Below are 55,199 nucleotides of genomic sequence, written 5' to 3' on the forward strand. Positions count from 1 at the left end.
GGCTCCGCTTCGCAGGCCATTGCTCAACCCGCGCTCATGCGCAACAAAGCTGCCGGACTCTAATCCGTGCTGGTGGAAACCAGGGGGTCACGTCAAGCCGAGTGAAGAATTTATGTCGGCATGATAATTCAGATACATGACGAAACCGGAGAGTACGAAAAACATATCCACGGCGAGATCGCCGTTCTTCAGGAAACCAAAGACTCCGCCGGATACATAAGGCTCGAGAACGGACCGGGTGTGATAAAGGACGACCCACCAGGCAGCGAGACCCCGCAAACTCGTCAGCGCGTCCAGTTGGAATCCGCGTTGCTCCGTCATCGCGCGCGCGCATCAGAAATTGTGGAGAAGTCTATAGCCGAATGCTTCCATGACAGTATGCCCACATAGCGCCAGACACGCGTGGCATCACGCGCACGCTCAGTGCGGGAAATGGCATCTTCGAGGCCGCCCACGCGTGCTATCCAACCCCGTGAAAGCGCATCACGTGCCAGCTTCATGGCCCAGTATCCGCGCAACACCGTGTGCGGGCTTGCGTCATTGAAATTTTCAACCGGATGGGCGCTGTTGCCGTTTACCCACGCAATGAAGGACGCCCTGTCACGATACGGCATGGCCCCTTTGACGAGGATGGGGAACCCGCTTCCCGAACCGGTGCCATAGACGCCCCGCGCGCCTCCGATCGCGCCGAACCGAAGCACGAAGTTTTCAGCAATCCGATGGAGAAGATCAGGGTATCCTGCGGACGCCCAGAGATAGGCCGCTTCCGGGCCGTATATCTGAATCATGAAATTGGAGTAGGCATTGTCATCATTGCTGTCGATGCCGCGGAAAATTGAGACAGAGCGGTTCTGAACAGAGCGAGACGCATCCATTCGAGCGAGTTGCGTTTTCCAGCCGGCCCACATGTCCGCATTCATTTTCTCGGCGCGCGCCTTCGGCCAGAACAGATTTCCTTTTTCGGTCGAGACATTCGCAGCGATATCGCGCAGCTTCCACATTGCCGAGAATTGATTGAGCGTCGTGCGCTGATAGCTGAAGCGCGGCAGATAGCGCCCTGCGCTGCGCTGGTAATTGCTGGCAAGCGCATAGGCCATGATGGCTTGCTGCAAGATCGCCGCGCGAGGATCCCCCGTCGCCAGCCAGTACGCGTATCCGTGATTGAAAAGATGCGCCTCGTCGCGGCGATGGCTGTAAACCTTGCCGGCCTCCGCTGTAATTTCGGCGAGATAGGGATAATCGGCCGGGGCCGTCCACTTGCCTTCGTCGCCGTAATCATCCCCGCCCTTCACGGTCCCCTCGTTGGCGTAAGGCGCATCGCCGGGCAGCGGGATCTGAGGATCCCGCATCTGATGATGCCGATCCGACCAGATCACCAGGTTGGGAAGACTCAATCCGTAAAGCACCTCGACGCGCGCGCGCGCTGCAGCCGAAGCGAACATCTTTCCGTCGCGTCGCAGCGCAGCCGCGATCATCCGCGCATCGGTTTCCGAGAGGAACCCGCGTGACGACCCCGCCTCGCCCGCCTGCCCCGACACGATTCCGATGGCGTTCTTCGATGCCGAGCGCCCGTAAATACGGTCAGGGCGATAGCGATCGACCGCAGGCTCCTTGCGGTTGCGCGGGGACGGAAATCCATCGAACGCGCGCGGTGCATACGGCAGCACGCGCATGGCCTTCACCGCATCGGCAAGACGCGCCATGCTCGGCGCAACGGGCTCGCCCGTATCGGCGCATTTCATGGAGCCGGGGAGCACCGAGATCGGCTGCACCGATCCGTCGACCACGACCGCATAGCGACGCTCCTCGATCGCACCGCCGCCATCGGGAGCACGAACGATGCACACCGAATACCATCCGGGTTTCGAACGGTACGTGAAGAGATAGGCGCGGCCTTCCGCCACGCGGCCAAGGTCGGCGACCGGCCATTCCCCACTCGGCGTGCGCAGCACATCCAGCGGAGCGGCCCGGGCGGCCTTGCCATCGATGGCAAACCGCGTCGCGGCATCAGCCGATGGTGTTTCCCAACCGATCATGGCTGCAAGACCAATCAGCGCATGGACGCAGCGTTGCCGGTAAAACGTCATGAAGAAGTTCTGGCACCTTGCCCCGGATGGAGCAAGGTACCGGAGAGCCCAAACCTAGAAGTTCACCGCCGCGTGCTTCCAGCCGACGACGCCCAGATCCTTGTTGGGAGCCGTCTTTGCCCGCGCGGTTTCGATTTTGGAGATGGCATCGTCGAGACCGGGGACCGCGGCCAGCCATCCACGCTTGACGGCATCCTGGGCGAGTTTCAGCGACCAATAAGCGCGCTGCACGGTGTGCTGGGCGGAACCATCGAAATTATCGGTCGGCAAGGTGTTGCCCGCGTTCGTCCACGTGATGAAGCTGTTCGTATCCGTATAGGGCAGCACGGCGCCTTCGAGGATCTGGAAACCCGATCCCGTACCCTTGCCGTAGACACCGCGCGTTCCGCCGATCTTGCCGAAACGCAGCACCATGTTTTCGGCAATGCGCTTCAGCATCGCCGGCTCGCCCTTGGACGCGAACAGATAGGCCGCTTCCGGGCCATAGGCCTGGATCATGAAGTTGGAGTACGCCGAATCCTGATTGAGATCGATACCGCGAAAGATCGAAGACGAACGCTGGTGGGCCGAAGTGCCCGCGTCCATCGACGCGAGCTGCGATTTCCAGTCGGCGAAGACATCATCGACCATCTTCTGCGCGCGCGCCTTGGGCCACAGGATGTTGCCATTCGAACTGCTCGCGTTCTCCGCAACGTCCTGAAGTTTCCACATCGCCGACCAGACGTTCATCGTCGTGCGCTGATAGCCGAACCGCGTGCGGTAGCTGCCATCGGCATAGGAACCCTGAAAGATGCTGGCGAGCGCGTAGGCGGCAATCGCCTGTTGCAGGATCGCCGCGCGCGGATCGCCCGTGGCCAGCCAGTAGGCATAGCCGTGGTTGAACAGGTGCGCCTCGTCGCGTCCGTGCGAATAGCAGGCGCCGCCGGTGGCGCCGATCTGGCTGAGCCAGGGATAATCCGTGGGGGCGCACCATTCGCCTTCGTCTCCGAGCTGGTCCGCTTTGCTGCTGGTGCCCTCGTTGACGTAGGGCTTGTCGCCGCTGAGCGGAATCTGCGGATCGCGCAGGAGATTGTGGTTTTCCGACCAGATCGCGAGGTTCGGCAGGCCGAGGCCGTAGAGCGTCTGGATGCGGTTTTGCTGGGCGGCATCGTTGAAGACCGCGCTGTTGCCCGCGATCGCCGCAGCGATCATCACGGCATCGTCGCCGGAAATGAACCCGCGTGACGATCCGTATTCGCCGCCCGCGCCCGTGACGGCATAGGCGATCGCATTGTTCATGCCCGAACGGCCGTAGATGCGCCCGGGGACGTAGCCGATCTTGTTCTCGGTCGTGCGCTCCGTCGCGAGAGTTGGCGATTTCGACCAGCCGTCGAAGGCTGCGCTCGAATAGGGAAGCACGCGCTTGGCGGTTACCGCGGCGCGGAGCCGCTCCATCGACGGCGCGACCGGCTCTCCGTTGTCGATGCACTTCATGCTGCCGTTCAGCACCGAGAGCCCGACCTCGACGCCGTTCACCGACAGCGCATAGTTGCGCTCGCCGACCGACGTGTCGCTCGGCACCGCATAGCGCACGATGCAGACGCTCCACCATGTCGGGCGGCTGGATAGGCCGAACTTGTAGGCGCGGCCGCCGCTGACCGGGCCGAGATCGCTGACCGGCCATGTGCCCGTGGGCGTGGTGATCGTATCCATCGCCTTCGCCACGAGGCTCTGGCCCGCGAGCGAAACCGTGACCGGGCCGGCAGGCATCGCCGGATCGGCCGGCGGCGGTGTGGGCGTTGGAGTCGGCGTTGGCGTTGGCGTTGGCGTGGGAGTCGGTGTCGGTGTCGGTGTCGGTGTGGGAGTAGGCGTCGGAGTGGGAGTGGGAGTCGGCGTTGGTGTGGGAGTCGGCGTCGGGGTTGGCGTCGGCGTGGGAGTCGGCGTTGGCGTCGGGGACGGATCCGACGGCGCGGGTGTCACCGAAGCGGGCGGCGTTACGGTGGCCCCCGCGTCGGTTTGCGTGCCGCTCGATCCGCCGCCGCCGCAAGCCGAGAGAAGAATGAAAGCCGATACGAAAGCGACAGAGTGACCCCGGCCGCGCAGATGCCCAGCAGAAAATGTGTTCATTGACCCCAACGACCCCTCGTTGTGACCGCAAAATTGCGGATTTGAGGGGATTCTTGGGTGCCAACTCTAAACAAATGCCTAATACATCAAGTGTCGTGCGGCACTTTGATGGTTAAGACAGCCGAAGTGATTGTAATTACGGCAACGAAATGTTGGTTAACACTTCATTAGGTTTTGGCTTCAACATTTCGTCAACGAAGATTGGTCGCAGCAAAAGCCCAATTGATCGTATTGGTTAAGAATATGTCTACAAAATCGGGCCGGGCGTTCTGGTAATCGAGATAATATGCGTGCTCCCACACGTCGAGCGTGAGCAGCGGATTCAGCCCTTCGTGAACCAGCGCCGAATCGGCGTCGTGCGTGGACATGATCTTCAGACCGTCGCCATCCTGGCACAGCCACGCCCAGCCGCTGCCGAAATGCCCGGTCGACTCGGCCTTGAAGGCGTCGTGAAACCCCTCGAGCCCGCCGAAGGCGGAATCGACCAGTGCCTTCATCCGGCCTTCCGGGCCTGTCTTCTCCGGGGAAAGCGAATTCCAGAAGAACGTGTGGTTCCACGCCTGGGCGGCGTTGTTGAACAGGCCCTGATCGCCCTTCGCCTTCGCGGCGCGGACGATCTCCTCCAGCGGCTTGCCGTCGAGCGGGGTTCCGGCGATCGCCGCATTCGTCTTGTCGACATAGGCCTTGTGGTGCTTGCCGTGATGATAATCGAGCGTCCGGGCGGACATGTGCGGCTCCAGCGCATCGCTGGCGAACGGCAGGGCGGGAAGTTCAATAGGCATCGATGATCCTCGTTATGAATGCGCGGGGGTTTGTGGACCAACGCAGAGCGCCGCGCGAGGTTGCGGGCGAACATGCGGGGTGTGTCAGGATGCCGCGCGGTTCAGAAGCCCGTGGCGGCGCATGCAGTGGCGCAATTGATCGTATGTCACCGAAAGCGCGACAGCCGCAGCACGCTGGTTGTAGCGGCAGGTTTCCAGCGTGCCGACCAGAATATCGCGTTCATATTCCGCGACCGCCGCGCGCAGGTCGCTCACCGCGGCGCGCCTTTCGGCAGCCGCCACCGCAACGGTCGCTGCCGCTTCCACCGCTTTGGGCGCCGCATCTGGGGCCACGATCGAACCGCGCGGCCGCCAGGGCGAATCGAACGGATCGAACTGCAACGCATCCACCGGCGTCGACGGGTCTCCCCAGCGGTACAGCGCGCGCTCCACGACGTTCTTGAGCTCGCGGACGTTGCCCGGCCAGTCGTGGGCGCGCAGATTCTGGCGCGCTTCGCGGCTGAAACCGGGAAAATCCGGCCATGACAGCTCCACGGACATGCGCCGCGCGAAATGGTTGGCAAGCTCCATGATGTCATCGGAACGCGCGCGCAGCGGCGGCAGCGTGATAACCTCGAACGAGAGCCGGTCGAGCAGATCGGCGCGGAAACGCCCCTTTTCCACAAGTCCCGGCAAATCCTCGTTGGTCGCGCCGACGATGCGCACATCGACGGAAAGCGGCCGGTTCGCGCCGAGCCGCGTCAGTTCGCCGTATTCGACGACGCGCAGCAGCCGCTCCTGCGCGGCGGAAGACAGCGTGCCCACCTCGTCGAGGAAAAGCGTGCCGCCGTCGGCTTCCTCGAACCGCCCGCGCCGGGTCGAAACCGCGCCGGTAAACGCGCCGGCCTCGTAACCGAAAAGCTCGGCATCGATCAGGGCCTCGGACATGGCCGCGCAGTTCATGGGAATGAACGGCTCCTCCCAGCGCGGGCTCAGCCGGTGCAGCCGCTCCGCGACCATCTCCTTGCCCGTTCCGCGCTCGCCGATGACGAGCACGGGCCGGTTGAGCGCCGCAGCCAGACTCGCCCGCTCGATCGCATCGAGCAGCTGGGTCGATTGGCCGACAAGAGTCGCTGAGTCTTTCATCGCCAACACTTAGCGAAAAATCCCATATTTTCGCAATATGCACTTGTGAGATTTTGCGAACTTTTGAAGCGAATTTCCTATAAATCACTGAAAATATGATATTTACTTTGCCGCAGAAAAATTGGCACGCCCCTTGCTGAACAGGAAGCAACAGATTTGAAAGCAACAGTTAAACACAGGAGGCATCAATGATCGCACAGGGCAACACCAACCTTTTCCGGACCTTCTTCTGCACCGTCGGTGCCGTTGCGGTCAGCTCGGTACTGCTTTTCGCCGCAGCGGGCCCCGCTCGCGCCGAAGCGCCGGCCAAGCTCGCCCAGGTTCAGATGAACACGGTTTCGACGAGCACCCCGATCATCTACTGATCGGTTCGTCGACCGTTGCGCTCCGGCCGCAACCTTCAATTTCAGGAGTTCTGACCCGATGGGCATTTTTTCGAGGACGCGCGACATCATCGCCGCAAACGTCACCGACCTTCTCGACCGCGCCGAAGATCCGGCGAAGATGATCCGCATGATCATCATGGAGATGGAAGAGACGCTCGTGGAAGTCCGCGCCTCCGCCGCCCGCACCATCGCGGACCAGAAGGAAATGCGCCGCACGATCATGAAGCTGGAGCAGGCGCGGTCGACATGGGCGGAGAAAGCCGAACTCGCGCTGTCGAAGAATCGCGAGGATCTTGCCAAGGCGGCGCTGCTCGAAAAGCAGAAGATGAGCGGCAATGCCGCGCAGCTGCAGGCCGAGGTTGATCTTCTCGACGAACAGCTTTCGCACTACGAAGGCGACATCCAGAAGCTGGAAAGCAAACTTCGCGAGGCCCGCACCCGCCAGTCGGGGCTGCTTTCGCGGCTCGAGACGGCGAACAACCGGGTTCGCATGCGCAGCCTGCTGCGCGGCCCCAAGGTCGATGAAGCCTTTTCGCGCTTCGATGTGCTGGAACGCCGCGTCGATTACGCCGAAGGCCAGGTGGATGCGTTCGGGCTCGGTGAAACGCGGACCCTGGAGATGCAGATCGCCGATCTGCGCACCGACGACGCCGTCGAGGCCGAACTCGCCGCGATGAAGAGCAAGATGGCTCACAAGCAGGAGGGTTGATCGATGGATGCCGCACTCGTTCCGCTCGTCGCGCTTATTGTCATCTTCATCGGGATGCCGTGGCTGTTCCTGCACTACCGGATGAAATCCAAGCAGAACCGCAGCCTTTCGATCGAGGATGAACGCATGCTCGACGATCTTCACCAGGCCGCCATGCGGCTTGAGGACCGCTTGCAGACCATCGAGCGCATCATGTCGGCCGACGACCCCAACTGGCGTCAGATCTCGGCGGGAAGCCCCGTCGGCGAACGCCCGGACGAAACGCGCACGGCAGAGATCAGGAGGATGAAATGAGTTTCGCGCTCGACAAGACCAACGCGATGTTTCTGGGCGTCTGCGCCGGCTTCGCCCGGATGACGAATACGGATGCGCTCTGGTGGCGGATCGGCGCGGTGATCGGCACCATCGCGGGCTTCGGCCTTCTGCCGATCGTCTACCTGCTGATCGCCTGGCTCGCCCAGCCGCGCACCCACGACGCCTGATACGACACGACGGGAGAGCCCCATGTCCAGCCGCACCAAATTCTATCTCAACAAGCGCGAGAAAAAGTGGATGGGCGTGTGCTCCGGCCTCGCGGACTTCACGGGGATCGATGTTCTCTGGTGGCGCGTCGGCGCCGTTCTGGGCACGATACTGGGCGCGGGCATCCTGCCGATCGCCTATCTGGTGATCGGCCTGATGGCTTCGGACAAGCCTTCGGAATTCTACAGCGAGAGCGTCGTGGACCAGAAGTTCTGGCAGAAGGTGCGCGTGGCGCCGAGCCGTTCGATCCGCGACGTCCACGCGAGCTTCCGCGATGTAGACCGCCGGCTCGCGCATATCGAGCGGCATTATACGTCGCAGAACACGCGGCTCGCGAACGAGATCGACAGTCTTCGCTAGCGCGGGGACGAGACTGGGGGACCGTGAACCATGCCTGCCGAAGTCGGATTTCTGATCGGTCTCCTTGCCGGAGCCGTGGGCATGTGGCTGCTGCATGTGTCCGCCCGCCGCGGCGCGGCAGGCGAACCTGCCGAAGCCCCCGCCGAGACGCCCGTGTTCAGCTTCGAACGTGAGCTGGAGACGCGCCGCCTCGCAGCGGAGAACGCCGCCCTGATGACCCAGATGGAAGACGTGCGCGAACGCCTGGCGACGCTCGAACGTCTGGCGATCGACCGCTCGTCACGGCTCGCCGACGAAATAGAGGCCCTGAGGGCCTAGCAGAACAAGGGACAGGATCATGGACATCTTCATCTACCCCTATCTTCCCTGGATCGTCGGCGGCGGCCTTGCGCTCGGCGCGCTCGCCATCGCGGGCTGGGTGTTCACGACGTGGATACGCATCAAGCACGGCTACCCGCTGGAAAACGCCTGGGGCATGGCCGTGCATCCGAAGGTTTCGACCGAGGCGCAGGAACGCATCACGCTGCTCACCAGCGAAAACGTCCAGCTCCGCGCCGAACTCGGCAGCGTCAAGGACCGGCTCGCCACGATCGAGCGCATCGTCACCGACGGATCCTTCAGGCTGGAAAACGAGATCGAACAGCTTCGCGGCCCGAAAAACTGAGCCTGCGGAGCAACAGGGAAAGAGCGACCGATGCACGTATTCGAAATGGTGGTTCTGATCGTCGCGATCGCGGTGTTCGGCAACATCGTGCTCCAGCACATGAAGCAGAAAGGCCGGGCGCGGCCCGATGCCGAGGTCGAAAACGACCGCCTGCGCGGCGAGATCGGCAACCTGAAGGATCGGATTGCGACGCTGGAACGCCTGGCGACCGACAAGAGCCGGCGCCTGGCCGACGAAATCGATGCGCTTGGGCGCGATCGGTAGAAAGGGAGTGACGGACATGCCCGGATTTGAAAGTCTGATCGTCATCACCGCCGGGGCGATGCTGAGCCTCGGCATGCTCGCCGGTATCGCCGCCTGGTGCTGGAAAGGCTGGCTCGAACTCAAGCGCGCGGAACTCGGGAACGGCAGACCGGCCGTAAACCCGGCCGTATCCGGCAGGATCGACGTCGCCGACCTGAAAGAGCGCGTGAAGAAGCTGGAAGCGATCGCCGCCGGCGTCGATTACTGAGCGTCAGCCCAGCACGTGCAGGCCCGATTCCGTTCGTTTCTCCCGACCATGGCGGCAAGACGTGTGATCGCGTTCATACCGCTCGGGGCCGGCCTCGCCCCGGCTTGACGCGGCGGCATCGCGCGCCCAAGTCTGCGGCCACGATGACGCTGCCAGACTTCAACACCCTTCGCGACGATTTCGAAATCCTCGACGAGCCCGACGACCGCTACCGGCTGCTCATCGATCTGGGCAAAGCGCTGGAGCCGATGCCCGACGCGCTGAAGACCGACGCCACCAAGGTGCGCGGCTGCTCGGCAAGCGTATGGGTGTATCCGACCGCAGCGGAAAAGGGCCGGCTGCACTTCCTCGCCGACAGCAACGCCGCAATCACCAAGGGCATCGTCGCGCTGATCCTGACGCTGGTGCAGGACCGCACGGCGGAGGAGGTGCTGGCGCTCGACATCGCCGAAGAACTCGCGCCGTTCGCGCTTGCCAAGCACCTGTCGTCGAACCGCACGCAGGGGATCCCGAACATGATCGCGCTCATCCGCGAAACCGCCGCCCGGCTTGCGGCATGAACCCCATCCTGAAGCCCATCATCGACGGCTTCCTGAACTTCGTTCCGCACGTGAAGGCGCTCGGCATGGGCTTCCGCGCCGTCGGCGACGACTGGGCGGAACTGACGCTGCCCTACGCCGAGCATCTGGTCGCCTATCCCGGCGACGACGGCGCGCCCGGCGTGATCGCCTCGGGCGCGATCTTCTCGCTGATGGATTCGGTGGGCGGCATGGCGGTGATCGCGAAATCGAAGCGCCTCATGCAGCAGGCGACGCTCGACCTCCGGATCGATTACCTGCGCCCCGCCAGGCCCGGCAACACCGTGATCGGCCGCGCCGAAGTCATCCGGCAGACGCGCGCCGTCGCGTTCGTGAAGGGGATCGCGCACGACGGCGACGCGGACGATCCCGTCGCGCTGATGACCGCGTGCTACATGTTCACGGCGGGCGCGAAATCATGAATTTCGACACGCTCGTCCGCGAATTGATGGGCGCGGCAGACGAAGGCCCGCTCTCGTCCCTGCCCTATGCGCGGACCCTGGGGCTGAGCTATCGCCGTGAAGCGGAGGGCATCATGATCATCATGCCCTTTGCAAAACAGTTGATCGGGTCGCCCCGCCGCCTCCACGGCGGCACGGTCGCGGGGCTGCTCGAGGTCGCCTCGATCGCGCAGCTCGTCCATGTGCTGGGCCACGAGGAAACCGCGCCGGGCGTGAAGCCGATCAATGTCACGGTCGATTATCTGCGCTCCGCCGCGTGCGAGACGACTTACGCAGCCGCCCTCGTCACCCGCATGGGGCGCCGGATCGCGAACGTGCGGGCGGAAGCCTGGCAGGGCGACCGCGACGCGCCGGTGGCCGCAGCGCACATGAACGTGCTGCTGGTTCGGGAGTAGCGCTCAGGCGCCGTTCCAGTTTTTCCCCTCTTCGCCCCTTCGCAGCACTTCATAGGCCGCCTGCACGGCGTGGAACTGCCGCGCGGCCTCCTTGTCGTCCTGGTTGTGGTCGGGGTGATACTGCTTGGCGAGCCTGCGGTAGGCGCGTTTGACCGCTTCGAAGTCGGCGTCGTCCTCCAGCTCGAGCGCGCGCAGGGCATCGAGTTCGCCGCGCGTGCGGCTGCCGTCGCCCGGGCCGGTCCACTGCCAGTGCCGGGCCTGTTCGAACGCGGTGTCGCCGCGCTCCGCGTGTTCGCGCGCCGCAGCTTCCTCCTTGGTCAGGCCCTCGAAGTAGTTCCAGCCCTTGTTGTATTCGGCGGCATGCGTCTCGCAGAAATACCAGCGTTCGGGGCTGTTGGGAGACTTGGGCGCGGGCCGGTCGCCGGCGGCCGTGCAACCGTGGCGGTCGCACAGGCGCACGTTCACCGCCTCGCGCCCGCCGCCGTAGCTGCGCCAGCGGGGAAAGCCCCAATCGTTGTTGCGAGTCTGACGTACCATGACGAGCAAGGTAGGCGAGCGTCTGCGGCAGCGCCAGACCCGGCGGCGCCGCGGACCTCAGGCTGCCTTCGGCGCCGCCTGACGCACGCCTTCATCGACGTGATCGGAGAATTGCGCGAAGTTGTCGATGAAAAGGCCGACGAGCTTTTGCGCCTGCGCGTCGTACGCCGCCTTGTCGGCCCAGGTTTCGCGCGGGTTCAGGATCGCGCTGTCGACGCCCGGCACTTCGGTGGGCACCTGGAAGCCGAAGAACGGATCGGTGCGGAAGTTCGCGCCTTTCAGGCTGCCGTCGAGCGCGGCGTTCAGCAGCGCGCGCGTCGCCTTGATCGGCATGCGGTGGCCGGTGCCGTAGGCGCCGCCCGTCCAGCCCGTGTTGACCAGCCAGCAATCGACGCCGCCCTTGGCGATGCGTTCCTTCAGCAGGTTGCCGTAAACGCTCGGGTGGCGCGGCATGAACGGCGCGCCGAAGCAGGTGGAGAAGGTCGCGCTCGGCTCGGTGACGCCGATCTCGGTGCCCGCGACGCGCGCCGTGTAGCCCGAAAGGAAATGGTACATCGCCTGCTCGGGCGTCAGCCGCGAAATCGGCGGCAGCACGCCGTAGGCGTCGGCGGTGAGGAAGATGATGTTCTTCGGCACCGGCCCGAGGTTCTTTTCCGAAGCGTTCGGGATGAAGTCGATCGGGTAGGAGCCGCGGCTGTTTTCGGCGAGGCTGTTGTCGTCGAGATCGATGACGCGGGTGACGGGATCGATGACGACGTTTTCCAGCACCGTGCCGAAACGGCGCGTCGTCGCGAAGATTTCAGGCTCGGCCTCGGCCGAAAGGTTGATGACCTTGGCGTAGCAGCCGCCTTCGAAATTGAAGACCGCCGTATCGGACCAGCCGTGCTCGTCGTCGCCGATCAGCGTGCGCGAGGCGTCGGCGGAAAGCGTCGTCTTGCCCGTGCCCGAAAGCCCGAAGAACACCGCGCTCGATCCGTCGCTGCCGATGTTGGCGCTGCAGTGCATGGGCATCACGCCCTGCTCGGGGAGCATGTAGTTGAGAAGGCCGAACACCGACTTCTTCATCTCGCCGGCATAAGCGGTGCCGCCGATCAGGATCAGCTTCTCGGTATAGTTGACCGCGATCACCGTCTCGGTGCGGCTGCCGTGGCGGGCGGGATCGGCGCGGAAGCTCGGCAGGTCGATGATCGTGAATTCGGGCGTGAAACCAGGAAGCTCCGCCGGATTCGGGCGCACGAGCAGCGTGCGGATGAACAGATTGTGCCACGCAAGCTCGTTGATGACGCGCACGCGCACGCGGTATTCGGGCTGCGACCCGCCGAACAGATCCTGCACGAACAGCGTTTTCTTCTCAGCCAGCGCGGCGAAGAAGTCGGCTTTCAGCGCCGCAAAATGTTCGGGGTTCATCTTCTGGTTGCCGCCGTTGAACCAGATCGTGTCCTGCGTCACGGCGTCTTCGACCGTGAACTTGTCCTTTGCCGAGCGCCCCGTGTGCTTGCCCGTCTTCACCACGAAGGCGCCGTGCTGCGACAGCAGGCCTTCCTCGCGCGCGACGGCCTTCTCGATCAGCGGGGCGGTGCCCAGATTCCAGTGCAGTTCCGCCCCGGTGGTAATGCCCTGTTTATCAAGGCCAAAGGCGGGAATCGGGGACGCGGTCATGTCAACTCCTCAAGGATTCGGGCGGGCGCTTTTGAGGGTGCCCCTACACGATTCCCGCGCGATACGTCAAAAAATGCAAAGTTGCCGTTAAACGCGATCCGGTTTGCGCCGCGATTCCGGTTGGTTTACTGGAGCAGTCCATGTCATCCGTGCCCGCAACGATCGCCCTTGTCGACGACGACCGCAACATCCTGACTTCGGTCTCGATCGCGCTTCAGGCCGAGGGGTACACCGTCCGCGTCTATTCCGACGGCGCGAGCGCGCTGAAGGCGCTGACCGACACCCCCCCCGACCTTGCCGTACTCGACATCAAGATGCCGCGCATGGACGGCATGGAGCTGCTGCTGAAGCTGCGCGAGAAGTCCAACCTGCCGGTGATCTTCCTGACATCCAAGGACACCGAGATCGACGAGGCGCTGGGCCTCGCCATGGGCGCCGACGACTATATCGGCAAGCCGTTCAGCCAGCGGCTCCTCATCGAGCGTATCCGCGCCGTGCTGCGGCGCGCGCAGAATCGCGCGCAGCCTGTCGGAGAAGCCGAGGAGGAAGAGGCGCGCACGCTGACGCGCGGGCGGCTTTCCATGGATACCGCCCGTCACCGCGTGACGTGGGACGGCAAGGAGGTGCAGCTTACCGTCACCGAATTTCTGATCCTGGAGACGCTCGCCATGCGCCCCGGCTTTGTCCGGTCGCGCGATCAGTTGATGGATGCGGCCTATCAGGACGACGTCTACGTCGATGACCGCACCATCGACAGCCATATCAAGCGGCTGCGCAAGAAATTCCGCGCCGTCGATTCGCAGTTCGAGGCGATCGAGACCCTGTATGGCGTCGGCTACCGCTTTGACGAGGAATAGCGAGGCCCGGAGCGGCGAAGGGGGACGCGACGACACGCAGCTCCGGTGGTCGCGCGGGTGGTCGCTGACGGCGCGCATCCTTGCCGTCAACATGTTCGCCGTGCTGATGCTTGCGGGCGGCATCGTCTATCTCGACAGCTTCCGCGAACGCATGCTCGAACGGCGCGCCGAGGAAACCGGCATCGCGGCGAACCTGATGGCCGCCGCAATCTCCGAACGGATGCCGCAGGCGCCGGGCCGGCTTGCGCCGATGATCGCGCATTTCGGCAAGATCACCGACGCGCGGCTTCGGATTTATGACGCCGACGGCAACCGCGCGATCGACAGCTGGACGCTTACCGGACCCACGTTCGTGCTTCGAGACCCCGAGGCCGAGCCCTTCCGCAAGGATATCGCGCGCTTTCTGGATCGCATGATCGAGGGCGCCGTCGGCGCGCGGCAGTTCGAAAGATTCGCCGAACCGGCGCCCGACACGCGCCGCGCCTGGCCGGAGGCGGAGGCCGCGCTTGCCGGGACCGGGGTTGCCACGACGATCCGCTTCGCCCCGGACCGCACGATCATCATCACCGCCGCCGCGCCGCTCGACGACGGCAGCGTGCTGCACATGACGACCGACGCCCGCGACGTGACGCGCGGGGTTCGCGGCGAACGCCTGACGCTGTTCGTGATCTTCCTGGGCGTGCTGCTGCTTTCGCTGCTGCTGTCGAGCTTTCTGGCGCGCACCATCGTGCGCCCGCTGCGCCGCCTCGCCATCGCCGCGCAGCGCGTGCGGCTGGGCCGTGCCCGCGAGGTGACGATCCCGCGCTTCCAGAAGCGCCGCGACGAGATCGGCGCGCTTTCCCGCACGCTGTCCGACATGACCGCCGCGTTGCGTGCCCGCATCGACGCGACCGAGGCCTTCGCGGCGGATGTCGCGCACGAAATCAAGAACCCGCTCGCCTCGCTGCGCTCCGCCGTGGATGCGATGGGCAGCGTGAAGGATCCCGAACTCAGCGCGCGCCTGCTGACCGTGGTGCGCGACGACGTGCAGCGCATCGACCGCCTGATCTCCGACATCTCCGACGCCTCCCGCCTCGATGCCGAGCTGAGCCGCGTGCGCTTCGAGCGCATCGACCTGGGCGTCATGCTCGCCACGCTGATGAGCATCTACGAGACCCAGCCCGCCACTGCGGGCGTGACGCTGGCGTTCGCGCGGCCGCAGTTCGGCTCCGCCGTGGTGAACGGCGACGGCAGCCGCCTCGCGCAGGTCGCCCGCAACCTTATCGACAACGCCATCAGCTTCTCGCCTTCGGGCGGCCTCGTGCAGGTGACGGTCGCGCGCGTCGGCGAGCGGGTGCTGATGCGCGTCGACGATGACGGCCCCGGCCTGCCGCTCGAGGGCATCGACCGCATTTTCGAGCGTTTCTATTCCGAACGCCCCGAAGGCGAGGCGTTCGGGAGGCATTCCGGGCTCGGCCTCGCCATCGCCAAGGCGATCGTCGAGGCGCACGACGGCACCATCGCTGCGGAGAACCGCATCGAGCACGACGCGGTGAAGGGCGCGCGCTTCACCGTCAGCCTGCCCGCCACGCAGTGATGCGCATCCACGCCACGGCCGTTTCCATCGGCGGCAGGGCCGTGCTGCTGACCGGCGCATCGGGCGCGGGGAAATCCGACCTCGCGCTGCGGCTGATCGATCGCGGCGCGGTGCTGATCGCCGACGATCAGGTGGAACTGCGCGCGCGCGAGGGGCGCCTGTTCGCCGCACCGCCCGAGGCGATCGCGGGCAAAATCGAGGTTCGCGGGGTCGGCATCGTGCCGATGGCGTTTGCAGAAGACGTGCCCGTCGCCTGCATCATCGACCTCGACACGCGCCCCGAGCGCCTGCCCGAGCCGCGCACGCAGACGCTGGGCGGCGTTGCGGTGCCCGTCGCCGCGGTCGATCCGCGCGAAATCAGCGCACCGTTAAAGGTCGAACTGCTCTTGAGCGGCGGCGCGATACCACTAGACTAGGAGATCAATGGCCAACGCCGATCCTCCCGTTCCCCGCACGCCGCTGCTGCTTGTCACCGGCATGTCCGGCGCTGGGCGTTCGACAGCACTCAAAGCGCTGGAGGACAACGGCTTCGAGGTCATCGACAATCTGCCGCTTTCGCTGCTGAAGCGTCTTCTGGCGGTTCACGACAAGGCCTTGGCGGGCAGCGATTCGGATCGGCCGCTTGCTGTGGGCATCGACGCGCGCACGCACGCATTCGATGCCGAATCGGTCGTTTCCCATATCAAATCGATGCGCGAGCACGGCATCGACGCGCGCGTGCTGTTCATCGACTGCGCGGGCGGCGAGCTTGTCCGCCGCTTTTCCGAAACGCGAAGGCGCCACCCGCTCGCGCTCGACCGACCGGCGGGCGACGGCATCGCCCGCGAGCGCGAGGTGATGGCGCCGCTTCGGCGCTGGGCCGACATCGTTATCGACACCACCGATTTCAGTGTCCACGACCTGAGACGCACGATCCGCGAGAAGTTCGCCCGCCACCTGCGCGGCGAACTGACGCTGACGGTGATGTCGTTCGGATTCGCGCGCGGACTTCCGCGCGACGCGGACATGGTGTTCGACGTGCGTTTCCTCGCCAATCCGCACTGGCAGCCCGAATTGCGCCCGCTGACCGGAAAGGACGCGGCGGTGGGTCGCCACGTCGCTGCCGATCCGGCCTACAGCGATGCTTTTGAACGGATTTCCAGCCTCGTCCTGTCGCTCGTTCCAAGCTACCGCCGCGAGGGCAAGGCCTATCTCACCATCGCGATCGGCTGCACCGGCGGCCGCCACCGATCGGTTTTTGTTGCCGAACGCCTTGCCGAAGCGATAAGGGCCGCCGGCTATACGTTGAACATTGTCCACCGCGACATGAGCGGACACAGTGAAGGTGTGGATGCCCAGGGCTTCGCGGCCCCGGACCAGGAAGAGAGACTGCCCGGATGATCGGTATTGTGCTGGTGACGCACGGGCGGCTTGCGGCTGAATTCGTCGCGGCCATGGAGCACGTCGTCGGCCCCCAGAAAGATGTCGCCGCAATCTGCATCGATGCCGACGACGACATGGAAGTGCGCCGCGCCGACATCGCAGCGGCGGTGAAGGCGGTGGATACGGGGCGCGGCGTCGTGATCCTGACCGACATGTTCGGGGGTACGCCGTCGAACCTGGCGATCTCGCTGCTTTCGGGCGGCCATGTGGAAGTGATCGCGGGCGTCAACCTGCCGATGCTGATCCGCCTTGCCAGCGTGCGCGGCGAAATGAAGCTCGAAGACGCCGTGCTCGCCGCTCAGGAAGCCGGCCGCAAATACATCTCCGTTGCATCGAAAATTCTGGGAGAGGTCGCCTGAGCGACGATCTGGACGGTGTGCCCGACGGCCACGACGGCGCCGTCCGGCAGCGCGTGCTCATCCGCAACAAACGCGGCCTCCATGCGCGCGCCAGCGCCAAGTTCGTGACGCTGACCTCTGAGTTTTCCGCCGCGGTCGCGGTGGAAAAGGACGGTTCGCGCGTGACGGGCACCTCGATCATGGGCCTGATGATGCTGGCCGCGAGCCCCGGCGACGAGATCGATATCATCGCGAGCGGACCCGACGCGGACGCCGCGCTCGCCGCTCTGGTGAAGCTCGTCGAGGACCGCTTCGGCGAGGAATAATGCCGCGCCGCATCACCAGCTTTTCCAACGAGACGATCAAACGCATCCGATCGCTCGAACAGAAGAAATTCCGCCGCATCGAGAACCGCTTCATGGCGGAAGGCATGCGGATCGTCGCGGAGGCGGCCGAAGCCGGGCATATCGCCGAAACGCTCGTTTTCGCTGAAGACCTGGCGGAGCACGCGCTGCTCCGGCGCCTCGTCGCGGCGTGCGAGGCGGCAGGCGGCGACGCCATCGAGGTGCCGCGCGAGATCCTTCACAAGATCACCGGCAAGGACAATCCGCAGGCGCTCGTCGGCGTGTACCCGATCCCCGAAACGCCGCTCGGCGCGCTCGACCGGAACGCATCGGGCGTCTGGACCGTGTGCCAGTCGCTGAAGGATCCCGGCAACCTCGGCACCATCCTGCGGACGAACGATGCCGTCGGCGCGGGCGGGCTGATCCTGCTCGACCAGAGCTGCGACCCCTGGTCGGTCGAGGCAGTGCGCGCCTCGATGGGGGCGCTCTTCACGCAGCCGATCGTGCAGACGACGGGCACGGACTTTTTCGAATGGCTGCGCGCCGGGCCGGGCATGCTCGTCGGCACCAGCCTGCGCACCGAACACGATTATCAAGACGTCCGCTACGAAGCGCCGACCTTCATCCTGATGGGCAACGAGCAGCACGGCCTGCCGGAAGACTACGAAGCCGCGTGCGATGTGCTGGTGAAGATCCCGATGCGCGGCAAGGCCGATTCGCTGAACGTGGCGGTGAGCTGCGCGGTGATGCTGTACGAAGTGCTGAACCAGCGGCGGCGGTAGCTATTCGGCGGCTTCGGCGGGCGGCATCAGCTTGGTGAGCGCACGCGGCGTGGTCTCGATGACGGGCAGGCGCTCGATCTCTTTCTTCGGCGGTTCGATCGACAGGTCGCGGAAGCGCTGCGCCGAGGTCAGCACCTGGCTTTCGAGGCTGCCGACGAAGGCGTTGTAGGCGCTCGTCGCGGTTTCGAGATTCTTGCCGAGCCGGCCGACATGGCCGCCCATCGTCGCGAGGCGCTCGTAAAGCTCCTTGCCGAGCGTCGCGATGTCGCGCGCCTGTTCCTCGATCTTCTCCTGCCGCCACACCATCGCCACGGTGCGCGCGATGGCGATGAGATTGGTGGGGGAGGCGAGCAGGATCTTCTGGGCGAACGCGGCCTCGAACAGGTCGTGGTCGGTCTCCAGCGCGGCGGCGAGGAAGTTCTCGCCGGGGATGAACATGATGACGAAGTCGGGCGTCGATTCGAACTGCTCCCAGTACGCCTTGCGCGACAGCGCGCCGACATGGCCGCGAATCGTCGCGGCATGAATCTTCAGATGTCGCGTCCGTTCGCCTTCATCGGCCGAATCGACCGCATCCTGATAGGCGACGAGCGAACATTTCGCATCGATGACCAGCGACTTGCCGCCCGGCAGCTTGATGACCGCGTCGGGCCGCAGGCGCCCGTCCCCGGTATCGACCGAAACCTCCTCGGCGAAATCGACCTGCGACGAGAGACCGGCCATTTCGAGCACGCGGCGGAGCTGGTGCTCGCCCCAGCGGCCGCGCGCCTTGGGCGCGTTGCGGAGCGCGTGGACAAGGCGGGCCGCCTCGCCGGACACCCTCTCCTGCCCCTCGCGCATCAGGCCGATCTGTTCCCGCAGCCCTTCATAGGCGCCGTGCCGCGCGGTTTCGATCTCCTTGAGGCTGGTTTCGTAGCGGCTGAGCGTTTCCTTCACCGGCTGCAGAAGCTCGGTGAGCGCCAGCTTGTTCTTTTCGAGCCCGTCGCTTGCCGCCTCGCGATGGCGCTTGAGCGTTTCCTCGGCGCGCTTGACGAAACTCTCCTGGCTCTTGTCGAGAACGTCCTGCGCCAGCGCGCCGAACTGCTTTTCGAGCCGGAGAAGATGGTCGGCGTGCTGCCGGTCGCGCTCGGCTGCGGCGGCGATGAACCCCGCATGCTCGATTTCAACATCGCGCAGACGCGCATTTTCCGCGCGCAGCGGCGCCAGCGCCTCGACCTCGCGCTTCGCGGCATCGAGATCGCGAATCGCCGCGAGAAACTTTTCCAGATGACGCGCCGCCGCGCGGCCCCACAGCCACCAGCCGGCGGCGATGCCGACGAGCAGCGCCAGGAGGCCGACAAGGAGATGGGCGGTCGTCATGGGTGCTCCAAACGTGAACAGATCGGGAACTGCATTGCTAGCGCAATTGGCCGCCCGACGCAAAGACCTTGCATCAAAACGACTTTGACGGACAGGATGCAGCGAGAGGGCGATCCGGTCATGAGCACAGTCGAAATTGTCGCCGAAGGCCTGGCGTTTCCCGAGGCCCCCGTGTGGATGCGCGACGGCAGCGTGATCGTCGTGGAGGTCGCGGCAGGCCGCATCACGCGCATCCTGCCGGACGGCCGCAAAACCACCGTCGCCACGCCCGGCGGCGGCCCCAACGGCCTGGCGATCGGGCCCGACGGCGCGCTCTATCTGTGCAACAACGGCGGCTTCGAATGGATCCGGCAGGACGGGCTGCTGATCCCCGGCCACCTCGCTGCCGACTACACGACAGGACGCATCGAGCGCATCGATCTTTCCACCGGCAAGGTCGAACGGCTCTATGCCGAATGCGACGGCCATGCCCTTTCCGGCCCCAACGACATCGTGTTCGACGCAAGCGGCGGCTTCTGGTTCACCGATCTGGGCAAGATTCGCGAAAACGCCACCGACCACGGCGGGCTCTATTACGCGAAGCCGGACGGTTCGGACATCCGCTGCGCCGTCTACGGCCCGGGCATGAACGGTATCGGGCTCTCGCCCGACGGCCGCACCGTGTATACCGCGCTCACCATGGAACGCACCGTCCTCGCCTTCGACATCACCGGCCCCGGAGAGGTCGCGCCCTCGATGTTCGCGGCGCTGCCCGGCCGCGTCGTCACCGCGTTCGCGGGACATACCCTGCTTGATTCGCTCGCGCTCGACGCTGACGGCAACGTGTGCGTGGCGACGCTGGTGGCGAGCCCCGGCATCACGTCGGTCGATCCGGCGACGGGCGCGCAATCCCTGCGCGCGTTTCCCGACCTGCTGACCACCAATATCTGCTTCGGCGGCGGGGACATGCAGGACGCCTGGGTGACGCTGTCTTCCACGGGCCGGCTGGCGAAAACGCGCTGGGACCGGCCCGGCCTGAAGCTCGCGCATTATGCCTGACGATCAGATCCCCACAGCGGGCCACATCAGCGAAAGCCAGACGAACGACGGCGGGCGCACCGTGCACCTTTCCGGCCGCATGACGATCCGCTTCATCGATCCGATTTCCCGGCGTCTGCGCGAACTCGAAACCGACCCCGCACCGCTCACCATCGACCTTGCCGACATCGAGCGCATCGATACCGCAGGCGCCTGGGTGCTCTACCGCACACGCGTGGCGCGCGAGAGCGCGGGGCTGCCCTTCGCGCTGACGGGGGCAAGCGGCAAGGCCGAAGAGCTGATCGACCAGATCTGCTCGCACACCAAACCCGTGAAGATCCGGCCCGACCTGACGCCGGGCTTCATCCGCACGCTGGAGAAGCTCGGCGGGTGGATCATCTTCTCGGCGACGACGTTCGGCGGTTTTCTGTCGTTCCTGGGCCTTACGCTCGTGTCGCTCGGCAAGGTGATCGCGGCGCGGCGCGCGTTCCGCTGGCGCGCCTTCGTCAATCAGTTCGAGGCTGTCGGCGTCTCCTCGCTCGGCATCATCGGGCTGATGAGCTTCCTTGTCGGCATCGTCGTCGCGCAGCAGGGCGCGGTGCAGCTGCGCCAGTTCGGCGCGGATGTGTTCGTGATCAATCTCGTCGGCCGGATCACGTTTCGCGAACTCGGCGTGCTGATGACGGCGATCATGGTCGCGGGCCGTTCGGGCAGCGCGTTTGCAGCGCAGATCGGGTCGATGAAGCTCGCCGAAGAGGTGGACGCCATGCGCACCATCGGCATGCCGCCGATCGAGGTGCTGGTGATCCCGCGCCTGGTCGCGGCCGTGATCGCCATGCCGCTTCTTGCGTTCTACGGGTCGATGCTCGGCATCCTGGGCGGCATGATGCTGACGTGGGTTTCGCTCGGCATCCCGCCCGCGACGTTCATCCAGCGGCTGCAGGAGGTGGTGCCGCTCACCGACGTGTGGGTCGGGCTCATCAAGGCGCCCGTGTTCGGGCTCGTGATCGCCGTCACCGGCTGCTTCCAGGGCATGCAGGTGCGCGGCAACGCGGAGGATGTCGGCCTGCGCACGACCGCCGCCGTCGTGCAGGCGATTTTCCTCGTCATCGTGATCGACGCGTTCTTCGCGGTCTTCTTCTCGGCGATCGGATGGAACTGATGGCCGAGGCACCTGATCGCCGCGGCGCCGTGATCCGCGTGACCGGGCTGCGCAACAGCTTCGGCGAACAGGTGATCCACGACAATCTCGACCTCGAGGTCAGGCGCGGCGAGATCATCGGCGTCGTCGGCGGATCGGGTACGGGCAAGACCGTGCTCATGCGCGCGATCATCGGCCTGCAGCGCTACGATGCGGGCGAGGTGGAGATCTTCGGGCGGCGCGTCAGCGGCCTCGGCGAGCTTGAGGAACTGGAGCTTCGCCGCCAGTTCGGCGTTCTCTTCCAGAACGGCGCGCTCTTTTCCACGCTCACCGTCGCCGAGAACATCGAGGTGCCGATGCGCGAGTTCTACCGGATCGAAGACCGGCTGATGGACGAGATCGCCGCATACAAGATCGCGATGGTCGGCCTGCCGCCCGACGCGGGGCCCAAGCATCCGAGCGAGCTTTCGGGGGGCATGAAGAAACGCGCCGGCCTTGCCCGCGCGCTCTCGCTCGATCCGCGCCTGCTGTTCCTCGACGAGCCGACCGCGGGGCTCGACCCGATCGGAGCGGCCGCCTTCGACCAGCTGATCCTCCAGCTGCGCGACGCGCTCGACCTCACCGTTTTCCTCATCACGCACGATCTCGACACGCTGCACACGATTTGCGACCGTGTCGCCGTGCTGGCGGACAAGCGGGTGCTGACGGTGGGGACCATCGAAGAACTGCTGGCCTTCGACCATCCTTGGGTTCAGGAGTATTTCCACGGTCCGCGCGGCCGCGCCGCGCTCGCGGGCGCCGCAGCAGCAGGGGTTTGATTTTGGAAACGAGAAGCAACCACGTTCTCGTCGGCGCCGTCGCGATCGCGCTGTTCATCGCCGCGTTCCTCTTCATCCTGTGGATCGCGCGCGTCGATACGTCGGACCGGCAGAAATACGACATTTTCTTCCGCTCGGTTTCCGGGCTCGCGCGCGGCAGCGCCGTGAACTACTCGGGCGTTCCCGTCGGCACGGTTCAGCAGATCCGCCTGATGCCCGAAACGCCGAACTTCGTGCGCGTCCGCATCGAGATCGAGGAGGGCGTCCCGATCCTGCAGGGGACGGTCGCGACGATTTCCAGCGTCGGCTTCACCGGCGTTTCCATCATCGAGCTGGAGGGCGCCATCAAGGGCGCGCCGCCGATCGACGAGACCGGCCCTTACGGCGCGCCCGTGATCCCGACCAAGCCCGGCGCGCTCGGCCAGCTCCTCGATTCCGCCCCGCAGCTTCTCGAACGGATCAGCACGCTCACCGCGCGGCTGAACGAGGTGCTCAGCCCGCGGAACCAGGAATCGATCGCCGGGATCCTGAAAAGCACGAACACCATCACCGCAGCGGTCGCCAGCCGTGACGGCGACATCGCGGAGGCCGTGACGGAAATCCGCACCACGATCGCGGAAACCCGCAAGATGGCGGCATCGCTCGCCGTGCTTGCAGACAGCACCAGCAGGCTGGTCGATACCGAAGGCAAGCCGCTCGTCGCCGATCTTCGCAAGACGCTGCAGCGCGCAGACAGCGCGCTCGTGGAGCTGGAGGCGACCTCGCGCGCGGCCCGCTCCGGCGCCGAGGCGTTCAGCGGGCAGACGCTGCCCGAGGTCAATCTTCTCGTCGGCGACCTTCGCGAGATGTCGCGTTCGCTCGGCGCCATCGCCGCCAAGCTCGACGAGGATCCCGCAGGCGCCCTCGTCGGAGGCCGCACGCTGCCGGAATACAAGCCCGACGGAGACAAAGACCGATGAAACCGACCGCCAAGGCCACCATTATCGCGGTCCTGCTGCTCGCCGGCTGCGGGCCTCTGGTGCAGATCGGCGGCGCCGGAGATCCCCCGGAGTCGCTGCTCACGATCCGCGCCGAAACCGGCGAACGGGCGGCGCTCACCGGCAAGCCCCTGCTCGTGACGGTGCCGAGCGCGCCCGGCGCGCTGCGCACGCTGCGCATTCCCGTCTCCACGAACGCAACGGAAATCGCGTATCTTCCGCAGGCGAGCTGGGTCGAGCAGCCGGTGGTGCTGTTCCAGCGCCTGCTCGGCGAGGTCGTGCAGGCGCGGACGGGTCGCCCGGTCATCGACGAGCGCAATGTCGATATCGCGGGCGCGCACCGGCTTTCCGGGCGGCTGCTCGAATTCGGTCTGGATGTGCGCGGCGCGCCGCAGGTCCGCGTGCGCTACGACGCGATATTGTCGGCGACCGGGACCGGCTATGTCGCAAGCCGCAGTTTCGAAGCGACCCGGCCCGTTTCCGCCCAGACCGGCCCGTCCGTCGCCCGCGCGCTCGGCGAGGCGGCGAACGAGGTTGCCGCAAGTGTCGGCGACTGGGCGGCATCGCATCCGTAACGATCCCGGGAACCGAGGCGACACGTCGCCGGTTTAGACGCGCAGGCAGGCTATTTGAGGGACAGACGCATGAGAAAAGAAGCACGGCTGGCTTTGGGGATCACGGTAAGCACGATCGTGCTCGGCGCCTGTGTGGCAGGGCCGGGAACCAGCGCGAACGCGCAGAAACCGCGCCAGATCAGCGCCAGCGAACGCGCGCAGGCGGCGCAGGCGCATCCCGAGATCATGGCCGAGTTCGGCGGCGCCTATGAAGGCCCCGGCAGCGCGATGGTGAAGCGCATCGGCAAGGAGGTGGCGGTCCGTTCCAACATCGCGTCCGCCCAAAGCGAATGCACGGTGACGCTGCTCAACACCACGGTCGTCAACGCCTTCGCCATCCCCGGCTGCTACGTCTACATGACGCGCGGGCTGCTTTCGATCATGAACAGCGAGGCGGAACTCGCCTCGGTGCTCGGCCACGAAATCGGCCATGTCGATGCGCAGCATTCCAAGAAGCGCCAGAATGCCGCGCTCGGCAGCGGGCTCGTCTCGATCCTCGCGACCGTGCTCACCGGCAGCAGCCAGGTCGGGCAGCTTGCGGGGCAGCTCGGGCAGGCCTGGACGATGAAATATTCGCGCGATCAGGAGTATCAGTCCGACGATCTGGGCATCCGGTACATGACGGCGGCTGGCTACGATCCCTTTGCAGCCGCCGAGATACTCCAGTCGCTCGGCGATCAGGAAGCGCTGGAAACGAAAATCCGGGGCCAGACCGAAGCCGCGCAGGTGCCTTCGTGGGCACGCAGCCATCCGCTCACCACCGCCCGCGTCAAGCGCGCGTCGCAAAAGGCCGCGGCCACGGGCGTGAAGCCGGGCCAGTTGAAGCGCGATGCGCCCGATTATTACGCTGCGGTCGACGGCATGCTCTACGGCGACGATCCCGAGCAGGGCTTCGTCGAGGGCCACACGTTCGCGCACCCGGTTCTCAAGATCGCCTTCGAGGTGCCGCAGGGCTATTACCTGAACAACGGCGCGGCGGCCGTCACCGCGTCGGGCGCGCAGGCGCAGATCCAGTTCAGCGGCGGCAAGCTCGGCGACGGCGACAGCCTCGATTCCTACATTTCCACCGTGTTCCAAGGCGTGCTCGGCAACAGCAAGGCGCAGTACACGGGCGTGCAGCGCACGACGATCAACGGGCTCGATGCAGCGACCGCCACGGCGCGCGTCACAACGCAGAGCGGCAACCGCGACGTCACCGTCTACGCCTACCGCACCGGCGGCGGCAGCGGTTATCACTTCGTCTTCATCTCGCCTTCGAACGTGAATGCGTCCAGCGTGGTGAGCACCACCGCCCGTTCGTTCCGCAGGCTGACCGACGCGCAGGCCGCCGCGCTGCGCAAGCGCGTCGTTCAGGTCGTGACGGTAAGGGCGGGAGACACGGCGCAGTCGATTTCGCAGCGCATGGCGTTCAGCAACTACAGGCTCGAACGCTTTCTCGTGATGAACAACCGCGAAGAAAACCCGACTCTGCGCGCCGGCGAGAAGGTGAAGATCGTCGTTTACGGATGACGAATGAAAAGGGCGCCGGGTTTCCCCGACGCCCTGTTCGTTCGCTTGGCGAAGACTGACGCTTAGGCGTCGGTCATCGCGCCTGCGGCGTTGTTCATCGTGGCGCTGATGGCATTGCCCAGCGCGCCCATGGCGCCGATGGCAGCAACCGCGATGAGAGCAGCGATCAGACCGTATTCGATGGCCGTCGCGCCCTTCTCTTCTTTACGAAGCTTACGGAAAAACGACATTTCTAGTCTCCTATACCAGTTCCGTACGTACCCGGTGTTCCTCTGTCCCCGTCCAAGAGGTCAGCAATGCATCACTATCGCATTGCTCTTGCCAATTGCTTAAAGGCGCTGGTGAAAATGCGTTAACTTTCGAAGCGGTTGTGAAGGCAAAAAAACAGGCCCGCAGGCCTGTTCGTTTTGAAGCCGTTCGTCGCGTGAGCCTACGAACTCTCCTTCACATTGTTCTCGATCTTGCCCCACATGTTGGTGAGGCCATTGCCGAAAGAATTGAATCCCGAGATCGCGCCGACCGCGATCAGCGCCGCGATCAGACCATACTCGATCGCCGTCGCGCCTTCGCAGTCGCAAACCAGCTTGCGGATGAATTGGGGCATCGGCCGCTACCTTACAGTTCAAACACGGATCAAAGGGCTTGCAATGTCCCTTCTCCTCCGTTTTAGCCCTCAGGCGTTAACAAACTCACACAAGCCGGACTAAGCGCGGGGTTAACCAAATGAATCCATTGCCGGTCCGCATGGTGGTCGCCGCCGCGCTCATCGATCCCGACGGCCGCATATTGCTCGCGGAGCGCCCGGCGGGAAAGCATCTTGCGGGAACCTGGGAATTCCCCGGCGGCAAGGTGGAACCGGGCGAAACGCCCGAAGCCGCATTGATCCGGGAACTGCGCGAGGAACTCGGCATCGAGACGGAAGCATCGTGCCTGGCCCCGGCGACCTTCGCCAGCCACGGCTACGACCACTTCCACCTGGTGCTGATGCTCTATGTCTGCCGCAAGTGGCAGGGCACGCCGCACGGCCACGACGGCCAGCGCCTGCGCTGGGAGCGCGTGAACGACCTGTTCGCGATCGACATGCCGCCCGCCGACCGGCCGCTGATCGGCACGCTCGCCGCGCTTATTTAAGCGGCGGCGCGCGCCCCGTCATGGTGACGATTTCGAGCTGGACGGGATGCCTTCCGTCCGCCTCAGCAGCAGCTTCCGCCGCAGCATGAAACGCCGCAGCGTCGGCGCGCGAAAGCGGCGCGCGGCTGCGCGCGTGAAGCACGTTGCTCTCGCCCATGCCGCGAAGGTCCGCCAGCATCGCCGCCGCGCCCGGATAGCGCACGGTCCGCGCATGCACGTCGACCACGGGCTCGACGAAACCCGCGCGCTGCAACAGTCCCGGCGCCTCGCGCGGATCGACCATCGGCAGAAAACGGGGCGAAGCACCGTCGCGGCGCGCCGTTTCGGCCGCGAGCAGGCGCGCGCGCAGGTCCGCAAGCGATGCCCCGCCGACGAACGCGGCGAGGAACACGCCGCCCGGCTTCAGCACCTGCCGGATCTGCACGAGCGCGCCGGGCAGATCGTTGACGCTGTGCAGACTGGCCGCCGACAGCACGGCATCGAAGCAGCCGCGCCCGAACGGCAGGCGGTCCTCGTCGCACATCACCCCCGCCGCCGCCTTCGCGAATCGAAAGCCCGGATCGGTCGCGACCGTCTCGCTTTCGGGCAGCAGCGCGGCGAGGCGCCCGTCGTGGGCCCCGAGATCGAGAACGCGCGCGGGCGGCGGGCCGAGCCCCGCGAGCCGCTCAACGAGATCGGCCGTCAGCGCATCCTTCAGAAACGCATAGTGCCCGAAGTCGCCGGCGGCGCGGTCGCGGGCGCGGCGGCGGGCGGCGCGGTCGAACGGTTCGATCAGGTCTGACATGCGCGTCCTCTCTTGTCGGAGGGAGGCTGCAAGCGCAATGCTGGGGTGCTACGACACGCAAATGGAGATGCCGGTCTTCCAGCTTCTGAAACGCTCGGGCGCGGGGTTCCTCGACCTTCTGCTGCCGCCGCGCTGCCCGTCGTGCAAAGCGATCGTGGCGCGCGACGGCAGTTTCTGCGCGCCGTGCTGGTCGCGCCTTCACTTCGTCACGGCGCCGATGTGCGCCTGCTGCGGCCTGCCGTTTCCCTACAGCGCCGGGGATGGCGCGCTCTGCGGCGCATGCGCGCAGACGCCGCCGCCTTTCGACCGCGCCCGCGCGGCGCTCGTCTACAACGGCGCCAGCGCCGGGCTCGTTCTCGCGCTCAAGCACGGCGATCGTACGGGGCTTGCGCGTATTATGGCGGGCATGATGGCGCGCGCCGCCGCGCCGATGCTCGCCGAGCGGCCGCTTCTCGTTCCCGTGCCTCTGCACGCGGCCCGCCTGCGCACGCGGCGCTTCAATCAGGCGGCGCTTCTGGCGGCAAGGATCGCCCGGCGCGCGGACCTGCCCGTCCTCGCCGCCGCGCTCGCCCGCGTTCGCGATACGCCGATCAGCCGCAGCATGTCGCGGCGGCAGCGCGCGGAAAATGTGCGCGGCGCCATTCGCGTTCGGCCCGGCGCGGCCGCGCGCATCAGGGGCGCGCATGTCCTGCTGGTGGACGACGTGATGACGACGGGAGCGACCGCAGAGGCCTGTGCCCGCGCGCTTCGCCGCGCCGGAGCGAAACGCATAGATATTGTAACTTTCGCCCGCGTCACCCATGATACGGTCGAACAGGGCTGAAAAGAGCCAAAGGGACTGCTGTTGCCTAAGATTGAAATCTACACGAAATTCCTCTGCCCGTACTGCACGCGCGCGAAATCGCTGCTGAAATCGAAGGGCGCGAACTTCGAGGAGATCGACATCACCCTGTGCGGAAGCCGCCGTTCGGAAATGATCCAGCGCGCGCACGGCCGCACCACGGTGCCGCAGATCTTCATCGGCGGGCAGCACATCGGCGGTTCGGACGATCTCGTCTCGCTCGATATGGATGGCAAGCTCGATCCGCTACTGGCGCAATCTCTCTGAACGCCCCATATCCGGTGCCATGACAATACGCATCGCCATCGCCCAGATGACATCCGGCACGGCCCCGGCGGCCAATGCCGCCGTGCTCGCGGACCATGTCGCCGCCGCTGCGGCGGACGGCGCGGCCATGCTGTTCACGCCCGAGATGTCGGGGATGCTCGACCGCAACACCGCGCGCCTGTTCGCAAACGCCCGCAGCGAGGACGAGGATGTCGCGCTCGCCGCCGTGCGTAAAGCCGCACGGGAAGCGGGCATCTGGGTGGCGCTCGGGTCGCTCGCACTTCGCGACGCGCGCTATCCCGATCGCCTCGTCAACCGCAGCCTGGTGATCGACGACACGGGCGAAATCCGCGCGCGCTACGACAAGATGCACCTTTTCGACGTCGAGGCGGCGCCGGGCGAATATTACCGCGAATCCGCGAGCTTCGTTGCGGGCGTAGGCGTCTCGCTTGCCGAAACGCCCGTAGGCACGCTCGGCCTCGCGATCTGCTACGACGTGCGCTTCCCGCGCCTGTTCGATGCGCTGAGCGGCGCGGGCGCCGTGGTCATCGCCCTGCCCGCCGCGTTCACCCGTCCCACCGGCCGCGCGCACTGGCACACGCTGCTGCGCGCCCGCGCCATCGAAACGGCCTCCTTCGTGATCGCCGCCGCGCAGACCGGGGAGCACGAGGACGGCAGGTCTACTTACGGCCACTCGCTGGTGATCGATCCGTGGGGCGACATCCTGCTGGATGCGGACGAAGCCCCGGGGCTTCATTTCGCGGAGATCGACCTTTCGCGCGCCGAGGACGTGCGCAGGCGCATCCCCGTGCTTCAGCACCGCCGGGACATCGCCGCGCCGTGATCGTCTTCGACCTGAAATGCGCCAACGCCCACGTGTTCGAAACATGGTTCGGCTCTTCGAGCGACTATGAAACGCAGCGGGAGCGCGGCCTGCTTTCATGCCCGCTGTGCGGCAATGCCGAGATCGCCAAGGCAGTGATGGCGCCCGCCGTTCCCGCCAAGGGCAACACGCGCGCGGATACGCGCCCTGTCCCCGTGGCAGGCGGCGAGGACGCGCGGATCAAGCAGATGCTGGGCGCGCTCGCCGAGATGCAGAAGAGCATGATCGAAAGCAGCGAGTACGTCGGCACCCGCTTCGCCGAAGAGGCCCGCGCGATCCATTACGGCGAAACCGATGCCCGCGGCATTTACGGCGAGACCACCGCCGACGAGGCCGTGCAGCTCCGCGACGAGGGCATAGAAGCCATGCCGCTGCTGTTTCCGGTACGCACCGGCCGCACCGACGCTTGATATTTTCGCACGCTGCCGCCACTGATGCAGCCGCGTGCCCCCGTAGCTCAGCAGGATAGAGCGACGGTTTCCTAAACCGCAGGCCGGAGGTTCGAATCCTCTCGGGGGCACCATTTTTCTGCTTCCCTCGACATAAGCGGGCGTTGCGGATTCCGTCGATGGGGATTGACAATTTTCTGTTTGGGATGACTTTATCCCGATCAGGAGATCAATGTCGGATATCCATCGGGGGCTAAGCTATGGTTCGGAAATGTCTGAAACTCGTCATTGCCTTCATGGCAGTCGCAACGCATGCCGTTGCCGCCCCGCCTCCGGAAACGCGGCCTGCCGTCGCCGCGACAGCCGCACCCACGGCGCCGGAAAACAGCACCCTTACCAAAACCGACGTCGATGCCTGGCTCGACGGCCTCATGCCCTACGCGCTTTCGCGCGGCGCGATTGCGGGCGCGGTCGTTGTCGTCGTGAAGGACGGCGCGGTGCTGACGCAGCGCGGCTTCGGCTATTCGGATGTCGAGAAGCGCACGCCGGTCGATCCTGAAAAGACGCTGTTCCGCCCCGGTTCGGTGTCGAAGCTGTTCACATGGACGGCGGTGATGCAACTCGTGCAGGAGGGCAAGCTCGACCTCGATACGGACGTGAACACCTACCTCGATTTCAAGATCCCGCCGCGCGAGGGCAAGCCGATCACGCTGCGCAACATCATGACGCACACCACCGGCTTTGAGGAAGCCGTCCGCCGCCTGATTGCGGACGACGTGGAAAAACCCGAACCGCTCGGCACCGTGCTGAAGCGCTGGACGCCCGAGCGCATCTTCGCGCCGGGGACGACGCCGGCCTATTCGAACTATGCGACCGGGCTTGCCGGCTACATCGTCGAGCGCGTTTCCGGCGTGCCGTTCGACGACTATATCGAGCAGCGCATCTTCGCGCCGCTCGGCATGAAATATTCCACGTTCCGCCAGCCGCTTCCGGCCGAACTCAAGCCGCTGATGTCGCAAAGCTACCGGACGGCTTCGGGCGAAGCGATGCCCTTCGAGGTGGTGGACGCGCCGCCCGCAGGCAGCCTTTCGACAAGCGGTGCGGACATCGCGAAATTCATGACCGCGCACCTTGCAAACGGCGGGCCGCTGCTCTCGCCGGAAACCGCGAAGACGATGCACACCACGTTCCTCGACATGATCCCGCCGCTCAACCGCATGGCGCTCGGGTTCTACGAGCAGAACCAGAACGGCTATCGCATCATCGGCCATAGCGGCGGCACGCAGCGCTTCTTCACCTATCTCTGGCTGCTGATCGACGAAAACGTCGGCGTGTATATCTCGCTCAACAGCGTCGGGAAGGACGGCGCACCGAGCGCAATTCACAATGCGCTCATCACCGGCTTCATGGACCGCTATTTCCCCGGCACGCCGCAAGACGGAACGGTGGATGCGAAGACCGCCGCCGCCCATGCCCGCATGATGGCGGGGAACTATATCGCCAGCCGCCGCTCCGACTCCACCTTCCTGCGGACGGGCGCATTCGCCGGCCAGATGAAAGTGACGGTGGATGCGGACGGCGGAATGCTGGTCCCGAACCTCAGGACGCCGGGCGGCGAACCGCGCGCATGGAAGCAGATCGCGCCCTTCGTGTGGCGCGAGGTCGGCGGCAAGCAGCGGCTGGCGGCAAAGGTCGTGGACGGCAAGGTCCAGCGCTTCAGCATCGATGCCGGGTCGGCGGCGGTGGTCTTCGAGCCCGTCCCCTGGCACGCGAACACAGCCTGGCTCAACCCGGCCATGCTGCTTGCCGCGGTCGTGCTGCTGCTGACGGCGCTGTCATGGCCCGCCGGTGCCATCGCCCGGCGCGTTTACGGCGCTCCCCTTGCGCTCACCGGCCGGGCGCGGCTGCGCTACCACGTGGTGCGCGGCGCTGCGGCGCTCGCGCTCCTCGTCTGCGCCGGCTGGCTCTTCGTCTTCAGCGCAATGATGCAGCAGGGCTTGAGCGCAATAAACGGCAAATACGACGGACTGGTCGTGGCCCTGCAGACAGGGGCCATGATCGGCTTCTTCGGCCTGCTCGGCGTCGCGCTCTGGAACGCCTGGAGCGTCTGGACGGGCGGGCGTGGATGGGGTTCGCGGGTCTGGAGCGTGCTGCTCGTTCTGGCCGCCGTCATTGTGCTCTGGGCGGCCGCCACGTTCGGCATGCTCGGCTACGGCCTCAACTACTGACCGGCGGGCGAACGGGGCCGCTGCAAACAGCGGCCCCTTATGATCAGCGACCCTTTCCGGTGCCGAGGATCGCCTCTCCGGGGAAAAGCTTCGTCCCCAGCTTGCCGCCGTCGACGACCGGCTTGCCGTTCACCAGAACGTAGCGGATGCCCACCGAGGCCTGCATCGGCTTTTCGAACGTCGCGGCGTCGATGACGACGGCGGGATCGAACAGCGTCAGGTCCGCGTCGGCGCCCACGGACACGCGGCCTTTTTTCGCCATCTGCGGTGAAATGCCTTCCAGCCGCTGGGCAGGCATGATCGTCATCTTGCGCAGCGCGGTCATCAGATCGAGCGCGCCGCGCTCGCGGACATAACGGCCGAGCACGCGTGCGAACGCGCCCGCGCCGCGCGGATGCTCGCCCGACGTGCGCCACGGCATGCCGTCCGATGCGATCGAGATCGCCGGTTCGGCGATCACCTGATCGACAACGTCTTCGGGGATCATGTGGACGACGACCGCCGCGCCCGGCTGCTCGCGCCGGTAACGCTCGAACGTCTCCTGCGTCAGCCGCTCGCCCGTGGCGGGCCATTGCAGATCGCCGTAGCTGATGCCCGAGCGTTCCTGCCAGCCGTCGCGGAAGAATTCCGATCCGATCGCCGTGCTGCCCGCCGTGTAGGGATAGGCTTCCGAGGTGATGTCGAGGCCCCGCGCCTGCGCGCGCTTCACCATGTCGATGAGGACCGGCGTATCCTTGAGCCCGGTGGAATGGAGATGCACGAGCTGCAGCGGCGCGCCGGTGACGGCGGCGTTCGCGATCACCTCCTGCGCCACCGCGATCGGTACGCCGGGCGCAGGATCAAGTGGCCGGCTGCGGACGTGCACGAAAACCGGCGCGCGCGTCTCCGCCGCGGCCTTGAAGATGTCGTAGATTTCGCTGCGTCCCGCCCCCGGCGTGTATTCGATGCCGAGCCCGTAGCCGAGCGCGCCTGCCGCGACCTCTGATCGAGCGCGGCGACGATCGCCTTCTGCTGCTCGGGTGTCGCGGAGGCCGTGTAGGCCTTGCGGTCCGCCACGGTCTCGCCGTTCGCGGCGCCGTGGCCCTTGCACGGCGCGCCGGCGATCACTTCCATGCGCGCGCACTGGTGCGAGGCGGTCGCACCGAAATTGATGAGCGCGCGGCCCTTCAGCGCGCCGACGAACGCCTGCACCGGCATTGCGCCGCCTTCCGCGTCGATCGCGGTCGTGACGCCGTCGAGCACCTGGAACTGCTGGCCCTTGTCGTGCTGTCCGTGCGCATGGAGATCGACGAAGCCCGGCGCCACGACGAGACCCCGCGCATCGATGTTGCGCTTGCCTTTCAGCGCTGCGGTGGAGATTTCGGCAATGCGGTTGCCGCTGATCCCGACGTTCGCGACCTCGTCGCGCCCGCTTGCCGGGTCCATCACGCGCCCGCCGGAAATCACGATATCATAGGTTTGCGCGAGCGTCGGCGATGCCAGCGCGGCAAGCGCGGTCGCCAGATAAAGCACGGTTTTCATTTATACCCTCCTCAGTTCGCGAACAGGAAATAGTCGCGCACGGTCCGCGCGATTTCGGCGATGGCGCGTTCGCGGTCCGCAGTCGGCGCGGCGCTCTCTTTCACATAGGCGGCGATCACGACACCCGTGCCGTCGGGCAGACTGACCATGCCCACGTCGTTCACCGTGCCGCCGATCGTGCCTGTCTTGCGCGCGATGGTCGTACCCGGCGGCATCCGGCCCGGCAGACGCGCCATGCCCGTGCGGCAGCGCTCCATGATCGCGGTGAACGCCTTGGTGCTTTCGGCCGAGAGCGCCTTGCCGGCGAACATGCGCGTGAGCAGCGCCGCCATCGCCGCCGGACTGGACGTATCCCTGGGGTCTGCGTCGAACGCCGCGTCGGGCCGGCTTCCCTTCGTGAGGAGCGCCGGATCCGCCTTCGCCGCCGTTTCGAACGCTTCGGTCAGCGGGCCTTCGCCGAGACGGTAGAAATCCCGCAGCAGCCGGTTCGTATCCCGGTCCAGCCGCATGGCGCTGACGCCCTGCGCGCGCACCCAGGCGGTCACCGCTGCCGGTCCACCCGCCGCTTTCATCAGCACGTCGGTCGCCGTGTTGTCGCTTTGCGTGAGCATCACCTCGAGCAGATTATGGACGGAAAGGCTGACGCCGGGGTGGATGAAACGGTCGGCGATCACTTCGGAAGGCGACATCATGTCCTGCGGCACGTCGAGCATCTGGTCGAGGCGGAGCTGCCCCTTGTCGACCATGTCGAAGATCTTGCCCGCGAGCGGCACCTTGAAGGTGCTTGCCATCGGAAACGCCGCGTCCGCGTTCAGAAGGATGCGGGGGCCCTTGCCGTCCAGCCGCCAGGCCGCGATGCCGACAACGCCGCCCGCACCGGCCGCGAGCCGCGCCACTTCCGTGTCCACAACCTTCGTCGCCGCAGGGACGGCGGCGGCGGCAGCGACGGCGGGCTGCCCTGCCAGAGCCGCAATAGCCAATGGCAAACAGAGCCAGCGCATGGCGTTCCGTTTCATGATCTCTCTCCCGTTTTTGAAATCCCGACGCCGGGCGTGTCGCGCGGCGAATTTCCATATGGGACAATGCTGGTAAATTTCATCAAAAGCAATATCGGATATGGAGCAACACAACATATTGAAATAATTATGTTATTTTTGTTTCACGAAAAAGCATGTGTAGATTTTCACAATCCCAATTTGAAAATAGCGTCCTGATATGTCAAAAGCGCCGGATATAAAAAGGGAGAGCCGAGATGACACGCCGACGCAATCGATCGACATCCATCGTTCTGAGCGGGGCCGCGCTCGCGCTGGCGTTGATCGCCGCGACGCCGTCGGCAGCGGCCCCTGCAGCAGAGGTGGTCAGCGTCGATCCGGCCCGCCTTTCCGGGCTTCCGGCATTCATCGACGGCGTGATGGCGCAGCAGATCGCCACGCGCGAGGTTGCGGGCGCCGTCGTCACGGTGGTGTCGGGCGGAAAGGTGCTCTTCACCAAAGGCTACGGCTATGCCGATATCGACCGCAAGATTCCGGTCGACGGCGAAAAGACGCTGTTCCGTCCCGGCTCCGTATCCAAGCTGTTCACCTGGACCGCGCTGATGCAGCAGGTCGAGAAGGGCCGCGTGAAGCTGGACGAGGACATCAACACCTACCTCGATTTCAAGATTCCGGCCACGCAGTCGAAGCCGATCCTCGTGCGCGATCTCTTCACGCACACGCCCGGCTTCGAAGACCGGGGCGGCATTACCGTGCAGAGCACGGCGGATTTCGTGCCGCTCGATACGTTCATGAAGACCAACATCCCCGCGCGCGTGCGCGAACCGGGCGTGGAAAGTTCCTATTCGAACTACGGCTCGGCGATCGCGGGCTATATCGTGCAGCGCGTTTCGGGGGAGGCGTTCCCGGATTATGTGGACCGCCACATCTTCGCGCCGCTCGGCATGACGAGCGCGACGTTCCGCGAGCCGCTGACCGGCGCGCGGGCGCAGAACATGGCGCTCGGCTATGAACTGAAAGACGGGCGCTACGTCGCCAAGCCCTTCGAGCTTTACGCCAACATCATGCCCGCGGGTTCAGCCTCCGCCACCGGGCCGGACATGGCGCGCTTCATGCTCGCGCACCTCGCCGACGGCAAGCTCGGCGACGCGCGCATCCTGAAGCCCGAAACCATGAAGCAGATGCGCGAGACGCTGCACAAAAACACGCCCGGGCTGCCGGGCATCGCCTACGGCTATCTGGTGACGCGCGAATCGGGGCCGCGCCTCATCGGCCACGGCGGCAACACGGCGGATTTCCACTCCTCGCTGATCCTCGCGCCGGAGGCCGACTTCGGCTTCTTCATCTCCACGACCGGCGGACAGGGCAGCTACGGCGCGCGCACCGAACTGCAGAACGCCATTATCGGCCGCGTTTTCCCGGAAAGCCCCGCAGCGCGCTGGACCGGCACTTCGACGCCGCCGGTCGGCGCATACCGCACCAACCGCCGCACCTACAGCGATCCGCCGCGCCCCGAGTTCGACATCCAGGTCACCGCCGCCGGCCCGCACGCGCTCACGCTCGAATCGCGCGGCAACAAGACCTATTGGGAACAGATCGGCCCGCAGCTCTACGAACAGGTGACAACCGCGCGCGAAGGCGGCCCCTTCGAAAAGCTCGCGTTCTACGGGCCGGAGAGCGACCGGAAAATGTCGTTCTCCTCACAACCGCACGTTCTTTATCGTGTTGTTAAATAGCCACCCACAAGGAAAAAGCTGTCCCATTCAGGATATTGATGTGGACAATTGAAAACTTTCTCGTAATTTTCACATTCAGAAATAGACGCTCGCACGGCGACGGCGGAGCGCAACGCTTTCCATCAAGTCAGAAAAGGGGACTGTTATGACTTCTACGCTTGGTATCCGTTCACCCATTCGCATGGTGTCGGCGAGCGCGCTTGCGCTCGGCGCCGCGCTCGCCTTTCCGGTTTCAGCGCTCGCACAAACCGCCGAATCGACTGCCGCCGATTCGGATGTCATCATCATCACCGGATCGCGCATCAGCACCGTAGGCTTCGACGCTCCGACGCCGACCACGGTCGTCAGCGCAGCCGACCTTAAGCTCGGCGGCCGCACGGATATCCAGGCGGCGCTCGCCGACCTTCCGCAGTTCCGCATGACGCAGAGCGCGACCTCGACGAACACGGTGACCTCGTCCGGCCAGTCGCCGGCCGACCTGCGCGGCCTCGGCGCAGCCCGCACGCTGGTACTGGTCAACGGCCGCCGTCATGTCAGCTCGAACGATCTGCAGACGATTCCCTACTCGCTCGTGAAGAGCATCGACGTCGTCACCGGCGGCGCCTCGGCAGCTTACGGCTCCGATGCTGTTGCGGGCGTCGTCAACGTCCTGCTCGACAACAAGCGCGAGGGATTCGAACTTGGCGCACAGACCGGCATTTCCTCGCGGGGCGACGGCGCGAAATACATGCTTGAAGGTTCGGGCGGATTCAGCTTCGCCGACGGCCGCGGCCACTTCATCGTCGGCGGCGACTATCTGAACGACAAGGGTGTCATCCCCGGCACCTCGCGGCCGCGCATCGGCGCGAGCGGCTTTTTCCCCGGCGCCGACGGCAGGCTGTATCCGACGGCCGGGCTGCGCGAGTCCAACCGGCACGAGGACGGCGTCATCACGTCTGGTGTTCTGGCCGGTCAGGTATTCAATGGGGACGGTACGCTGCGCCCCTTCCAGTATGGCACTCAGCGCCCCGGTGCGCCGACGCTCATGATCGGCGGCGAAGGGTATCACATCGACAATTACCGCTCGCTCTCTGCGCCGATCCAGCGCGCTAACGTGCTCGCCCGTGCGAGCTACGACCTCACGGACACTCTCAACGTGTGGGTCGAGGGCAATTACAACCGTGTCTGGGACGAACGCCCGTTCTTCCCCGATCTGTGGATCAACCAGCTCACGATTTCCGCTCAAAATCCATTTCTCAGCGACACGATCCGCAACCAGCTGGCAACCGCCGGTGAGACGTCCTTCACGATGGGCCGCGCGGTCACGGACGTAGCTTTGGCGCATTATGATTACACGCGCGAAACCTATCAGGTTTCGATCGGTGTCGACGGCAGCTTCGGCGACGGAAAATGGCGCTACAATGCCTATTACAGCCACGGCGAGCAGACACAGGACCAGACGCTGCGGGACATCACCCTGCGTCAGAACTTCCTGGACGCGGTGAATGCGGTTGAGGGTCCGGGCGGCACGCCGGTTTGCAGTATCGCCCTGACCGATCCCACGACGGCTTGCCGTCCGCTCAACCTGTTCGGTTCGGGCAACGCCGATCAGGCCGCAGTCGATTACGTGACCGCAGACTGGAACGCCTACACGACGACGTGGCTGGACAGCATGGGTGCCAGCATCAGCGGCGAACCCTTTGACCTCTGGAACGAGCCTGTCTCGATCGCCGCCGGCATCGAGTATCGCGAACAGGCGTTCAGCACCTCCTACGACGACAACTCGCTAGCGAGCCGCTTCGGCACCATCAACGGCCAGAACATCGCGAAAACCGGCAACAACGTGAAGGAGGCCTTCGTCGAGGTCGCCGTCCCGCTGCTCGCCAACCTTCCCTTCGTCGAGAAGCTGATGTTCAACGGCGCAGCGCGCGTCTCCGACTACAGCACCAGGGGTTCGATCTGGTCGTGGAAGGTCGGCGCAGTCTGGGATATCAACGACAGCATCAAGCTGCGCGCCACGCGTTCACGCGACATCCGCGCCGCGAACCTCACCGAGATGTTCAGCCTGCGTTCCACGCTGTTCACCACCGTCGTTGACGAGGGCATCCCCGCCACACGCCCGACGACGAGCATCATCCTCTACACCGGCGGCAATCCCGAAGTGTCGCCGGAGATCGCGGATACGTTCACCGTGGGCGTGGCGCTGTCGCCGAGCTTCATGCCGGGCTTCCGCTTCTCTGCGGATTACTATGACATCAAGATCAACGACGTCATCACCACCCTCACGGCGCAGCAGATCGTCAACAGCTGCTATCTGCAAGGCAACACCGGCGCGTGCTCGCAGATCGTCCGCAATGGTGCCGGCGCGATCACCGAGATCAACGCCGCCTTCATCAACGTCGCCAAGTTCACGAACAAGGGCATCGATTTCGAAGCGTCCTATCAGAGCAACCTCGACAGCATCGGCCTTCCCGGTCAGCTGAACATTCGGGGCCTTGCAAACTATGTCGACAGCCTCGCGGTCGATAACGGCATCCTCACGATCGAGGGGGCGGGCTATCTCGGCTCGCAGGCGACGTACCTCATCCCGAAGTGGCGCGGTACACTCAGCGCAACATATGAGAGCGAAACCTTCGGCGCCGATATCCGTACGCGCTATGTGGACGGCGGCGGCTATGCGCCTGCCAACGTACTTGCCGGCCAAGGCGATGGCGTCGGCATCTCCAGCCGCTGGTATTTCGACCTCGGTGCCCGCGTCTACATCCCCTATGGCGATGACAAGAAGTTCACGGTTTACGGGAGCGTCCAGAACCTCTTCGACCGCGCTCCGGCGGTGGCTGCGGTGAGTTCGCCGTATCACGACCTGATCGGGCGCTACTTCACGGTCGGAGCCCGCCTCAACTTCTAGGTTTCCCCCAGGTCAGTATCCCATGCCCGCGGATCGTTCCCCCGATCCGCGGGCCTTTTTTTATCGCACGCCCGAAGCCTTCACGGCGTCGGCGAGAATGGGGCGCATCAGCGCATAGGCGGCGGCGTTGGGGTGCAGGCCGTCGTCATCGAGACCGCCGAATTGGCGGGCTCTGCGTGCGCCGATGCGGCCAGAAACGCCGCGACAATTACGGCGCAGACGCCAGGCCCGCGTTCAGGCCGCATTTCGGGCAAGGCGGTTTCCGGCCTTTCCGCGCCCTGCCCGCTGTCGCCGCGCGGAGAGCCAGAGCCAGACGCCGCTGCCCGCGAAGAACACCAGCGAGAGACCGCCCGCGAGCACGAGCAGACGCCCGGCGAGCCCGCCCGCCTTGCCGGTGTGGATCGTGAAGAGCCAATCGTAGGCGGTGTTCATCGGCGGCAGCGCGGCGGGTTCATAACGGCCGAGTTCGACGCCTTCATAGGCGTTGTAGAAATACTGGCGCGTCGCGTTCGGGCGGCGCGACGATTCATCCTGGAAATACAGCGCAACCACCTGCCCCGCCGCGCCCGAGAAGCGAACCTCGCGCAGCGGTAGCGGCCCATGCCGGCTGCGCGCATCGGCGAGCAGCGTATCGACCGGACGCATCGGCATTTCGGAAAGCGCAACGTCGAACTTGGGGCGCGGCACCACGGGCAGATACGGCTGCAATGCGGCGCGGTGGATGAGAAGCGCGCCGGTAACGCCCGACATCACCAGCACGATGCCAATCGCTGCACCGATCGCGCGGTGCGCCGTGCGGACGGTGCGGTCCGCACCCTGCCCCGTGAGGATACGGAACCCCGATTTCAGCCTGCGGCGCCCCGGCCACCAGATGATGACGCCGAACACCACGAGGAACACGAGCGCGACGCCTTCGATGGTGACGATGATTTCGCCCGTCTTCCCCGCAAGCAGCGTATCGTGGAGGTGAAACAGCCACTCGGCGGGCCACGCCTCATAGCCGCCCTGCCGCACGATCATGCCGCCGTAAGGATCCACCGCGACCATCCACGGCGCACCGTTTTCAAGCCGCATGAAGGCCGTCGCGGCGCGCGCGGGATCTTCAGCGAACTTGATCCGCTGGAGCACCGCCTGCGGCGCGGCCTCGCGCACCGTATCGACCAGCGTTTGCACGGGCATCGCTTCGCCCGGCGTGACCACGAGCGCGGGATGGATGACGTTTTCGATCTCCTCGCGGAACACCAGGAGCACCCCCGAAAGACCCTGCACCAGCAGCAGCGCCGCGAAGGCAAGGCCTACCCAGCGGTGGAGCGTGAGCAGGGTCGTTCGGGTCGAAGGTTTCACGTCACTGCGCCGAATAGGCTTTCACGAGGCGGTAAAGAAACGCGCGCGCATCGAGCAGTGACGTGACGCGAATACGTTCGTCGAGGCCGTGCGCGCCGTTTCCGTCCGGGTCGCGGAACACGCCCGAGATGCCGTAGGTCGGAATACCGGCGGCGTTCAGGAAACGCCCGTCGGTCGCGCCGCTGCTGAGACTGGGGATCACCGGCACGCCGGGCCACATCTCCGCCGCGATACGCTCCACGGGCTTCATGATGCGCGCGTCGAGCGGCGGCGCGGGCGGCTGCGGTCCGGGCTTTGCGGCCAGCGTGATCTCGACACGCGCATTTGCGGCAACCTCGGCAAGGCGCGCGCGCGTCCCGTCAATGCTTTCGCCGGGCATGACCCGGCAATTGATGTTCGCTTGCGCGTGCTGCGGCTGCGCATTGGGCGCATGCCCGCCTGCAAGCTGCGTAGGCACGCACGTGGTGCGCAGGAATGCGTTCCACAGCGGATTGGCGGCCGCGATGCGGGCGAACGCCGCCTCGTCGGCAGTGCCGTTTCCGGCGGCGGCGAGATCCTGCGCGATTTGCCCGCTGTAGAGCCCGGATGTACGCCTGAAGAAGCCTTTCGAAGCCTCGGTCATGTTGACCGGAAACCGGTAACGGTCGATCCGCGCGACGGCAGCGGCAAGATGCCCGATCGCATTGTCGTCGACCGGGCGCGCACTATGACCGCCGGGCGCGGTGACGGTGAATTTGAAATCCTGATAATATTTCTCGCCGATCTGCACGCCGAAGGAAATCGGCTTGCCGTTCTCGTCAAGAACGCCGGACCCGCCTTCATTGACCGCGAATTCCGCCGCGAGCGTATCGGGCGCCGTCGCCAGCAGATACTGCACGCCGTTGAACACCGAATCGGTTTCCTCGCCGCAGGTCAGCGCCAGCTTGATCGTGCGTTTCGGTCGGTAGCCTTCCTGCTTGTAGCGAATGAAGGCGTCGACGAATGACGCCGCCATCGCCTTGTCGTCGACCGTACCGCGCGCATAGAAATAGCCGTTTTCCTCGAAGAGCGTGAACGGGTCGCGCTTCCAGTCCGACTTTTTCGCCTCCACGACGTCGATGTGCGCGAGCAGCAGCATCGGCGCGAGCTTCGCGTCGGTGCCCGCGATGCGCGCCACGAGGTTGCCCTGCCGGGGAAAGTCCGGCGACACGATGATCTGCATGTCGCCTTCGGCATAGCCCGCCGCCGAAAGCCGCGCCGCCATGCGCTCCGCCGCGAGCGTGCAGCTGCCGCTCGACAGCGACGTGTCCGTCTCGACGAGTTCGCGGTAGGTCGCGCGGAAATCGCTTTCGCCTGCGCGGGCCGGGTCGGCCTTCGGCGCGGCGATCGCCGCCTGGCCGAACAGGGCGCAGGCAACCACGGCAATACTGGGCAAACGAAACATCCGCACTCTCCCCCTCCACAATGAACCGGCGCAGCCTACGCTAGGCGTGAGCAGCTTTCATAGTGCTGTCGCATCAGGCGTTCTGCGCCAGATCCCTCGGGAGGCCGATCGCGACGCGCAGGCCGCCGCCCGGACGATCGGTAACCGATATGGTGCCGCCAAGCGCGTTCGCAAGCGCGCTGACGATCGCAAGCCCAAGCCCGCTGCCTTCGCTGTGGGCGCGGTCCAGCCGCCGGAACCGCTGGAACATGTGCGCGCGCATTCCCGGCGGAATCCCCGGCCCGTCATCCTCGACGACGACGTGAACGGCGTCTTCCGCCGCGACCCGGAGCCACACCGTGCCGCCGCGCCGGTTGTAGCGTATGGCATTGTCGACCAGGTTCGTGATGAGTTCGCGCGCGAACTCCTCGACCGTGCGAACGCTCGCGCTGCCCTCTGCATCGAACACGATTTCGATGCCCGCTTCGAGCGCTGCGGGAACGTGATCTTCGGCGACCGAACGCGAGAGCGCCACCAGATCGACATTGCGCGCAAGCCTGAGCACATTCTCGCGATTGCCTTCCGCGCGGGCGAGCGCGAGCAATTGGGTGAGCAGCCGCTGCAGGCGCGCGGTCGCGCTGTCGATATCGGCAAGCGATGCGCGCCCGCCCTCCGTGCCCGTGCCCTCGCGCTTCAGCACCTGCAGATGCGCGCGCAGGATCGACAGCGGCGTCCGCATCTGGTGCGACGCATCCGCCGTGAAACGGCGCAGGCCCTCCACCGCATTTTCCAGCCGCAGCAGGAGCCCGTTGAAGGCGTCGACGAGACTGCGCAGTTCGGCGGGAACCTGCTGCAGCGTCAGCGGCGTGAAATCGGTCGGCGAGCGTCGTGCGATGCCCCGGCGCACCTCCGCCAGCGGCACGAGCCCCCAGCGTACGGCAATCGGCACGAGCAGCACGAGCAGGCCGACGATCAGCGTTTCGAGCACGAGGAGCCCGGCAAGCATCCGCGCGCTGAGACTGCTTCGCGCGTCGAGCGTTTCCGCGACCTGCACGACCACCGGCGCCTCGACGCGTGGCACCCGCCGCACGATCGCCGCCACGCGGATCGGTGCGTGGCGGTACGCCGAATAGGCGAAGACGACGTCGTCGGTGCTTGCCGCGTCAATGTCGATACGGGGGAGATCGGGGTAGCCGGTGAGCAGTTCCCCGCCGACGCGCACGCTGTAATACACATTGTCGCGCTCGTCGTTTTCCAGCATGCCGAACGCGGACGGCGGCAGGTCAAGCGTGACCTCGCCGTCCTCCAGCGCAAGCGTGTCCGCGATCGAACGCGCCGAGGCATCGAGCAGGCGGTCGTTCACGCTTTCGACGATCCGCCCGATGATGAGCGCGCCGCCGACACCCAGGACCAGCGCGAGCGCCGCCGTCGGCACGATCAGCGCGACGAGCAGCCGCGCCGTCAGCGAAACGCGAAGATTACGCTTCAGCGGCAGGCGTATTCTCCATCACGTAGCCGAGGCCGCGCATCGTGCGGATCGCCGGGCCGGTCGGCCCGAGTTTGCGGCGCAGGCGGGCGATGTAGACCTCGATGGCGTTCGGCGCGACGGCCTCGTCGAAGCCGAACACTTCGGCGGCGAGCCGGTCCTTCGAGACCACCTTGCCGACGCGGACGACGAGCCGTTCGAGCAGCACCCATTCGCGGCGGCGAAGGTCGATCTGCTCGCCCGACACCCAGATCACGCAGCGCGACCGGTCGATCTGCAGATTGCCGACGCTGATCACCGGCGAGGGGTCGGAGACCGGGCGGCGCAGCAACGCCCGCAGCCGCGCGGCAAGCTCGGCGGGCTCGAAGGGTTTCAGCAGATAGTCGTCCGCGCCGAGATCGAGGCCCCGCACCCGGTCTTCCACCGAATCGCGCGCCGTCAGCATCAGGATCGGTGCGCGGCAACCGTTCGCACGCAGCGATTTCAGAACATCGAAGCCGCTCATGTCGGGCAGGTTCACGTCGAGCGTGATGACGGCGTAGGGCTCGTCACGCGCCATTTCGAGCGCCGATTCCCCATCGAGCGCGGAATCGACCGAATAGCCCTCTCCGCGCAGGGCCGCCGTCAGCCCGCGCGCAAGCGCCTCGTCGTCCTCCACCAGCAAGATTCTCGCCATGCTTCCCTCTTTGACAGAATGGCGATCGGCCCGCACACTATGCGCGTGATCGGGCTGCTTCGCAAAATTCCGTGCTTCGTCCCCCGCCGGCAGTCCCTGCGGCCATGGCGGCGCGCGCTCCTGCTGCTGCCCGCCGCATTCGCGCTGATAGCAGCGGGGCAACCGCGAGGCTATCCCCGCTCCTATGCGGATACGATCGCGGCGGCGCGGCGGGAAGGCGCGGTCGTGGTGTATTCAACCACCGACCGCCATGAGGTCGTGGGTGCGCTGAATGCATTCCGCAAGCGCTATCCGTTCCTGCGCGTCGATTACCGCGAGCTTGAATCGCCGACGCTCTACAACCGCGTCATCGCGGAATCGCGGGCACGAAAACCCACCGGCGACCTGATCTGGAGTTCCGCGATGGACCTTCAGATCAAGCTGGTGAACGACGGCTATGCGCAGGCCTATGCCTCCCCCGAAAAACCCTATCTGCCGGACTGGGCGATCTGGAAAAACGAAGCGTGGGGCGTCACCGCCGAACCCGTCGTGATCGCCTACAACAAACGCCTCGTGCCGCCCAGGGATGTGCCGCGCTCCCGCGCCGCGTTCGAACGTCTGCTGCGTTCCAACGCGGCGTTCTACAGGGGCCGGGTTTCCACATACGACCCGCGCCTGTCCGGCTTCGGCTATCTGCAATTGACGCAGGATTATCATGCGAGCCGCGACGTGATGGGGCTCGTCGGTGCGCTCGGCGCGGCGCGCGTGCGGCTGCATACGTCGAGCGGCCCGCTGCTTGCGGACATCGAAAGCGGCCGCAGCCTCTTCGCGTACAATGCGCTCGGCTCCTATGCGCTCGAGCTTGCCACGCGCAACCCGGACATCGGCGTCATCATGCCGAGCGACTACACGCTCGTCGTGTCGCGGATCGCGCTCATCGCGCGCGAAGCGCGGCAGCCCAACGCGGCAAAGCTGCTGCTCGATTTCCTGCTCTCCGTCGAAGGCCAGCGCCAATTGGCGCGTGCCTACATGGCGCCTTCGCGTGAGGATGTGGCGCCGCTGGCAGGCAGCAAGCCGCCGCCCTCGTCAGCGCGCCCCGTGAAGCTCGGCCCGGCGTTGCTCGCGAACCTCGACCGCATCCGGCGCGAGCGCTTCCTCGCCAACTGGCAGACCGCGCTCAACGAGAAATAGAGACCGATCGCCATTCCGCCCAGACCGGGGGCATTGTCGAAGTCTATCGCAACATAGGCCTGGACCGGCTCCAGCGCGTTCACTTCGTTCGTCGTCAGCGCAGCAGAAAAATGAGATATGCATGTTTCATAACATCCCTTGTGGTGATACATATGCTCTATGAATTCCTCGATAGCCCCCGAACACTGGCTGGCGCTACTCCATCAGCTCCCGGCAAAGCCGCCCTACCTGCGCGTGAAGATTTGGCGCCGCCTTCAGGCGATCGGCGCCGTGCCGCTCAAGAACGCCGTGCATGTGCTGCCCCGGCAGGACGAGACTGAAGCCGCGTTCCGCGAGCTGCTCGCCGAGATCATATCGGGCGGCGGCGAGGCGGTCCTGATCGATGCGCGAATGATCGAGGGCCAGAGCGACGCCGATCTGCGCGGCCTTTTCGATGCGGGACGCGACGCTGACTATAACGAGTTGACGCAGGCCGCACGCCGCCTGCTCGAGACAGGGCCGCCCTCCGGCCCGGATATCGCCAAGCTCCAGCGGCGGCTCGCAGACATCGTCCGGCTCGACTTCTTCGGCGCGCACGGTCGCCAGGACGCCGAGGCGGCCCTGCGTGAGCTGGACCAGAAGCGTTACGTCCATCCGGATGTCGGCCGCACAGGCGAACCGGCACCCTTGTCTACCGCCGGTCTCAAGAACCGCGTCTGGGTGACGCGGCGCGGCGTCCATGTCGATCGTATTGCCAGCGCGTGGCTGATCCGCCGGTTCATCGACCCCGAGGCCCGTTTCAAGTTCGTCGACGGCAGGAGCTACGCGCCGCAGTCGGGTGAGCTGCGCTTCGATATGGTCGATGCCGAGTTCACGCACGAGGGCGATCGGTGCAGCTTCGAGACCCTGTTGCTGCGCGCCGAACTGGAAGGCGACCCGGCGCTCGCAGCGATTGGCGAGATCATCCATGATCTCGACATTGGCGACGGCAAGTTCGGGCGCCCGGAGACGCCGGGTCTCGGCGCGATGCTGTCGGGTGTTTGCGCATCGACCGACGATGACCTCGAGCGCATCGCCAGTGGCGGCGATGCGCTTAACCAGTTCCATGCCTTTTTCAGCAATCGAAAAGCCGAGCGATGACCGTCACCACGACCGAGCAGCACGAAAGCGCCGCCACGCCGGCGAAAGATCACGGCATCCCGTTCGGCGATGCCGTTCGGGTGTGGGCGCGGATCGCGTCGCTGAGTTTCGGCGGTCCCGCAGGGCAGATCGCGGTCATGCACCGCATCCTCGTCGAGGAGAAACGGTGGATCGGCGAGGAGCGGTTCCTCCATGCGCTCAACTATTGCATGCTGCTGCCCGGCCCGGAGGCGCAGCAGCTCGCCGCCTACATCGGCTGGCTGCTGCACAAGACCAAAGGCGGGCTGGTCGCGGGGGCGCTGTTCGTGCTGCCCGGCTTTCTGGCGATCCTGGGGCTCAGCTTCGTCTACGTCTTGCTCGGCCAATCGCCGCTGATCGAGGGGCTGTTCTTCGGTTTGAAGGCAGCGGTGCTCGCGGTCGTGCTTCAGGCGGTTGTCCGGGTCGGTTCGCGGGCACTCAAGAACAATGTCATGCGCGGGATCGCGGTGGCCGCCTTCGTCGCCATCTTCTTCTTTGGCGCACCGTTTCCGCTGATCGTTCTGGGGGCTGCGCTTGGCGGCTATATCGGGGGACGCCTTGGCGCTCCGGCCTTCAAGGTCGGCGGCGGGCATGGCGCGGCGAGCGGCGATGTGGTCCACGATCGCGACACTGCGCTCGGCGAGGGCCTGCCCGATCATGCCCGCCCCGATCTTGCATGGTCGCTCAAGATTTCGGGCGCGCTGCTGTTTCTTTGGCTGGCCCCGGTCGCGGCGATTCTCGTGCTGGTCGGTCCCGACGACGTGTTTGCCCGCATCGCGACATTCTTCAGCCAGATGGCGGTCGTAACCTTTGGCGGCGCTTATGCGGTGCTTGCCTATGTGGCGCAGGAAGCTGTCGGCACCTATGGCTGGTTGCAGCCCGGCGAAATGCTGGACGGCCTCGGGCTGGCGGAGACGACGCCGGGGCCGCTGATCATGGTCACCCAGTTCGTCGGCTTTCTCGCAGCGTTCCGGGATGCGGGCGATTTGCATCCGCTGGTCGCCGCGACGCTCGGAGCGATCCTGACGACCTGGGTGACGTTCGTGCCCTGCTTCCTGTGGATATTCGGCGGCGCGCCCTTCGTCGAGCGGCTGCGCGGCAACCCGGCGCTTTCAGCCGCGCTCAGTGCCATCACTGCCGCGGTCGTTGGTGTGATCCTGAACCTCGCGCTGTGGTTCGCCATCCACACGCTGTTCAGTGACGTGCGGACGGTGAACATCATGGGCGGCGCGTTCGATGCGCCGATGCTCGTCTCGCTCAACCTGCCCGCCTTCATTCTCGCAGCGGGGGCGGTCATCGCGGTGTTCCGCTTCAAGGCCGGAATGATCCCGGTGCTGCTGGCCTGCGCCGTCCTCGGCGCGGCCTATGTTTTCATCGTCTGAAGGGAGATGTTTCAATGACCGTCTCACGACGCGTGGCCGTCCAGGCCCTTGGAATAGGCGCAGTTGCGATGACCGCAATGAAGAGCGCGGCAGCACAGCAGCAGTCTGTATCGGCGGGCGCTCCCGCCTTCGTCGGCGGCTATCAGCCGAGGCCTCTCAAATTCGATCCGGCAAAGCTCGACGGACTTTCCGAACGGCTGATCCGGTCGCATTGGGAGAACAATTACCAGGGGTCGGTCAAGACGCTGAACGCACTGCGCCCCCGTCTGGCGGCGGCGCTCGCCGACAGTGAAGCCCCGGCCGCGATCTATGGCGGCCTCAAGCGCGAGGAGTTGCATCGCGCTGGCTCGGTCGTATTGCACGAAATCTATTTCGACACGCTGGGCGGCAACGGCGCAGCCGCAGGCTCGATCCGTGACGCGATCACGACGGCGTTCGGGTCTTTCGCGACCTGGGAGACCGAGTTCCGCCGCATCGGCATGAGCCTTGCCGGTGGGTCGGGCTGGACGATCCTTGCCTACAACCTCCATACCCGTTCACTGAACAATCATTGGGCGTGGGATCATATGCACGGCGCCGCCGCCGGCGTACCGCTCCTGGTGCTCGATATGTATGAGCATAGTTTCCACATGGACTACGGCACCCAGGCAGCCAGATACATCGATGCCTGGTTCCGTAATCTCGACTGGGAGGCGATCGACCGCCGCTATGCGCAGGCGATCGGTGCTGCCCGCAGTTGACGGGCCCGAATTCGATATCGCGGCGTTTCACGACCCGGTCCCGCGTATCAGCCCGCGCCTGCAGCCGCCTCATCCCCGGCAGACGCGTTCGAGGCGCCCGGCGTGGGCGGAATGGTGATCGGTCTCAGGCGTGCCAGGGGAACAGTCCGAGCACGAGGCATGTGATCATGAACACCGCGCACGCGCCGAGCGCCCATTTCATCGTGAAGCGCTGGTGGTCGCCAAGCTCCACGCCTGCCGTCGCAACCAGAAGATAGGTCGATGCGACCAGCGGGCTCAGCAGATGGATCTGCTGGCCGACAAGCGAAGCGCGCGCGACCTCCATCGCGGTGATGCCGTAATTTTCCGCCGAATGCGCGAGCACCGGCAGCATCCCGAAATAGAAGGCGTCGTTCGAGATGAGAACCGTGAAGGGAATGCTGACGAGCGCGGTGATCGGCGCCATGTAGGGGCCGAGCGCATCGGGGATCACGCCCGTCACCGTATTCGCCATCGCATCGACCATCATGGTGCCCGAAAGCACGCCGGTGAAGATGCCCGCCGCGAAAACGAGGCCTGCGGTTGCAAGCGCGTTCGAGGCATGGGCGGCGATGCGTTCGCGCTGCATATCCACCTGCGGATAGTTGACCATCACGGCGATTGCGAAGGCGACCATGAACAGCACCTGCAGCGGCACGTCACCGAACAGCAACACCCCCATCAGGGCGGCGGTCAGCGCGGCATTGAACCAGTAAAGGCGGGGGCGGCGCGTGGAGGGCGTACCGTCGCTGTCGGGGGTCGACAGGTCGAGCAGGCCGGGGGGCGGCATTGCGACCCGCTCGGTGATGCCGAGGCGCTTGCGCTCGGCGCGGCCGAGCATCCATGCGGCGAACAGCACCCAGCAGACCGTGGTGAGCACCGGCGGGATCAGCGACAGAAACAGCGCGCGCGGATCGACGCCGAGCGCGATCGCGGCGCGCGCGGTCGGGCCGCCCCACGGCACGAGATTCATCGCGGCGACCGCCATGATGAGGATGCAGGTGAGCACGCGCACATCCATCTTCATGTGCCGGTAGAGCGGCAGCAGCGCCGACAGCGTGATCATGTAGGTGGTGGTGCCGTCGCCATCGAGCGCGACGATAAGACCGAGAATCGCGGAGCCCATCGTGATCCGCAGCGGATCGCCGTGGGCGAGTTCGACGACCTTGCGCGTCAGCGGATCAAAAAGGCCCGCATCGATCATGATGCCGAAATAGAGGATCGCGAACAGCAGCATCACGCCGGTGGGCGCGATGTCCCTGATGCCCGTGAGCATCATCTCGCCGAGACCCACCGAGAATCCGGCGATCAGCGCGAACACCGTGGGCACGATGATAAGCGCGATCATCGCGGACATCCGCTTCGTCATGATCAGAGTCATGAACGTCGCGACCATGCCGAAGGCGAAAATGGAAAGCATCAGCCGGCGGTTCCCCTCAGTGCCCGCCGACGTGGGGGCAGTCCCAATGTTTGCGTCATCCTAGGCGCCTTTGTCTTTCAAGAAGCTGTCAGTGATGCGCGCAGCATCAGCGGCAGCAGACCGCCCGCTTTCAGCACGCGCACTTCAGCGAGCGTCTCCACTGCGGCGCGCGCCGCGAAGGCATGGATGCGGCCGTCTGCATGATGCACGCGCACGGCGCACGGCGCGGAGGGCGCCAGCGCATCCTCCGGCATGTCGATCTCGATGCGATCGCCGCTGCCGAGCGAAAGCGGCGCGGGGAGTTCGAGCGGCAGGATGCCCATGTTGCAGAGGTTGGAGCGGTGGATGCGTTCGAAGCCCGCAGCGAGCACGGCGCGGACGCCGAGCAGGTACTGGCCCTTCGCCGCCCAGTCGCGCGACGAGCCCATGCCGTAGCGGTCGCCCGCGACGACGACGACGGAGTCCCCTTCAGCGGCGTATCGCGTGGCGGCCTGCCACAGCGGCAGCACGTCGCCGCTTGGCGCGTGGATCGTCGATCCGGGCGGGATATCGGCGGCCAGAAGATTGCGCACGGAAGGATTGGTGAAGAGGCCGCGCAGCATCACGTCCCAATTGCCGCGGCGGGCGGAGAAGACGTTGAGATCGTCTGCGCGCTCGCCGCGTTCGATGAGCCAGCGACCCGCTTCGCCGTGGCGGGGAATCGCGCCTGCGGGGGAGATGTGATCGGTGGTGATGTCGTCGCCGAGGACGAGGAGCGGGTGGGCCGTGAAACGGCCGAGACGCTGAGGCGCGGCGGCCGTGACGAAGGGGGGCGGGCGCAGGTAGGTGGATGCGTCGTCCCACGGATAGAGAGGCCCCGATGCCGCCGGGAGCGCGGCCCAGGCGGGGCTGGCTTCGGCAGCGGCATACGCGGCCTCGAAATCGGCGGGATTCGCGGCGGCGGCGAGCGCGCCGTCGATCTCGCTCTCCGATGGCCAGATGTCGCGGAGGAAGACGCGCGCGACGCCAAGCGGGGAGCCAAGCGGATCGGTTTCGATCGCGACATTGAAATCGCCCGCAAGCGCATAGGCGACGACGAGCGGCGGCGACGCGAGATAGGAATCAGTGATCGCCTGATGGACACGGCCGGGGAAGTTGCGGTTGCCCGACAACACCGCGACGGGATTGAGCATCGTGTCCGCGCCCGGCGCGAGCGGCCCGCTGTTGCCGATGCAGGTGGTGCAGCCGTAGGCGACGATGGCGAAGCCGAGCGCTTCGAGCGGTTCACGCAGGCCTGCGCGTTCCAGAAGCAGGGCGGCGGTGGGCGACCCCGGAGCAAGGCTCGTCTTCACCCACGGCGGAACCGAAAGCCCCCGCGCGACCGCGTTGCGCGCGAGAAGCCCCGCAGCGACGAGCAGGCGCGGATCGGACGTGTTCGTGCAGCTCGTGATCGCGGCGATGGCGACCGGGCGTTTGCTCCCCGATGCGGGCAGCGCGGCGCGCGCGATCCGGTCCTGCGGGCGGTGCGGCCCGGCGATGCTCGGCACGACAGAACCGAGATCGAGATGCAGCACGCGGTCATAATCGGGCGCGGCTTCGGAATCGAACCAGAGCTGCTGGGTACGCAGATAATCCTCCGCCTGCAGCACGTCCTTTTCGGCGCGGCCCGTGGCGCGCAGGTAGGCGATCACGGCATCGTCGGGCGGGAAGTACCCCGTCGCGCCGCCGAACTCGGGCGCCATGTTCGCGACGACGGCGCGTGTCCCCGCCGAAAGTGTTGAAACCCCCGGCCCGAAGAACTCGACGAAGCGGCCATCCAAACGCACGCCGCGCAGCATTTGTGTGACGGTCAGCGCGAGGTCCGTCGCGGTCACGCCGGGGCGGAGCCGCCCCGTCAGCCGCACGCCGAAAACCTCGGGCACGCGCAGCGTCACGGGCATGCCGAGCATCACGCTTTCCGCCTCGAGCCCGCCGACGCCCCAGCCGAGCACGCCGATGCCGTTTATCATCGGCGTGTGGCTGTCGGTGCCGATCAGCGTGTCGGGGAACAGCCATTCCTGCCCGTGCCAAGTCTCGCGGCTGACCACGGTGGCGAGGCGTTCCAGGTTGATCGTGTGCATGATGCCCGTGCCCGGCGGGTGCACGTGCAGCGACGGGAAGGCGCTGCCCGCCCATTTCATCAGCCCGAAACGCTCGGCGTTGCGCGCCATCTCGGCGGCGAGATTGGCGGCGAGCGCGCCGCGCGTGCCGTAGCTGTCCACGGCGATGCTGTGATCGGTGGAAACATCGACACGAAGCCCCGGCACGACCCGGCGCGGGTCTCCCCCCGCCTGCGCGATCACCGACCGCATCGCGGCGAGATCGACGAGCGCCGGGCCGCAGGTGGTGTCGTGCATCAACAGGCGCGCGGGCACGAAGGGCAGCTCGATCGTGCGGTCGCCGCGTTCCAGCCACTGCGCGGCCGCATGATCGGCATCCGCGTCCTCGCTGCGACGACGCAGCAGGTTCTCGGCGAGGATGCGGTGCACCCACGGCATACGCGCCAGCCGCGCACCGAGCGCACCGGGCAGGTCCACGCGTCTCGGCGGTGTCACGCTGCCCCTCGCGCCTTGCGCGCGATGAACAGCGGAATGCGGAAGCGGCGCGCGATGATCCCGCCGAAGCCCTGTTCCCCCACGGCCTCGATCCCGTCCAGAACACGCGCGCGCAGCTTCGGCTCCATGCGGCGCACCATCGAGAAGGTGCCGTAAAGCGCGCGCATCTCCGCCGCAGTCATCCGCACGGTCATGTCGTGCATCTGATGCTGCGCGTGCGCGAACCCCGCCGCGCGCAGTTCGGCGAGGCGATCGCCCGTCCACAGCGAATAGTGCCGCTGCTCCGGCCCCCGAAGCGAGGGCGGCAGCGCGGCGTCTTTCAGCAGCGGCAGCACCGCGCGGCTGAACAGATCCTCTTCGGGATCGTGGAGCACGGTCCACCACATCGCCCACACGCCGCCGGGGCGCAGAAGATTGTGCACCATCGGAAGCCCGCGCGACGCATCGACCCAGTGAAACGACGTGGCGGCAACGCCGAGATCGAAGGCCCCTGCGGCAAGCCCGGCATCCTCAAGCGGCGCATTCACGACGCGCACGTTCCCGGCCAAACCGGCAAGTTCGCCCGCAAGCACAGGATCGGGTTCGACGAGCGTGAGCGACCCGACATCCGCCGCAAGCAATCGCCTGCTCGCCTGCCCGGTTCCGGGTCCGATCTCGAAAACATCTGCGCCCGGAATGAGCGCGCCAGCCAGCGCCGCATAAAGCGCTTCAGGATAATGTGGCCGCGCGCTGGCGTAGCCCGCTGCATCCGCCCCGAAAATGTGCCGCCCGACGAGATGGCTTTCGCGGGTCATCATAGCCGGCGGATCGCGCTGCACACCGCCTCGCCGAATTCGGCGGTGCCGAGCGTGCCGCCGATGTCGCGCGTGCGCGTGGCGGGCGTGTCCAGCACATCCTCGACAGCCGCCTCCAGCACCGCGGCGGCCGGGCTCGACAGCCAGTCGAGCAGCATCGCCGCCGACAGGATCAGCGACGTGGGGTTGGCGATTCCCTGCCCCGCGATATCGGGCGCGGAACCGTGCTGCGCCTGCGCGACGCAGATGTCGTCGCCCGCGTTGATCGATCCGCCGAGGCCGAGGCTGCCGCAGAGTTCGGAGGCTTCGTCCGAAAGAATATCCCCGAACATGTTCGTGGTGACGATCACGTCGAACCTGTCCGGGCTGCGGATGAGCAGCGCGGCGGCGGCATCGACGATGACCTCCTCCAGTTCCACGTCGGGGAATTCGGCGGCGACCTTGCGCACCTCGCGCAGGAAGAGCCCGTCCGACAGCGTCAGCACGTTCGCCTTGTGCACGGCCGTCACCTTGTTCCGGCGCGTGCGCGCCAGAGCGAATGCGGCGCGTGCGACCCGGGAAGCGCCTTTCGCGGTGATCTTGCGGATGGAGAGCGCCATGTCCTCGTCGGGCATGAACTCGCCGCTTCCCGCGTGCATGTTGCGGTCGGAATAGAAGCCTTCGGTGTTCTCGCGCACGATCACGAGATCCATCGGTTTGCGCAGGATGCCGAGACCCGCCCGCGAACGGCACGGCCGGATGTTGGCGTAGAGCGCGAAGTGCGTGCGCAGCGCCGCCGAAGGGTTGATGCCGCCCGCCTCGCGCGGGGGATAATCGAAATGCGAAACCGGCCCGAGGATGGTGCCGTCCACCTGCGGTATCCGTTCCAGCACCGCATCGGGCAATGTGGTTCCCTCTTCGGCGAGACTGGCGAAACCGATGGCGCGTTCCTCGATCGCGATCGGCACGCCGCACGTCTCCGCAAGCACCTCCAGCACCCGGCGCGTGGCGGCCGCGATTTCGGGGCCGACGCCGTCGCCCGGAAGCAGGAGCAGATTCATCTTACCGTCCGTTGCAATCGGCACCGGCCGACCGGCGCCCTCAGTGGACGCCGATCGGCAGGCCTTCAATCACCGTTTAGAAGATGTTCGCGGTGAGCGAGAACTTGATCACCGACGGCGCACCGAAGGCGAGATAGTTGCTGCTGGTCGATGCGAAATACTTCTTGCCCGTGATGTTCTGCGCGTTGACGCGCGCGGTCATGCCCATGCCGCCAATTTCGAAGCTGTACGATCCGCCGATATCGAAGAGCGTGTAACCCGGAACGAACAGCGTGTTCTGCGGATTGATCGCCCGCGCGCCCGTGTAATAGGCGCCCGCGTTGATCGCGAGACCTTCGACGAGTTGCGTCAGGCGATATTCGCCCGAAAGCGACCACTGCCGCTTCGCCGTGTTTTCGATGCGGTTGCCGACGAGCGCAGTATCCGCCGTCTCACCCTGCTTCGCGCGCAGGAACAGCGCCGAGCCGTAGATCGAAAGTTCCGGCGTCAGTTCGCCGGTCAGGCTGAATTCGAAACCACGGTAGGTGGCGCTGCCGTCCTTCACGAAGAAATTGGCTGCGTTCGTGTAGGTCAGCTGGCGTGAGATGTCGAAATAGGCAGCCGTGAACAACAGGCCTTTCTGCGGTTCGACCTTGATCCCGCCTTCATATTGCTTCGAACTGCTGGCCGGCAGGATTTCGCCCTGGTTTTCCGTGCCGATCGGCGCGCCGGGGGTCGAT

Annotated in this window: 60 protein-coding genes, 1 tRNA gene and 1 pseudogene (1 of these 62 running past the window's edge); 39 read left to right on the forward strand and 23 right to left on the reverse strand. The window is 65.8% G+C overall.

From position 1 onward, the window contains the following. Positions 1-87 precede the first annotated feature (87 nt). From GGQ98_RS08090 to GGQ98_RS08100, 3 genes are all read right to left on the reverse strand, one after another. The gene (locus GGQ98_RS08090; protein WP_184067760.1) at positions 88-321 is read right to left on the reverse strand and encodes an acyltransferase family protein; all 234 of its coding nucleotides are present in this window, start codon (positions 319-321) and stop codon (positions 88-90) included. Continuing rightward, on the reverse strand, positions 318-1,703 hold the full coding sequence (locus GGQ98_RS08095; protein WP_184067763.1) for a hypothetical protein: 1,386 nt from the start codon (positions 1,701-1,703) through the stop codon (positions 318-320). Before GGQ98_RS08095 ends, GGQ98_RS08090 begins: the two co-directional genes overlap by 4 nt. Positions 1,704-2,141: 438 nt before the next feature. Next, entirely contained in the window at positions 2,142-3,836 is a 1,695-nt protein-coding gene (locus GGQ98_RS08100) for a hypothetical protein (protein WP_184067766.1), read from the reverse strand. A 112-nt stretch (positions 3,837-3,948) separates the two neighbouring features. On the opposite strand from GGQ98_RS08100, the gene GGQ98_RS08105 reads away from it, so the two are divergent. Next, entirely contained in the window at positions 3,949-4,155 is a 207-nt protein-coding gene (locus GGQ98_RS08105) for a hypothetical protein (protein WP_184067769.1), read from the forward strand. A 229-nt stretch (positions 4,156-4,384) separates the two neighbouring features. Here the strand turns inward: GGQ98_RS08105 and GGQ98_RS08110 are convergent, their stop codons facing one another. Then, positions 4,385-4,975: a superoxide dismutase gene (locus GGQ98_RS08110; protein WP_184067772.1), complete on the reverse strand. Its 591-nt coding sequence runs from the start codon at positions 4,973-4,975 to the stop codon at positions 4,385-4,387. Positions 4,976-5,059: 84 nt separating this feature from the next. Beyond that, the gene (gene pspF, locus GGQ98_RS08115) at positions 5,060-6,100 is read right to left on the reverse strand and encodes a phage shock protein operon transcriptional activator (RefSeq protein WP_184067775.1); all 1,041 of its coding nucleotides are present in this window, start codon (positions 6,098-6,100) and stop codon (positions 5,060-5,062) included. A 188-nt stretch (positions 6,101-6,288) separates the two neighbouring features. Here pspF and GGQ98_RS08120 point away from each other — a divergent pair, with 188 nt between their 5' ends. The 12 genes from GGQ98_RS08120 (at position 6,289) to GGQ98_RS08175 (ending at position 10,686) form a co-directional block, all read left to right on the forward strand. Continuing rightward, entirely contained in the window at positions 6,289-6,465 is a 177-nt protein-coding gene (locus GGQ98_RS08120) for a hypothetical protein (RefSeq protein ID WP_184067778.1), read from the forward strand. 58 nt (positions 6,466-6,523) lie between these two features. Then, complete coding sequence (gene pspA / locus GGQ98_RS08125; RefSeq protein WP_184067781.1) at positions 6,524-7,195, forward strand: phage shock protein PspA; 672 nt, start codon at positions 6,524-6,526, stop codon at positions 7,193-7,195. Between the two features lie 3 nt (positions 7,196-7,198). Next, entirely contained in the window at positions 7,199-7,489 is a 291-nt protein-coding gene (gene pspB / locus GGQ98_RS08130; RefSeq protein WP_184067785.1) for an envelope stress response membrane protein PspB, read from the forward strand. Then, positions 7,486-7,677, forward strand: coding sequence for a PspC domain-containing protein (locus GGQ98_RS08135; protein ID WP_184067788.1), 192 nt, complete (start codon positions 7,486-7,488; stop codon positions 7,675-7,677). Before pspB ends, GGQ98_RS08135 begins: the two co-directional genes overlap by 4 nt. 22 nt (positions 7,678-7,699) lie before the next feature. Continuing rightward, complete coding sequence (gene pspC / locus GGQ98_RS08140) at positions 7,700-8,077, forward strand: envelope stress response membrane protein PspC (RefSeq protein WP_184067791.1); 378 nt, start codon at positions 7,700-7,702, stop codon at positions 8,075-8,077. Positions 8,078-8,107: 30 nt separating this feature from the next. Continuing rightward, complete coding sequence (locus GGQ98_RS08145; protein WP_184067795.1) at positions 8,108-8,395, forward strand: hypothetical protein; 288 nt, start codon at positions 8,108-8,110, stop codon at positions 8,393-8,395. 19 nt (positions 8,396-8,414) lie between these two features. After that, positions 8,415-8,741 carry a hypothetical protein gene (locus tag GGQ98_RS08150; protein WP_184067798.1) on the forward strand — a complete coding sequence of 109 codons (327 nt, stop codon included), beginning with the start codon at positions 8,415-8,417 and terminating at the stop codon, positions 8,739-8,741. A 30-nt stretch (positions 8,742-8,771) separates the two neighbouring features. Continuing rightward, positions 8,772-9,005 carry a hypothetical protein gene (locus tag GGQ98_RS08155; RefSeq protein WP_184067801.1) on the forward strand — a complete coding sequence of 78 codons (234 nt, stop codon included), beginning with the start codon at positions 8,772-8,774 and terminating at the stop codon, positions 9,003-9,005. Between the two features lie 16 nt (positions 9,006-9,021). Next, positions 9,022-9,252, forward strand: a complete 231-nt coding sequence (locus tag GGQ98_RS08160) for a hypothetical protein (RefSeq protein ID WP_184067804.1) — start codon at positions 9,022-9,024, stop codon at positions 9,250-9,252. A 143-nt stretch (positions 9,253-9,395) separates the two neighbouring features. Continuing rightward, the gene (locus GGQ98_RS08165; RefSeq protein ID WP_184067807.1) at positions 9,396-9,812 is read left to right on the forward strand and encodes a SufE family protein; all 417 of its coding nucleotides are present in this window, start codon (positions 9,396-9,398) and stop codon (positions 9,810-9,812) included. Further along, on the forward strand, positions 9,809-10,252 hold the full coding sequence (locus GGQ98_RS08170) for a PaaI family thioesterase (protein WP_184067809.1): 444 nt from the start codon (positions 9,809-9,811) through the stop codon (positions 10,250-10,252). Before GGQ98_RS08165 ends, GGQ98_RS08170 begins: the two co-directional genes overlap by 4 nt. Then, entirely contained in the window at positions 10,249-10,686 is a 438-nt protein-coding gene (locus GGQ98_RS08175) for a PaaI family thioesterase (protein WP_243451778.1), read from the forward strand. The genes GGQ98_RS08170 and GGQ98_RS08175 overlap by 4 nt, the downstream gene beginning before the upstream one ends. A 3-nt stretch (positions 10,687-10,689) precedes the next feature. On the opposite strand, the gene GGQ98_RS08180 is transcribed toward GGQ98_RS08175, so the two are convergent. Both GGQ98_RS08180 and GGQ98_RS08185 read right to left on the reverse strand, forming a co-directional pair. Continuing rightward, the gene (locus GGQ98_RS08180; protein WP_184067812.1) at positions 10,690-11,223 is read right to left on the reverse strand and encodes a J domain-containing protein; all 534 of its coding nucleotides are present in this window, start codon (positions 11,221-11,223) and stop codon (positions 10,690-10,692) included. 57 nt (positions 11,224-11,280) lie between these two features. Then, a complete protein-coding gene (locus tag GGQ98_RS08185; protein WP_184067815.1) occupies positions 11,281-12,882 on the reverse strand; it encodes a phosphoenolpyruvate carboxykinase in 1,602 nt (533 codons plus the stop codon). Positions 12,883-13,031: 149 nt separating this feature from the next. Between GGQ98_RS08185 and GGQ98_RS08190 the strand changes: the two genes are divergently transcribed. From GGQ98_RS08190 to GGQ98_RS08220, 7 genes are read left to right on the forward strand one after another with little or no spacing between them, the layout of a single operon-like run. After that, positions 13,032-13,739 (forward strand): response regulator, encoded by a 708-nt coding sequence (locus GGQ98_RS08190; RefSeq protein ID WP_184067963.1) that lies wholly within the window; start codon positions 13,032-13,034, stop codon positions 13,737-13,739. After that, positions 13,708-15,315, forward strand: a complete 1,608-nt coding sequence (locus GGQ98_RS08195) for a stimulus-sensing domain-containing protein (RefSeq protein WP_184067818.1) — start codon at positions 13,708-13,710, stop codon at positions 15,313-15,315. The genes GGQ98_RS08190 and GGQ98_RS08195 overlap by 32 nt, the downstream gene beginning before the upstream one ends. Next, entirely contained in the window at positions 15,315-15,731 is a 417-nt protein-coding gene (locus tag GGQ98_RS08200; RefSeq protein ID WP_184067820.1) for an HPr kinase/phosphorylase, read from the forward strand. Before GGQ98_RS08195 ends, GGQ98_RS08200 begins: the two co-directional genes overlap by 1 nt. Before the next feature lie 7 nt (positions 15,732-15,738). Beyond that, complete coding sequence (gene rapZ / locus GGQ98_RS08205; protein ID WP_184067823.1) at positions 15,739-16,695, forward strand: RNase adapter RapZ; 957 nt, start codon at positions 15,739-15,741, stop codon at positions 16,693-16,695. Continuing rightward, complete coding sequence (locus GGQ98_RS08210; RefSeq protein WP_184067826.1) at positions 16,692-17,096, forward strand: PTS sugar transporter subunit IIA; 405 nt, start codon at positions 16,692-16,694, stop codon at positions 17,094-17,096. Before rapZ ends, GGQ98_RS08210 begins: the two co-directional genes overlap by 4 nt. Before the next feature lie 17 nt (positions 17,097-17,113). Continuing rightward, positions 17,114-17,401, forward strand: coding sequence for an HPr family phosphocarrier protein (locus GGQ98_RS08215; RefSeq protein ID WP_184067829.1), 288 nt, complete (start codon positions 17,114-17,116; stop codon positions 17,399-17,401). After that, positions 17,401-18,201, forward strand: coding sequence for a TrmH family RNA methyltransferase (locus GGQ98_RS08220; protein WP_184067832.1), 801 nt, complete (start codon positions 17,401-17,403; stop codon positions 18,199-18,201). Before GGQ98_RS08215 ends, GGQ98_RS08220 begins: the two co-directional genes overlap by 1 nt. Here the strand turns inward: GGQ98_RS08220 and GGQ98_RS08225 are convergent, their stop codons facing one another. Continuing rightward, the gene (locus tag GGQ98_RS08225; RefSeq protein ID WP_184067835.1) at positions 18,202-19,560 is read right to left on the reverse strand and encodes a DNA recombination protein RmuC; all 1,359 of its coding nucleotides are present in this window, start codon (positions 19,558-19,560) and stop codon (positions 18,202-18,204) included. 120 nt (positions 19,561-19,680) lie between these two features. On the opposite strand from GGQ98_RS08225, the gene GGQ98_RS08230 reads away from it, so the two are divergent. The 6 genes from GGQ98_RS08230 (at position 19,681) to GGQ98_RS08255 (ending at position 25,636) form a co-directional block, all read left to right on the forward strand. After that, a complete protein-coding gene (locus GGQ98_RS08230) occupies positions 19,681-20,598 on the forward strand; it encodes an SMP-30/gluconolactonase/LRE family protein (protein WP_184067838.1) in 918 nt (305 codons plus the stop codon). Then, on the forward strand, positions 20,591-21,739 hold the full coding sequence (locus GGQ98_RS08235) for an ABC transporter permease (RefSeq protein ID WP_184067840.1): 1,149 nt from the start codon (positions 20,591-20,593) through the stop codon (positions 21,737-21,739). Before GGQ98_RS08230 ends, GGQ98_RS08235 begins: the two co-directional genes overlap by 8 nt. Beyond that, positions 21,739-22,536 (forward strand): ABC transporter ATP-binding protein, encoded by a 798-nt coding sequence (locus GGQ98_RS08240; RefSeq protein WP_184067843.1) that lies wholly within the window; start codon positions 21,739-21,741, stop codon positions 22,534-22,536. Before GGQ98_RS08235 ends, GGQ98_RS08240 begins: the two co-directional genes overlap by 1 nt. Before the next feature lie 2 nt (positions 22,537-22,538). Beyond that, entirely contained in the window at positions 22,539-23,495 is a 957-nt protein-coding gene (locus GGQ98_RS08245; protein ID WP_184067846.1) for an MlaD family protein, read from the forward strand. Then, positions 23,492-24,088: an ABC-type transport auxiliary lipoprotein family protein gene (locus GGQ98_RS08250; protein ID WP_184067849.1), complete on the forward strand. Its 597-nt coding sequence runs from the start codon at positions 23,492-23,494 to the stop codon at positions 24,086-24,088. The genes GGQ98_RS08245 and GGQ98_RS08250 overlap by 4 nt, the downstream gene beginning before the upstream one ends. Before the next feature lie 69 nt (positions 24,089-24,157). Next, the gene (locus GGQ98_RS08255; protein ID WP_184067852.1) at positions 24,158-25,636 is read left to right on the forward strand and encodes a M48 family metalloprotease; all 1,479 of its coding nucleotides are present in this window, start codon (positions 24,158-24,160) and stop codon (positions 25,634-25,636) included. A 62-nt stretch (positions 25,637-25,698) separates the two neighbouring features. Here the strand turns inward: GGQ98_RS08255 and GGQ98_RS08260 are convergent, their stop codons facing one another. Beyond that, positions 25,699-25,866: a Flp family type IVb pilin gene (locus GGQ98_RS08260; protein WP_184067855.1), complete on the reverse strand. Its 168-nt coding sequence runs from the start codon at positions 25,864-25,866 to the stop codon at positions 25,699-25,701. A gap of 200 nt (positions 25,867-26,066) precedes the next feature. Continuing rightward, positions 26,067-26,240 carry a Flp family type IVb pilin gene (locus tag GGQ98_RS08265; RefSeq protein WP_184067858.1) on the reverse strand — a complete coding sequence of 58 codons (174 nt, stop codon included), beginning with the start codon at positions 26,238-26,240 and terminating at the stop codon, positions 26,067-26,069. Between the two features lie 119 nt (positions 26,241-26,359). On the opposite strand from GGQ98_RS08265, the gene mutT reads away from it, so the two are divergent. Further along, positions 26,360-26,767, forward strand: coding sequence for an 8-oxo-dGTP diphosphatase MutT (gene mutT / locus GGQ98_RS08270; protein ID WP_184067861.1), 408 nt, complete (start codon positions 26,360-26,362; stop codon positions 26,765-26,767). On the opposite strand, the gene GGQ98_RS08275 is transcribed toward mutT, so the two are convergent. After that, positions 26,760-27,551 carry a methyltransferase domain-containing protein gene (locus GGQ98_RS08275; protein WP_184067864.1) on the reverse strand — a complete coding sequence of 264 codons (792 nt, stop codon included), beginning with the start codon at positions 27,549-27,551 and terminating at the stop codon, positions 26,760-26,762. The two genes, mutT and GGQ98_RS08275, sit on opposite strands and share 8 nt — an antisense overlap. A 37-nt stretch (positions 27,552-27,588) precedes the next feature. On the opposite strand from GGQ98_RS08275, the gene GGQ98_RS08280 reads away from it, so the two are divergent. The 6 genes from GGQ98_RS08280 to GGQ98_RS08305 all read left to right on the forward strand — a co-directional run bounded on the left by GGQ98_RS08280 (position 27,589) and on the right by GGQ98_RS08305 (position 32,159). Then, a complete protein-coding gene (locus GGQ98_RS08280; protein WP_243451779.1) occupies positions 27,589-28,374 on the forward strand; it encodes a ComF family protein in 786 nt (261 codons plus the stop codon). A 21-nt stretch (positions 28,375-28,395) separates the two neighbouring features. After that, positions 28,396-28,659 (forward strand): glutaredoxin 3, encoded by a 264-nt coding sequence (grxC, locus tag GGQ98_RS08285; RefSeq protein ID WP_184067867.1) that lies wholly within the window; start codon positions 28,396-28,398, stop codon positions 28,657-28,659. A gap of 25 nt (positions 28,660-28,684) precedes the next feature. Next, positions 28,685-29,503 (forward strand): nitrilase-related carbon-nitrogen hydrolase, encoded by an 819-nt coding sequence (locus tag GGQ98_RS08290; protein WP_184067970.1) that lies wholly within the window; start codon positions 28,685-28,687, stop codon positions 29,501-29,503. Then, a complete protein-coding gene (locus tag GGQ98_RS08295) occupies positions 29,500-29,952 on the forward strand; it encodes a DUF1178 family protein (protein WP_184067870.1) in 453 nt (150 codons plus the stop codon). Before GGQ98_RS08290 ends, GGQ98_RS08295 begins: the two co-directional genes overlap by 4 nt. A gap of 36 nt (positions 29,953-29,988) precedes the next feature. Further along, positions 29,989-30,065, forward strand: a tRNA-Arg gene (locus GGQ98_RS08300). Between the two features lie 126 nt (positions 30,066-30,191). Continuing rightward, positions 30,192-32,159, forward strand: a complete 1,968-nt coding sequence (locus tag GGQ98_RS08305; RefSeq protein WP_184067873.1) for a serine hydrolase domain-containing protein — start codon at positions 30,192-30,194, stop codon at positions 32,157-32,159. Between the two features lie 43 nt (positions 32,160-32,202). Here the strand turns inward: GGQ98_RS08305 and GGQ98_RS08310 are convergent, their stop codons facing one another. The 3 genes and pseudogenes from GGQ98_RS08310 to bla all read right to left on the reverse strand — a co-directional run bounded on the left by GGQ98_RS08310 (position 32,203) and on the right by bla (position 34,696). Beyond that, positions 32,203-33,282 (reverse strand): amidohydrolase family protein, encoded by a 1,080-nt coding sequence (locus GGQ98_RS08310; protein WP_341534163.1) that lies wholly within the window; start codon positions 33,280-33,282, stop codon positions 32,203-32,205. Further along, a pseudogene (locus GGQ98_RS18345) lies at positions 33,171-33,680 on the reverse strand (amidohydrolase family protein); the annotation flags it as partial. The gene GGQ98_RS08310 and the pseudogene GGQ98_RS18345, both read right to left, overlap by 112 nt. A gap of 11 nt (positions 33,681-33,691) precedes the next feature. Beyond that, entirely contained in the window at positions 33,692-34,696 is a 1,005-nt protein-coding gene (bla, locus tag GGQ98_RS08320; protein ID WP_184067879.1) for a class A beta-lactamase, read from the reverse strand. Positions 34,697-34,932: 236 nt separating this feature from the next. Between bla and GGQ98_RS08325 the strand changes: the two genes are divergently transcribed. Beyond that, on the forward strand, positions 34,933-36,411 hold the full coding sequence (locus GGQ98_RS08325) for a serine hydrolase domain-containing protein (protein WP_184067883.1): 1,479 nt from the start codon (positions 34,933-34,935) through the stop codon (positions 36,409-36,411). A gap of 145 nt (positions 36,412-36,556) precedes the next feature. Beyond that, on the forward strand, positions 36,557-39,298 hold the full coding sequence (locus GGQ98_RS08330; RefSeq protein ID WP_184067886.1) for a TonB-dependent receptor plug domain-containing protein: 2,742 nt from the start codon (positions 36,557-36,559) through the stop codon (positions 39,296-39,298). 234 nt (positions 39,299-39,532) lie between these two features. Here the strand turns inward: GGQ98_RS08330 and GGQ98_RS08335 are convergent, their stop codons facing one another. The 4 genes from GGQ98_RS08335 to GGQ98_RS08350 form a co-directional block, all read right to left on the reverse strand. Continuing rightward, positions 39,533-40,642, reverse strand: coding sequence for a PepSY domain-containing protein (locus GGQ98_RS08335; protein WP_184067889.1), 1,110 nt, complete (start codon positions 40,640-40,642; stop codon positions 39,533-39,535). A gap of 1 nt (position 40,643) precedes the next feature. Then, the gene (locus GGQ98_RS08340) at positions 40,644-42,065 is read right to left on the reverse strand and encodes a M20/M25/M40 family metallo-hydrolase (RefSeq protein WP_184067892.1); all 1,422 of its coding nucleotides are present in this window, start codon (positions 42,063-42,065) and stop codon (positions 40,644-40,646) included. 73 nt (positions 42,066-42,138) lie between these two features. Next, positions 42,139-43,479, reverse strand: a complete 1,341-nt coding sequence (locus GGQ98_RS08345; protein WP_184067895.1) for a sensor histidine kinase N-terminal domain-containing protein — start codon at positions 43,477-43,479, stop codon at positions 42,139-42,141. A 43-nt stretch (positions 43,480-43,522) separates the two neighbouring features. Further along, positions 43,523-44,206, reverse strand: coding sequence for a response regulator transcription factor (locus GGQ98_RS08350; RefSeq protein ID WP_184067898.1), 684 nt, complete (start codon positions 44,204-44,206; stop codon positions 43,523-43,525). 18 nt (positions 44,207-44,224) lie between these two features. Between GGQ98_RS08350 and GGQ98_RS08355 the strand changes: the two genes are divergently transcribed. The 4 genes from GGQ98_RS08355 (at position 44,225) to GGQ98_RS08370 (ending at position 48,635) form a co-directional block, all read left to right on the forward strand. Next, positions 44,225-45,376 (forward strand): ABC transporter substrate-binding protein, encoded by a 1,152-nt coding sequence (locus GGQ98_RS08355; protein ID WP_243451780.1) that lies wholly within the window; start codon positions 44,225-44,227, stop codon positions 45,374-45,376. 159 nt (positions 45,377-45,535) lie between these two features. Then, a complete protein-coding gene (locus GGQ98_RS08360) occupies positions 45,536-46,495 on the forward strand; it encodes a chromate resistance protein ChrB domain-containing protein (protein WP_184067901.1) in 960 nt (319 codons plus the stop codon). Further along, positions 46,492-47,895, forward strand: a complete 1,404-nt coding sequence (gene chrA / locus GGQ98_RS08365) for a chromate efflux transporter (RefSeq protein WP_184067905.1) — start codon at positions 46,492-46,494, stop codon at positions 47,893-47,895. The genes GGQ98_RS08360 and chrA overlap by 4 nt, the downstream gene beginning before the upstream one ends. 77 nt (positions 47,896-47,972) lie before the next feature. Beyond that, on the forward strand, positions 47,973-48,635 hold the full coding sequence (locus GGQ98_RS08370) for a superoxide dismutase (RefSeq protein ID WP_341534164.1): 663 nt from the start codon (positions 47,973-47,975) through the stop codon (positions 48,633-48,635). Positions 48,636-48,759: 124 nt separating this feature from the next. Here the strand turns inward: GGQ98_RS08370 and GGQ98_RS08375 are convergent, their stop codons facing one another. From GGQ98_RS08375 to GGQ98_RS08395, 5 genes are all read right to left on the reverse strand, one after another. Further along, positions 48,760-50,073 (reverse strand): CitMHS family transporter, encoded by a 1,314-nt coding sequence (locus GGQ98_RS08375; RefSeq protein ID WP_184067911.1) that lies wholly within the window; start codon positions 50,071-50,073, stop codon positions 48,760-48,762. 77 nt (positions 50,074-50,150) lie between these two features. Then, entirely contained in the window at positions 50,151-52,646 is a 2,496-nt protein-coding gene (acnA, locus tag GGQ98_RS08380; RefSeq protein ID WP_207791320.1) for an aconitate hydratase AcnA, read from the reverse strand. Then, on the reverse strand, positions 52,643-53,440 hold the full coding sequence (locus GGQ98_RS08385) for a class I SAM-dependent methyltransferase (protein WP_184067915.1): 798 nt from the start codon (positions 53,438-53,440) through the stop codon (positions 52,643-52,645). Before GGQ98_RS08385 ends, acnA begins: the two co-directional genes overlap by 4 nt. Then, a complete protein-coding gene (locus GGQ98_RS08390) occupies positions 53,440-54,480 on the reverse strand; it encodes an isocitrate/isopropylmalate dehydrogenase family protein (protein WP_184067918.1) in 1,041 nt (346 codons plus the stop codon). The genes GGQ98_RS08385 and GGQ98_RS08390 overlap by 1 nt, the downstream gene beginning before the upstream one ends. Before the next feature lie 76 nt (positions 54,481-54,556). Beyond that, positions 54,557-55,199: the 3' end of a TonB-dependent siderophore receptor gene (locus GGQ98_RS08395; RefSeq protein ID WP_184067921.1), read on the reverse strand. It continues 1,547 nt past the right edge of the window; 643 of the gene's 2,190 nt are visible here — the last part of the coding sequence; its start codon lies off the right edge, out of view — the gene reads right to left on this strand; the stop codon is at positions 54,557-54,559.

The sequence above is a fragment of the Sphingosinicella soli genome, assembly GCF_014199685.1.
GTDB classification, from domain to species: Bacteria; Pseudomonadota; Alphaproteobacteria; order Sphingomonadales; family Sphingomonadaceae; genus Sphingosinicella; species Sphingosinicella soli.

Bases quoted from the DNA above. Each gene is read 5' to 3' on its own strand.
- GGQ98_RS08210 (WP_184067826.1), top strand. From the start codon at position 16,692: ATGATCGGTATTGTGCTGGTGACGCACGGGCGGCTTGCGGCTGAATTC.
- GGQ98_RS08160 (WP_184067804.1), top strand. From the start codon at position 9,022: ATGCCCGGATTTGAAAGTCTGATCGTCATCACCGCCGGGGCGATGCTG.
- mutT (WP_184067861.1), top strand. From the start codon at position 26,360: ATGAATCCATTGCCGGTCCGCATGGTGGTCGCCGCCGCGCTCATCGAT.
- GGQ98_RS08275 (WP_184067864.1), bottom strand. From the start codon at position 27,551: ATGTCAGACCTGATCGAACCGTTCGACCGCGCCGCCCGCCGCCGCGCC.
- GGQ98_RS08235 (WP_184067840.1), top strand. From the start codon at position 20,591: ATGCCTGACGATCAGATCCCCACAGCGGGCCACATCAGCGAAAGCCAG.
- GGQ98_RS08325 (WP_184067883.1), top strand. From the start codon at position 34,933: ATGACACGCCGACGCAATCGATCGACATCCATCGTTCTGAGCGGGGCC.
- GGQ98_RS08360 (WP_184067901.1), top strand. From the start codon at position 45,536: ATGAATTCCTCGATAGCCCCCGAACACTGGCTGGCGCTACTCCATCAG.
- pspC (WP_184067791.1), top strand. From the start codon at position 7,700: ATGTCCAGCCGCACCAAATTCTATCTCAACAAGCGCGAGAAAAAGTGG.
- rapZ (WP_184067823.1), top strand. From the start codon at position 15,739: ATGGCCAACGCCGATCCTCCCGTTCCCCGCACGCCGCTGCTGCTTGTC.
- GGQ98_RS08180 (WP_184067812.1), bottom strand. From the start codon at position 11,223: ATGGTACGTCAGACTCGCAACAACGATTGGGGCTTTCCCCGCTGGCGC.
- GGQ98_RS08375 (WP_184067911.1), bottom strand. From the start codon at position 50,073: ATGCTTTCCATTTTCGCCTTCGGCATGGTCGCGACGTTCATGACTCTG.
- GGQ98_RS08385 (WP_184067915.1), bottom strand. From the start codon at position 53,440: ATGACCCGCGAAAGCCATCTCGTCGGGCGGCACATTTTCGGGGCGGAT.
- pspB (WP_184067785.1), top strand. From the start codon at position 7,199: ATGGATGCCGCACTCGTTCCGCTCGTCGCGCTTATTGTCATCTTCATC.
- GGQ98_RS08110 (WP_184067772.1), bottom strand. From the start codon at position 4,975: ATGCCTATTGAACTTCCCGCCCTGCCGTTCGCCAGCGATGCGCTGGAG.
- chrA (WP_184067905.1), top strand. From the start codon at position 46,492: ATGACCGTCACCACGACCGAGCAGCACGAAAGCGCCGCCACGCCGGCG.
- GGQ98_RS08225 (WP_184067835.1), bottom strand. From the start codon at position 19,560: ATGACGACCGCCCATCTCCTTGTCGGCCTCCTGGCGCTGCTCGTCGGC.
- GGQ98_RS08165 (WP_184067807.1), top strand. From the start codon at position 9,396: ATGACGCTGCCAGACTTCAACACCCTTCGCGACGATTTCGAAATCCTC.
- GGQ98_RS08150 (WP_184067798.1), top strand. From the start codon at position 8,415: ATGGACATCTTCATCTACCCCTATCTTCCCTGGATCGTCGGCGGCGGC.
- GGQ98_RS08265 (WP_184067858.1), bottom strand. From the start codon at position 26,240: ATGCCCCAATTCATCCGCAAGCTGGTTTGCGACTGCGAAGGCGCGACG.
- GGQ98_RS08355 (WP_243451780.1), top strand. From the start codon at position 44,225: ATGGCGATCGGCCCGCACACTATGCGCGTGATCGGGCTGCTTCGCAAA.
- GGQ98_RS08255 (WP_184067852.1), top strand. From the start codon at position 24,158: ATGAGAAAAGAAGCACGGCTGGCTTTGGGGATCACGGTAAGCACGATC.
- GGQ98_RS08155 (WP_184067801.1), top strand. From the start codon at position 8,772: ATGCACGTATTCGAAATGGTGGTTCTGATCGTCGCGATCGCGGTGTTC.
- GGQ98_RS08090 (WP_184067760.1), bottom strand. From the start codon at position 321: ATGACGGAGCAACGCGGATTCCAACTGGACGCGCTGACGAGTTTGCGG.
- GGQ98_RS08120 (WP_184067778.1), top strand. From the start codon at position 6,289: ATGATCGCACAGGGCAACACCAACCTTTTCCGGACCTTCTTCTGCACC.
- GGQ98_RS08220 (WP_184067832.1), top strand. From the start codon at position 17,401: ATGCCGCGCCGCATCACCAGCTTTTCCAACGAGACGATCAAACGCATC.
- bla (WP_184067879.1), bottom strand. From the start codon at position 34,696: ATGAAACGGAACGCCATGCGCTGGCTCTGTTTGCCATTGGCTATTGCG.
- GGQ98_RS08175 (WP_243451778.1), top strand. From the start codon at position 10,249: ATGAATTTCGACACGCTCGTCCGCGAATTGATGGGCGCGGCAGACGAA.
- GGQ98_RS08280 (WP_243451779.1), top strand. From the start codon at position 27,589: ATGCTGGGGTGCTACGACACGCAAATGGAGATGCCGGTCTTCCAGCTT.
- GGQ98_RS08250 (WP_184067849.1), top strand. From the start codon at position 23,492: ATGAAACCGACCGCCAAGGCCACCATTATCGCGGTCCTGCTGCTCGCC.
- GGQ98_RS08135 (WP_184067788.1), top strand. From the start codon at position 7,486: ATGAGTTTCGCGCTCGACAAGACCAACGCGATGTTTCTGGGCGTCTGC.
- GGQ98_RS08305 (WP_184067873.1), top strand. From the start codon at position 30,192: ATGGTTCGGAAATGTCTGAAACTCGTCATTGCCTTCATGGCAGTCGCA.
- GGQ98_RS08200 (WP_184067820.1), top strand. From the start codon at position 15,315: ATGCGCATCCACGCCACGGCCGTTTCCATCGGCGGCAGGGCCGTGCTG.
- pspA (WP_184067781.1), top strand. From the start codon at position 6,524: ATGGGCATTTTTTCGAGGACGCGCGACATCATCGCCGCAAACGTCACC.
- GGQ98_RS08230 (WP_184067838.1), top strand. From the start codon at position 19,681: ATGAGCACAGTCGAAATTGTCGCCGAAGGCCTGGCGTTTCCCGAGGCC.
- GGQ98_RS08340 (WP_184067892.1), bottom strand. From the start codon at position 42,065: ATGTTTCGTTTGCCCAGTATTGCCGTGGTTGCCTGCGCCCTGTTCGGC.
- pspF (WP_184067775.1), bottom strand. From the start codon at position 6,100: ATGAAAGACTCAGCGACTCTTGTCGGCCAATCGACCCAGCTGCTCGAT.
- GGQ98_RS08390 (WP_184067918.1), bottom strand. From the start codon at position 54,480: ATGAATCTGCTCCTGCTTCCGGGCGACGGCGTCGGCCCCGAAATCGCG.
- GGQ98_RS08145 (WP_184067795.1), top strand. From the start codon at position 8,108: ATGCCTGCCGAAGTCGGATTTCTGATCGGTCTCCTTGCCGGAGCCGTG.
- GGQ98_RS08195 (WP_184067818.1), top strand. From the start codon at position 13,708: ATGGCGTCGGCTACCGCTTTGACGAGGAATAGCGAGGCCCGGAGCGGC.
- GGQ98_RS08240 (WP_184067843.1), top strand. From the start codon at position 21,739: ATGGCCGAGGCACCTGATCGCCGCGGCGCCGTGATCCGCGTGACCGGG.
- GGQ98_RS08185 (WP_184067815.1), bottom strand. From the start codon at position 12,882: ATGACCGCGTCCCCGATTCCCGCCTTTGGCCTTGATAAACAGGGCATT.
- GGQ98_RS08330 (WP_184067886.1), top strand. From the start codon at position 36,557: ATGACTTCTACGCTTGGTATCCGTTCACCCATTCGCATGGTGTCGGCG.
- GGQ98_RS08170 (WP_184067809.1), top strand. From the start codon at position 9,809: ATGAACCCCATCCTGAAGCCCATCATCGACGGCTTCCTGAACTTCGTT.
- GGQ98_RS08350 (WP_184067898.1), bottom strand. From the start codon at position 44,206: ATGGCGAGAATCTTGCTGGTGGAGGACGACGAGGCGCTTGCGCGCGGG.
- GGQ98_RS08260 (WP_184067855.1), bottom strand. From the start codon at position 25,866: ATGTCGTTTTTCCGTAAGCTTCGTAAAGAAGAGAAGGGCGCGACGGCC.
- GGQ98_RS08095 (WP_184067763.1), bottom strand. From the start codon at position 1,703: ATGGCGCGTCTTGCCGATGCGGTGAAGGCCATGCGCGTGCTGCCGTAT.
- GGQ98_RS08100 (WP_184067766.1), bottom strand. From the start codon at position 3,836: ATGCCTGCCGGCCCGGTCACGGTTTCGCTCGCGGGCCAGAGCCTCGTG.
- GGQ98_RS08370 (WP_341534164.1), top strand. From the start codon at position 47,973: ATGAAGAGCGCGGCAGCACAGCAGCAGTCTGTATCGGCGGGCGCTCCC.